Here is a 57,671-nt window from a genome sequence, read left to right on the forward strand (position 1 = left end):
CACCCGCGCTGCGGACGTCAGTCCGTCGCGATCGCCGACAGGACGTTCATGCGCGAAGCGCGGAACGCGGGTGCCAGGGCGGCCAGGAGGCCGACCACCGCGGCGCCGACGAAGACCGTGACGATGGTGGACCACGGGATCGCCAGCGTCCCCAGGCCCCGCAGGGCCAGCAGCTTCTGGGCCGCCGTGCCCCAGCCCATGCCCAGGCCGAGGCCGATCACCGCGCCGAACATGGCGATCACCACGGACTCCAGCCGGATCATCCGCCGCAGCTGGCGCCGCGACAGCCCGATCGCCCGCATCAGGCCGATCTCCCGGGTCCGCTCGACCACCGAGAGGGCCAGGGTGTTGACCACACCCAGCACCGCGACGATGATCGCCAGCCCCACCAGCCCGTAGACCAGGTTGAGCAGTTGGCCCAGCTGGTCCCGCAGCAGCTTCTTGTAGTCGGCCTGGTTGCGTACCTGGACCTGCGGGAAGTCCCGCACCGATGCCTTGAGCGCGTCATACGCGGGCTGCGTGTTCTTGTGGTCGGCCGCCGTGGCGAACAGCATCACGTCCTGTGGCACCAGCTCCCGCGGCACGTACCGGCGTACGGTGTCCAGCCCCACGTACATCGCGCCGTTGTCGAACGAGGTGTTCTTCGACGTCACCGCGTCGATCCGCAGCCGGGCGGCACGCCCACCGGGGAACGTCGCGGTCAGGCTGTCGCCCAGCCGCAGCCCGTGGTCGTGGGCGAAGGTCTCGCCGACCGTCATGCCGCCCTCGGTGTACGCGTCCTTGACCTGGCCGGAGACCACCGGCACCCGCAGGTCGTCGGCGTACGTCGGGTCGGTGGCGTTCAGCGACTTCCTGGCCTTCGTACCGTCCGGCAGCGTCAGCACCACCGGCAGCGCCTTGTACTCGGTGACGTGACCCAGACCCGGCGTGCCCCTGACCGCCTTGACGACGTCGGGCGTGAACGCTCCGGAGTCGGTGGAGACGATGAAGTCGGCGCCGACCGACTTGTCGATCTGGTCGTCCGCCGAGGCCACCATCGAGGAACCCACCACGGAAAGCCCCGAGACCAGCGCGAGCCCGATCATCAGCGCGGCGGCGGTGGCACCGGTACGGCGCGGGTTGCGCAGCGCGTTGCGCTGCGCCATGCGGCCGACCGGGCCGAACGGCCGCAACGTGACCGCGCCCAGCACCCGCACCACCCCGGCCGCGAGCAGCGGGCCGATCACGATGAAGCCGATCAGGGTGAGCAGCACGCCGAAAGCCAGGTACACGCTGCCGGTCCCGGCGACCTTGGCGGCCCCCGCGGCCACCAGCGACGCGGCACCGGCACCGGTGAGCAGCAGGCCGATCACCGACCGCAGCACTGTGGACTTGTTGGCGGCCTGGCTGCCGCCCGCGTCGCGCAGCGCGGCCATCGGCGAGATCCTCGCGGCCCGGCGGGCGGGCAGATAGGCCGAGACGAGCGTGACGAGCACACCGAGTACCGCGCCCACCACGGGAGTCGACCACTTGATGGTCAGCTCGCTGGTGTCCAGGTGCATGCCCATACCGTTCATCAGCCGCATCAGGCCCATCGCCAGGCCGACTCCGCCCGCGATGCCGAGCGCGGAGCCGAGCACCCCGAGCAGCACCGCCTCGATCAGCACCGAGCGGTTGACCTGCCTGCGGCTGGCGCCGATGGCCCGCATCAGGCCGATCTCCCGGGTGCGTTGGGCGACCAGCATGGAGAAGGTGTTGACGATCAGGAAGATGCCGACCAGCACGGCGATCCCGGCGAAGCCGAGCATGCTGTCCTTCATCACGTTGAGGAAGCTGCCGACGCTCGACTTGTTCTCCGCCGCCGCCTCGGCCTTCGTCTGCACCTGGAAGCCGCCGCCCAGCGCGGTCACGGCCGCCGCCTTCAGCTGGTCGTTGGTCCTGCTGCCGTCGCCGTAGGCCTCGACGGAGGTGAACACCCCGCTCCTGCCGAGGAGTTCACGCTGTGCGGTGGGGGTGTCCAGGAACGCCATCGCCGCACCGGGGTTGGTGGTCTGGAAGGTGGCGATGCCGGTGATCTTCTGGGTGAAGGTGCCGTACGCGGACATCACCTTGACCTCGTCGCCGATGCCCAGGTGTGCCTTGGCGGCGGTGTCGGCGTCCAGCAGCACCTGCCCGGCCCCCCGCGGCGCCTGTCCCGAGGTGAGCTTGAGCGCGGCGTTGGGGGTGACCGTCCAGTTGGAGGCGATGGTGGGGGCGCCGGAGGTCGGGCCGATGCTCTTGTTGGTCTTCGGGTCGACCAGGGTGACCTGGGTCGACGAGGCGACGCCCAGGGCGTTCCGGACGCCCGGCTCGGCGGCGATCTTGCCGACGGTGGCGGCGGGCAGCGTGGCCGGTGGCGCGCCGTCGGCGTTGTCGCTGCTGCCCGCGTCCCTGGGCTTGACGGTGACGTCGGCGGATGTGGTGGCGAAGAGTTTGTCGAAGGTGGCGTTGACCGTGTCGGTGAACACCAGCGTGCCGCAGACGAACGCCACGGAGAGCAGGACCGCCACGGCGGACAGCGCCATCCGCCCCTTGTGCGCGAGGAAGTTGCGCAGCGAGGTCTTCAGGACGGTCACGAGGTCCTCCCACGGGCCTCGAAGTACTCAGCGGGGGTGCGGGGGTCGTCCCCCGAGAACTGCAGCATGCGCTCGAAGACCAGTTCGGCGGTGGGGTCGGCCATGTCGTCCACGATCCGGCCGTCCGCCAGGTACAGCACGCGGTCCGCGTAGGAGGCGGCCACCGGGTCATGGGTGACCATCACGATGGTCTGTCCGAGTTCGTCAACGGAACGGCGCAGGAAGCCCAGGACTTCCGCACCGGCGCGCGAGTCGAGGTTTCCGGTCGGCTCGTCACCGAAGATGATCTCGGGCCGGGCGGCGAGCGCCCGGGCCACCGCTACGCGCTGCTGCTGGCCGCCGGACAGCTGGCTCGGCCGGTGCTTGAGCCGACCGCCCAGGCCCACGGTCTGCACGACCGTGTCCAGCCAGCGCTTGTCGGGCTTACGGCCCGCGATGTCCATCGGCAGCGTGATGTTCTCCAGCGCGTTCAGGGTGGGCAGCAGGTTGAACGCCTGGAAGATGAAGCCGACTTGGTCCCGGCGCAGCCGGGTGAGCTGCTTGTCCTTCAGCTTGGTGATCTCCGTCTCGCCTATCCAGATGCGGCCGGAGGTGAGCGAGTCCAGGCCCGCGAGGCAGTGCATCAGCGTCGACTTGCCGGAGCCGGACGGCCCCATGATCGCGGTGAACTGGCCGCGGGCGATGTCGACATCGACGGCGTCGAGCGCGACGACCCTGGTCTCCCCGCCGCCGTACGCCTTGGTCACCTGCCGCGCCCTCGCGGCGACGGCCGTGCGCCCTCCGCTGCCGCCCGCTCGGGGAACTGCTACAGCCGTGGTCACGTTTTCTCCTGAAATGTCGTGGTGGTGTGCGGGTGTGCCCAGCGTCGCCGACGGGGGGTGTCCGATGCGATGGGGCAGGTCGCCGGTTCGGGATGGGGTTTCCCCCACCCCCTGGCCTGCGGTTCGCCATCGGTGCGGCATCAGTGCCATTTCAGGCTAGGGAGCGGTACGGCCCCGCTCCTCCTCCGCCGGGACGAACCGGAGGTATGAGGAACGACAGGGCATCCCCTAGGGGGCGCCGGACACACGACTGCCGCGGTCCCACGTGACGAGCGGGAACCGCGGCAGTGGACTTCGGCGCTACGGGTGGTCGGGGCTCTGGTCGGGCAACGCGCGGCCGGTGAGGGTGGACAGGCTGGTGCGGACATGGGACAGGTGCGAGCGGATCTCCTCGCAGTGGATCTCGTGCTCGCGCAACTCCCGTTCGCTGTCGCGGGCGACGCGCTCGGCCATGGCGTGCGCCTGGGCGACGATCGTCGTGGCCTCGGACTCCGCGTCGGCCTCGCGGCGGGCGGCCGCCTCCTCCGCCGCGGCGTGCGCGTGCTGCGCGTCGGCGAGCAGCCGTTCCGCCCGGTCGGCGAGATCGGTGAGGTGACTGTCCACCGCCGCCTCGCGCTCGGCGAGCCGGCTCTCCAACTCCGCCAGCCGCTGCCGCTGCTCCTTCTCGTGCTCGGCGACGATACGCGCGATCTCCTGCCGCACGTCCTCCAGGGCGCGCTCGGCGTCCTCGCGGGTGCGGGCGGCCTCCTGCTCGGCGGCGCCGCGCACATCGGCGGCGTACTTCTCGGCGGCGGCCCGTACGCCCTCGGCGGCCTCGTCGGCCGCGGTGCGCCGCTGGAGCGCCTCGGCCTGCGCCTGTTCCCGCACTTCCCGGGCGAGCTGCTCGGCCGTCTCCATCGAGCGTCTGGCCTCGGCCTCCGCCCGTTCCCTTACGTCCGCGGCCTCTTCCTCGACCATCTTCAGCAGCCGCTGCGCGCCCGCGCCCAGTGCCTCGTACGTCACCGGGCCGAGCGCCTCAAGGGCCGCGCGCAGACCACTGGCCTCGGCGTCCATCTCGTTGGCCAGGACCGTCAGCCGCGCGGCGCGCTCCCACGCCGCGTCGCGCTCCGCGGACAGGGCGGCGAGGAAGGCGTCAACCTGTTCGACCCGGTAGCCGCGGCCCCGGGCGGCGGTACTGAAGCCCTGGGGGGTCATCGACATCACCATGCTCAGCCCCTTGTCTCCCATAACCCGCCCTATCTTTCATGATTTGGGCGAAATACTCATGCCGCAACACTCCGCTGACCCTCTACCCAGCTTGCGCCACGACGCGCCCGAACCGCCTCATTACGGGGTCGCGGTATCGCGCCCCAGCGCGCCGGCAACCGTTCCGCGCCGCATCGTGACGGACACCACACCCGAAAAACAGCGGCGCGCCCCGCCGCAACCGGCGGGGCGCGCCCGTACCTCCAGGTTTCCCGGACCGCCTACAGCAGCCCGTCCCACATCTGTTCGAGCAGCACCGACCACCAGTTGTCCGGCGAGGCCAGCGCCGCGGGGTCCAGCGCCGCCAGCCGGGACTGGAAGTCGACCGTCCAACGGCCCGCCTGGTCGGGCGTGAGCCCGAGCCGCAGCCGCCACATGCCGCCCAGCAGCGCCAGGCAGCGGACGAAGTCCGGCAGGCTGGTGTTGACGAACTGGGTGTGGCTGGACTGCGCACCGGGCGCCGCCTCCAGCGGCACCGCCATGATGTGCGCCGTCCCGTACTGCACGCACAGCTGCCGACCGAAGTCGTTGCCCATCACCAGGTACGACGCCGCGTCCGGCGCCGCCTGGACGCCGCGCTCCACGGCGATCTCGGCGAGCGTCGGCACCGGGCGGCCGGGCTGCGCCTGCGCCCAGAAGAACGGCCCGAACTCGGTCGGCAGCCCGGCCCACACCAGCGTCTGCGCGACGATGTCCGGCACGCCCTGCCGGGCCACCGCCCGCTGGTCGAACCGGAACACCCCCTGCGGGCCGAACGCCTGCGCCAGTTCCTGCCCGATGGCCTGCAGCGGAACCGGCGGAACGCGCTGCACCTGCTGCGGGTTGGGCAGCGGCACGCGCTGCGGGCGGGGGCGTGCCGGGCCGTCCGCGACCTGCGCCAGCTCTCCCTGGTGGGTGAGCAGGTGCTGTACGCCCTGCTGGCGCGAGGCGTGGTCACGGCCGTACGGCGCGGTGTGGCTGATCCGCACCTGCGGCCAGGTCTCGCGGATCATCCGCGCACAGTAGCCGCCGGGCAGCTCGCACGACTCCAACTCGGTGTGTAGCTCCAGTACTTGCTGCGGCGGCACGTTCAACGACCGCAGCTCGTGCAGTATCTGCCACTCCGGGTGCGGCGTGCCGGGCGCGGAGCGGCGGATGATCTGCTGCTCGGAACCGTCGCCCGCGCGGTAGCGCAGTACGGCCATGTAGCCGGGGCCGACCACCGGCACCCCCTGCGGCGGCTGCGGGAAGCCGTAGCCGCCGGGAGCGCCGGGCGGCGGCGTACCGGGCGCGCCGGGTGGCGGGGGCGGGGGCGGGGGCATGCCGGGGCCGCCCTGGGGCGTGGCGAGCATCGTCGCGGCGGCGTGCGCCGGGGGAGGCGTCCCCGGGACGGGCGGCGGGGGCGGCGGGGCCGCCGCGGCACGGCCGGGGGCGCCGCCGACTCCCGGCGGCGGGGGCGGCGGCGGCGGGGTGCCGCGACCGGCCGGACCGCTTGTCAGGTCCGACGCACTGGCCAGCACCGTGGCGGCGGCATGGCTGCCGCCGCCCGCGCCCGGAGGCGGTGGGGGCGGGGGCGTTCCGGGTGCGCCCGGGGCGGCACTCGGCGGGGGCATGGGCACACCCGGCGGTGTTCCCGGCGCGCCCGGGGCGGGCGGCGGTGTGGGGCTGTCGGCGTCCAGCGACGGCACCAACTGGGTCGGGATGTAGCCGCCCGGCGCCGCGGGCGGCGGCGTGGGCGCACCCGGCACGGCCCGCTGCGGGGTGGGCGGCGACGGGGTGTGGCCGCGCGGCGGCATCCCCTTGGACGTCTCGGCGTCCGCGATGTCGCCCGCGGAGAGCCAGCCGGGCGGCGGCGTGGCGTGCACCGAGGGCCCGGTGGGCGGCGGCAGATGCGCAAGACCCTGGCCGCCCGGGGCGTTCCAGCCCGGCGGCGGAGTGTTCGGCACGGCGGGCGGCGCAGGAGTGGCCGGGCCGCCGCTGGCCGGGGTGTCGATGGCGGGCGCCACCCGGGTGGGCGGCAACGCGCTTCCGCCGGGCAGCAGTTCGGTCCTGGCCTCCGGGCGGGAGCCCGGCGGCGGGGTGTCCGGTGCGTCGGTGCCGCTGACCGGCGGCGCCAGCACGGTCGCGGGCGGTGCGACGGACACGGCGGCGGCGGAGGCGCCCGAGTCGGCGTTGGCGTCCGCCCAGGGGGTGGCGGGCGGCGGGGTGGGCGTGGAGCCGGTGTCCGTCGGTTCCGGGCTGTCCGCCGCCTGCGGGGCCGAACCCGGCGTCTGTGCGGCCGAGTTGCCCTCGGCGGCCTCCTCAGAAGTGCGCCGGTTGTCCGGGATGCCCATCTTGTCGGCCACGTCCTGCAGCCACTCCGGCGGGGTCAGCAGGAACGAAGTCGCCTCCAGGTCAAGCCGCTTGGGCGGCTCGGCCGCCGACTCCGGCTCGGGCGGCCGCGGGGTCCCGTACGCCAACTCGTAACTGCGGATCACCTCGTCCACCGGCAGCGCGGGCCACAGCGTGGTGCGGCCGCCCTCGCGGGCGATGACCAGCCGCGACCGGGCGCCGTCAGACGTCGGCCCGTCCTCGCGGTCCTCGGCCCAGACGACATAGCCCAGGTCGAACTCCCGCACCCGCACCTCCCGGCGCTCGTACACCGGGACGTCACCGTTGACCCAGGCCTCGGCGCGCTCATGCGCCTGCGTGAAAGTAATCACTGGGCCGACTCACTCCTCCACCGCGACGGCCCGCGCGAAGCCGCCGTCCACCATCAGGTTCGCCACCGTCTCCAACTCCGGCGGGTTGCCCGCGAGTCGCAGCAGGAAGGCGTCGAAATCATCGCCGCACGGCAGCAGCAGCGAACCGACCCGTTGCTGCGGCGAGTCCCAGTAGTCGTTCGTGTCCCGCGCGTCGTCGTACGGGCAGAACCACACCGTGCCGATCCGCTCACCCTTGACCTTCACCGCCAACAACCCGCCCTGCACGAAGCCGACGCCCAGGTAGTCCTTGGTGAGGTGGTCACGCAGGCACTTGTTGGCGTACCGCAGGTCGTCGGTGGCCGCCTCGTCGCGCACCGCGAAGAACGGCTGGTCGATCAGCAGGCCGAGTTCCGGGTCGAGCGCCACGCCGACCACCGGGCGGCCGCCCGACGCCTTAAGGAAGCCGCGGTAGGCGCCCGGCAGCCGGTAGCCGAGGTCCTCCTCGACCTCCCGCAGCCGCTGTTCGCTGATCGCGGCGAACACCGACTCGCCGCCGACGGCGTTCTCCTCGGCGTCCTCGGAGACCGCGAAGTGCACCGGCCGGGTCTCCTGCAGCGGGCGGGTGCCGCGCTTTTCGTGGTCGGCGGCGGCCGTGGCCAGCCCGCCGTGGTGCCGCAGCAGCGCCTTGACCTCGACGGGGACCAGCTCCATCCGGCGGCTGCCGACCACGTGGTGCCAGGTCCAGCCGGTCGGGGTGGCCACCGGGGACACGGGGAGGGTGCCGCGGCCCGCGGGGCCCGCGTCGAGGGAGGCGGTGGGCGACGGGCGGACGAAGAGTTCGTGGCCCGCCTGGAAGAGCGCGGCGTTCGCCGAAACGTAGTCGGTGAGCCGCAGTTCGTCGACGCCGAAGCCCTCCGGGGGGTCGGCGATCTCGACGGCGGCCCGGGCGTACGGCGAGAAGTCCGGATAGCCGTGTTCGTCCACCCGGACGCCCTGCGGATAGCGGGCGGCCCGGATCGGGTCCGGGAAGTGCACGACCTGCCCGGCGTAGGCAGCGTTCGGCGGGGCGGCCGTCGCCCCGAGCCGACCAGTCGTCATGGCGGATGCCCCCTGATGGATCTGTCGCTTGGGCACAGCCTATGGGGTGTGGCAACACCCCGGATCCGCCGCCTCCGCAGCCGGTTGTGATTCGCTGGCCAACGGCGGGTGCCCGCATGGGGGTTGAGGGGGCGTTGCGACAGGTTGGGTCCGAAAGCCGTCACATTCCGGCCACCGTCCCCACATTCTCGTCACCGTCGCGTGACGAATCTCCCGTATTTACGCCCGCCTTCCGTACCAACAGGCACATTTGGCAGGCTGGCCCTCTCAACGGGGGATGCACGGGAGGGAAGCACGGTCTTGCAAACAACACAACAGACGCGAACAGGCGCGGCGGCGGAGACAACGGCCATGGATCCGCGGCTCACCTGGAGCAACAGCGGCGACGGTACGGGTGCCCGCCCGCTCGGTCCGCCGCCGGTGCTGCGACATCGGCGCGACGGCATCCTCCCCGCCGTCGCCGCCGCCCTGTCCGTCCGCGGCGAAACCCTCACCTGCACCGGCGCCAAGGGCGACACCGCGCCGGAGCTCCATCCGCTGGTCGCCACGTTCCTGGCCGGACTCCCCATCGCGCAGCGCACCCGGTCCGCCGGGCGATGTCCGGAACCGGTGCTGCTCTCCCGGTTCCTGACCGCGCTGGCCGACAAGCGCACCGGACGCGCCGCCCGCAAGCCGCTCAGCCACGGCGAGGCCCGAAAGGCCCTCAAGCACAGCAAGCTGACCGCCCGCCGGATCCGCGAGGACGGCGACCCCGAGCACGGCGCGTACGCCCCGCCGTGCCGCACCTGCGCACCACTGCTGGTCCACTTCGGGGTACGCGCGGTCGACCCCACCGCGGAAGGGGAGTGAACGGCACCGTGGCATCCGTGAGCAGGACCAGCGCCCGCTTCCCGGACGGCGTGGACACCGCCCTGCGGGCGGCGGGCTGGCAGCCCGGCCGCTGGGACATAAAGCAGGCCGAGATATGGGCCGACGAACTACGGGCGTACGTCTCCCCAGGCGGCCACCGGCACGCCGTCTTCCCGGCCGCCGTCGAGGTGTGGGCGGAGTTCGGCGCCCTGGCGATCCCGCCGCAGAAGGGCAAGGGCCGCCAGATCGCGCCGACCGGGCTTGTCGTCGACCCGATCCGCGGGCTGCACCTCGCGCGTACCTTCGCCGACCTCGGGCGGGCGCTGGACACCGACGTGTGCCCGCTGGGCGCCGAGGCCGACGGCCAGGCGCACCTGGCGATCGACGCACACGGGCGGGTGTACGCCATCGACCACACCGGGGACTGGTACCTCGGCGAGACCTTCGACCAGGCCGTGGTCAGCCTGGTCACCGGGGTCCAGCCCATCCGGCTGTCGGTGAACGGATAGCTTCCGGCGCCTGTCGGTGCCCTGGGCCTCGGTGCCCGCGGCCACAGGCAGCTGCTGGACACCGCGACACCGCGGGTCCGGCGCGTGGGGATCGCCCGCCGTCACGGCGGACCACTCCTGACGCGAACACCGGACCCGCCGAGGGCCGGGAGCCTGCCCCGAATGACTCTTCCGCCGCGGCGCGGCGGTTGCGGACCCACCGCGACACCCCCGCGTCGGACGGACGGCCGACTCGGAGAGGGAACCGGGCAGCCCCCAGCAGAGCGCCGCTCATCCCCGCGCCGGAATCACCGCCGAGACGCGGAACCCGCCGGAGGGCCGGGGCCCCGCCACGAAACCGCCCCCCAGCGCGGACACCCGCTCCTTCATGCCGACCAGCCCGTTGCCGCCACTGGGCAGCCCGGCCGACGGCTGACCGTCCGGCGGCCCGTTCTCCACCAGGACCGCTATCTCCTGCGCCCGGTACGCCACCCGCACCAGCGTGGTGGCGCCCGCCGCGTGCTTGTGCACGTTGGTCAGCGCCTCCTGCACCACCCGGTACGCGGTCTGCTCCACCGGCGGCGACAACGGCCGCCGGTCGCCCTCCTCCGACAGCGACACCGCCATTCCGGCCGCCCGCGAGTGCTCCACCAGCACCCCCAGCTGCGCCAGGCACGGACCGTCCCCGTCCGCCTCCACCGCCGCGACCGGCCGCACCACCGGCTCCACCGGGCGCTGGCCGCCGCCCGCCACGGACTCGGTGCGCAGCACACCCAGCATCTGCCGCAGCTCGTTCAACGCCTGGCGGCCCATGTCACCCAGCAGTTCCGCGCTGCCCACCGCCCGCTCCGGGTCCTCCCGCACCACCGATCGCAGCGCCGAGGCGTGCACCACCATCAGGCTCACCCGGTGCGCCACGACGTCGTGCATCTCGCGGGCGATCCGGGTGCGCTCCTCGATCCGGGCCCGCTCCGCCCGTTCCCCCGCCTTCTCCGCCAGCAGCGACAGCTCCCGCTCCAGACCGTCGGCCCGCTCCCGCAGCGTCTCCACCAGCCGCCGCCGCGCGCCGACGTAGAGCCCGAGCAGCACCGGCGGCGCGGTCAGGCCGACCGCCACCAGCACGGTGATCGCCGCCACGCCCCACTTCGCGGCCGCACTGCTGCCGTGCCGCACCACATCGTGGTGCATCTGCACGAACGCCACGATCAGCGTCCCGGCCGCCGTCATCGTGGCCAGCGCCGAGATGATCCGCCGCGGCACGTCGGAGGCCGCCAGCGTGTACAGGCTGACCACCCCCAGCACCAGGCCCATCTGCGCCGGAGTGACCGCCAGCGCGATCAGCACCACCGCGATCGGCCAGCGCCGCCGCACCAGCAGCGCCGCCCCGACCACGAACCCGAACAGCACCCCCACCGCCAGCGGAATCCCGCTGCCACGGGCGAACGGCACCCCCTCCGCCGCGCACTCCATCGCGGACACCAAGGCCAGCGACGCGTCCAGGGCCAGGCTGCGCCGCCTGGCCCACCACCACGGTCCACCCCTGGGCGCGCCGTCTGCCGGCGCCTCCTGTTCCGTGACCCCCGTCATCGTCATACCTGTCAGCCTAAAGGCCCGCCGCGACAACCAGCCGGGCTCCCGCCCGCCGCCCGCCACCACCCTCAAACCCAGGCCCTGCGGGCCGCTGCGCCCGCCCGCCGCCCGCCACCACCCTCAACGCAGGCCCTGCGGGCCGCTGCGCCCGCCCGTCGTATCCGCACACCACCGGCGCAGCCGGTGCGAACGGCGCAGGTGCCCACCCATCGGACACCACGACCGGCACTCCCGGCGGCGCATATCCTGGTGCCCGTCGGACAGCGCGGTCCGCACCATCAGCCGTTCCCTGCCAAGGAGCCGCACCTGTGAGCAGCGCCGACACCACGCCCGACCCCACCGGTCCCGCCGACGACAACGCCGCCCTGCGCGCCGACATCCGCCGCCTGGGCGAACTGCTCGGCGAGACCCTGGTCCGCCAGGAAGGCCAGGAACTGCTCGACCTGGTCGAACGCGTCCGGGCCCTGACCCGCAGCGACGGCGAGGCCGCCGCCCGGCTGCTCGGTGAGACCGACCTACCCACCGCCACCAAGCTGGTGCGCGCCTTCTCCACCTACTTCCACCTGGCCAACATCACCGAGCAGGTGCACCGCGGCCGGGAACTGCGCGCCCGCCGCGCCGCCGAAGGCGGCCTGCTGGCCCGCACCGCCGACCAGCTCAAGGACGCCGACCGCGACCACCTCAAGGAAACCGTCCGCCACCTCGGCGTACGCCCCGTCTTCACCGCACACCCCACCGAGGCGGCCCGCCGCAGCGTGCTGAACAAGCTGCGGCGCATCGCCGAACTCCTCGACGTCCGCTCCACCGGCGACCACCGCCGCCACGACCTGCGGCTCGCCGAGAACATCGACCTGCTGTGGCAGACCGACGAACTACGGGTCGCCCGCCCCGAACCCGCCGACGAAGCCCGCAACGCCGTCTACTACCTGGACGAACTGTTCCAGGGCGCCGCCAGCGACGTCCTGGAGGACCTCGCCGCCGAACTCGAACGCGTCGGCGCCCCGCTCCCCTCCGACACCCGCCCGCTCACCTTCGGCACCTGGATCGGCGGCGACCGCGACGGCAACCCCAACGTCACCCCCGAGGTCACCTGGGACGTCCTGCTCCTCCAGCACGAACACGGCATCACCGACGCCCTCGCCCTCGTCGACGACCTGCGCGCCGCCCTGTCCAACTCCATCCGCAACTGCGGTGCCAGCGAGGAACTGCTCACCTCACTCGACCAGGACCTGGCCAACCTCCCCGAGATCAGCCCCCGCTACAAGCGGCTCAACGCCGAGGAGCCCTACCGGCTCAAGGCCACCGCCATCCGGCAGAAGCTCATGAACACCCGCGAGCGCCTCGCCGCCGGCACACCGCACACCCCCGGCCGCGACTACCTCGGCACCGGTGAACTCCTCGGCGACCTGGCCCTGCTGCAGGACTCCCTACGCGCCCACCGCGGCGGCCTGATCGCCGACGGCCGCGTCGAACGCGCCGTGCGCACCATCGCCGCCTTCGGCCTCCAGCTCGCCACCATGGACGTCCGCGAGCACGCCGACGCCCACCACCACGCCCTCGGCCAACTCTTCGACCGGCTCGGCGAGGAGTCCTGGCGCTACGCCGACATGCCCCGCGACTACCGGCGCAAGCTGCTCGCCAAGGAACTGCGCTCCCGCCGCCCGCTCGCCCCCACCCCCGCCCCCATGGACGCGGCGGGCGCCAAGACCCTCGGCGTCTTCCACACCATCCGCGAGGCCTTCGAACGCTTCGGCCCCGAAGTAGTCGAGTCCTACATCATCTCCATGTGCCAGGGCGCCGACGACGTGTTCGCCGCCGCCGTCCTCGCCCGCGAAGCGGGCCTGGTCGACCTGCACGCCGGCATCGCCCGAATCGGCATCGTGCCGCTGCTGGAAACCACCGAGGAACTCCAGCAGGCCGACCGCATCCTCGACGAGATGCTCGCCGACCCCTCCTACCGCAAGCTCGTCTCACTACGCGGAGACGTCCAGGAGGTCATGCTCGGCTACTCCGACTCCTCCAAGTTCGGCGGCATCACCACCAGCCAGTGGGAGATCCACCGCGCCCAACGCCGACTGCGCGACGTCGCCCACCGCTACGGCGTACGGCTGCGCCTCTTCCACGGCCGAGGCGGCACCGTCGGCCGCGGCGGCGGTCCCACCCACGAGGCGATCCTCGCCCAACCGTGGGGCACCCTCGAAGGCGAGATCAAGGTCACCGAACAGGGCGAGGTCATCTCCGACAAGTACCTGATCCCCTCCCTCGCCCGGGAGAACCTCGAACTCACCGTCGCCGCCACCCTGCAGGCATCCGCCCTGCACACCGCACCCCGCCAGCCCGAAGAAGCCCTGGCCCGCTGGGACGCCGCGATGGACCACATCTCCAACGCCGCCCACGGCGCCTACCGCAGGCTCGTCGATGACCCCGACCTGCCCGCCTACTTCTTCGCCTCCACCCCCGTCGACCAGCTCGCCGAACTCCACCTCGGCTCCCGCCCCTCCCGCCGCCCCGACTCCGGCGCGGGACTCGACGGACTACGCGCCATCCCCTGGGTGTTCGGCTGGACCCAGTCCCGGCAGATCGTCCCCGGCTGGTTCGGCGTCGGCTCCGGCCTCAAGGCCGCCCGCGAAGCAGGCCTCGACGCCACCCTGGACGAAATGCGGCAACACTGGCACTTCTTCCGCAACTTCCTGTCCAACGTCGAAATGACGCTGGCCAAGACCGACCTGCGGATCGCCCGCCACTACGTCGACACCCTCGTCCCCGACCACCTCAAGCACGTCTTCGCCACCATCGAAGCCGAACACGAACTCACCCAACGCGAAGTACTGCGCCTCACCGGCGAAGCCGAACTCCTCGACTCCAACCCGGTACTGAAGCAAACCTTCCGCGTCCGCGACGCCTACCTGGACCCCATCTCCTACCTCCAGGTGGCACTACTGCACCGGCAACGCCAAGCCGCCGCACAAGGCCAGGAACCCGACCCCGCCCTGGCCCGCGCCCTGCTGCTCACCGTCAACGGCGTCGCCGCCGGACTGCGCAACACCGGCTGACTCCACCGGCCTTCGCCCCCAACCGGGGGCGAAGGCCACCCGCGTCAACCGTTGTACGTGCTCTGCGCCCGCTCCAACCCCTCGGCCATCAGCGCCTCCACCGCATCGGCCGAACGATCCACGAACCAGTCCAACTCCTTGCGCTCCGCCGACGAGAAGTCGCGCAACACGAACGTCGCCACCTCCATCCGACCAGGCGGACGACCGATCCCGCACCGCACCCGCAGATAATCCGGACCCAACGACTTCGTGATCGACTTCAGGCCGTTGTGGCCGTTGTCACCGCCGCCCCGCTTCAACCGCAACGTCGCATAGTCGATGTCCAACTCGTCATGCACCACGATGATCCGGTCCAGCGGAATCTTGTAGAAATCACGCAGCGCCGTCACCGGACCACCCGACAGATTCATGAACGACATCGGCTTGGCCAACACCACCCGCTGACCGCCGACCCGCCCCTCCGCCACCTGCGCCCGGGCCTTGTGCGACTTGAACCGGCCCCCCATCCGCTCGGCCAGCAAATCCGCCACCATGAAACCGATGTTGTGGCGATTACCCGCGTACTCCGGCCCCGGATTACCCAGACCCACCACCAGCCACGGCCCCTCAGGGGCACCCTGCGCTGCGCTCATGCTCACCTCTCCTCGAACGTACCGCAAAGCGAACCGCCGCCCGGCAAAAGCCGGACGGCGGTTCACACAAAAGCCCTGACGAGGCTCAGGCCTCCGCGCCCTCAGCGGCGGCCTCGTCCTCAGCGGCCTCCACCTGGGAAGCCAGCACCTGGAGCACCACGGCGTCCGCGTCAACGGCCAGCACAACGCCCTGCGGCAGCACGACGTCCTTCGCCAGCACCGACGCACCGGCCTCCAGACCCGCCACGGAGACCGACACCGACTCCGGAATGTGCGTGGCCTCGGCCTCGACCGGCAGCGCGTTCAGCACGTGCTCCAGCAGGTTGCCACCCGGCGCCAGCTCACCCTCGATGTGGATCGGCACCTCAACGGAGACCTTCTCGCCCCGCTTGACCTGCAGCAGGTCAACGTGCTCCAGGAAACCCTTGATCGGGTCCTTCTGCACGGCCTTCGGAATCACCAGCTCCGACTTGCCCTCGACATCCAGGCTGATCAGAACGTTCGGGGTCTTCAGCGCCAGCATCAGGTCGTGACCCGGCAGCGTCACGTGCACCGGGGCGGCACCGTGACCGTAGATCACACCCGGCACCCGGCCCTCACGGCGGGCGCGGCGCGCGGAACCCTTACCGAACTCCGCCCGCAGCTGCGCGGGGATCTTCACCTCAGACATATCGGCACTCCTCGTGGACGACGGATACGGAAATCTGCCGCTCGGTCCACGACGGACCAGCCTCGAAAAACTCGAAAGCGCGTCGATAACGGAGACCGACAAAACGGCCTCCCTCGCCGAGCAACCCGAGGAGTCTACCCGGCGGGGAGGCCGCCAACGAAATCCGGCGCCACGCGCCCGACCCGGTTCAGTGCGCGTCGTTGAACAGGCTCGTCACCGAACCGTCCTCGAACACCTCACGAATCGCACTCGCGATCATCGGCGCGATCGACAACACCGTGATCTTGTCCAGCTCCAACTCACCCGGCGTGGGCAGGGTGTCGGTGAAGACGAACTCACTCACCTTCGAGTTCTTCAACCGATCAGCGGCCGGACCCGACAGCACACCATGCGTCGCCGTCACGATCACATCCTCCGCGCCGTTCGCGAACAGCGCGTCCGCCGCGGCACAGATCGTGCCACCGGTGTCGATCATGTCGTCGACCAGAACACAGATCCGGCCCTTCACATCACCGACGACCTCGTGCACCGTCACCTGGTTCGCCACATCCGGGTCACGCCGCTTGTGGACGATGGCCAGCGGCGCGCCCAACCGGTCACACCAGCGGTCCGCCACCCGCACCCGGCCGGCGTCCGGCGACACCACCGTCAGCTTGCTGCGGTCCACCTTCGTACCCACGTAGTCCGCCAACAGCGGCAACGCGAACAAGTGGTCCACCGGACCATCGAAGAAACCCTGGATCTGGTCGGTGTGCAGATCCACCGTCAAGATCCGGTCAGCACCCGCCGTCTTCATCAGATCAGCCATCAACCGCGCCGAGATCGGCTCACGGCCACGGTGCTTCTTGTCCTGACGGGCGTACCCGTAGAACGGCACGACCACCGTGATGCGCTTCGCCGACGCCCGCTTCAACGCATCGATCATGATCAACTGCTCCATGATCCACTTGTTGATCGGAGCAGTGTGGCTCTGGATCACGAACGCATCCGACCCACGCGCCGACTCCTCGAAGCGCACGTAGATCTCACCGTTCGCGAAATCGAAGGCCTTGGTCGGCACCAACTGAGCCCCCAGCTGGTGCGCCACCTCCTCCGCCAGCTCGGGGTGGGCGCGGCCGGAGAAGAGCATCAACTTCTTCTCACCGGTCGTCTTGATCCCGGTCACTGCACCGTCTCCTTGATGACTTCGACTGGTGTTCGACGCAGCTTCGCCCACTCGTCGGGAAGCTGGCGGAATTTATGTGCACTCATACGGTACGCCCCCACCGGCACCCCCGTGCACCGGCGAGACCACCGTCACTCACCCTGATCCGACTCCCCAGCCGCCCGCTCGGCCGCCTGCGCGGCCGCGCTCCCCGGCCGCTTACGGACCACCCAACCCTCGATATTCCGCTGCTGACCACGGGCAACAGCCAACGCACCCGCCGGAACATCCTTCACGATCACCGACCCCGCCGCGGTGTACACACCGTCCCCGACCGTGACCGGCGCCACGAACATATTGTCCGCACCCGTCCGGCAATAACTCCCGACCGTGCTGTGGTGCTTACGCTCGCCGTCATAGTTCACGAACACACTCGCCGCACCGATATTGGTGTACTCACCGATCGTGGCATCCCCCACATACGAAAGATGCGGCACCTTCGTGCCCTCACCCACCACGGCGTTCTTCATCTCCACGTACGTGCCCGCCTTGCTCCGCGGACCCAACTTCGTCCCCGGCCGCAGATACGCGTACGGACCCACACTCGCCCCCGGACCGATCTCGGCACCCTCCGACACCGACTTGATCACCCGGGCGTCCTCACCCACCACCGTGTCCGTCAACGTGCACTCAGGCCCCACCTCGGCACCCGCCGCCAACCGCGTCGCACCGTGCAACTGCGTCCCCGGACGCACCACCGTGTCCGGCTCGAACTCCACCGACACATCCACCCACGTCGACGCCGGATCCACCACCGTCACACCGGCCAACATCGCCGCGGTCAGCACCCGGTCGTTCAACAGCCGACGCGCCTCAGCCAACTGCACCCGGTTGTTGATCCCCAGAATCTCCCGGTGGTCCCCGGCCACCGCCGCACCCACCCGATGACCGGCGGCCCGCAGAATCGCCAACGTGTCCGTGAGGTACTCCTCACCCTGCGCGTTGTCCGTCGTCACCTTCGACAGCGCCTCCACCAGCAGCTTCGCGTCGAACGCGAACACCCCCGAATTGATCTCGGAGATCGCCCGCTGCTCCTCGGTGGCGTCCTTCTGCTCCACGATCGCCGCCACAGCGCCGCCACCGTCCCGCACGATCCGCCCGTACCCGGTGGCGTCCGGCACCTCGGCGGTCAGCACGGTCACCGCGTTGCCGTCGCTCTCGTGCGCCGCGGCCAGCGCGCGCAGCGTGTCGGCGGTCAGCAGCGGAGTGTCACCACAGGTGATGATCACGGTGCCGTCGAGCACCACACCCTGCTCGGCCAGCGACTCCAGCGCGGTACGCACCGCGTTGCCGGTGCCCTTCTGCTCAAGCTGCACGGCGGTGCGGATGGCCGGGTCGATCCCGGCGAGGTGCGCGGTGACCTGCTCACGGGCGTGGCCGACGACCACGACGAGCTGCTCGGGCGCGAGCTCGCGCGCCGCGGCGACGACATGGCCGACCAGGGACCGTCCGCCGATCTCGTGCAGGACCTTTGGCGTGGCCGACTTCATACGGGTGCCCTCACCCGCGGCGAGGACGACGACGGCAGCCGGACGGATGGGGCTCACGGGGTGGCTCCTCGGCGTTTGGGGTGTGGACAACCGCAGGATACCGAGGGGTAAGGGGTGCGACACGCGGACGGGTCCCGACCTGACGGTCGGGACCCGCATTCGAACTTTGAGCTCCGCTGCCAGGACTCGAACCTGGACAAGGGGCACCAAAAACCCCCGTGCTGCCGATTACACCACAGCGGATAGCAAAGGTAGCCAAAACGGACAATCGATCACTCTGTCCGGCTGGCTCCCCCTACTATGCCGTACCACCAGCCTTCGACGCGACGGTATAGGTCCGCACTGCGCAACACTCGGATCACGAAGCAGCCGCGATACCCCTCGCCCACGTTCTTCCGGACCGTCTTCGGGTTGTGCCTCTTCAACGTTGTCTTGTCCAGCGACGCAACGCCCACACCCGCCAGATCGGCCCAGTAGCGCTCCGCCGCCGCCACGTCCGCGGACTCGTGGATCATCACACGGAACCGCAGCCGCTCGGCCTCGACGCCCAACAGCGAGAGCCACGCCAGGTAGACACGGATCACGTCGGGATCACTGTTCACGAACGTGACCCGTTCACGCAGCTGATGAGGCTTGTCCTTCTCCCCCTCGGCCCAGTACAGGCCCACCCCCACCAGGAACAGCTCACGATCCGTCATCGGCCCGACCTCGGCCGTGGCGGCCGCCTTCACCTGTCCCCGCAGCAACTCCTGACGCCTGTGGTACGACTCCCACCCGGCCTTCCGCATCCGGCGCGTCCGCTCCGGCGAAGGCTGCGGCTTCGGCAGGTCCCTGACCCACAACGACACCGAACTCCTCGACACCCCCAACTCCGCGACGATCTCGTCGTACGTCTTCCCCGCGAGCCGCAACTCCCCTGCTCGCGCCCGTAGTTCGTGTTTTGCGGCGGTCATGAACCGATCATGCATTCGAACCCGGCGCTCACCCAAGAAGTTCGAATCTCGATCACCCGATCGAGCGTTTTCACCCATCCGGCCGTGACCTCCACACGTTCGGTTCGCGGGAAGTTTTTTCGATCGGCCCCTTGAAGGACATGCGCGGCGGGCAGATTCCTCCGGTGGCCGGGTGCGCGTTCTGTGCTCCCGCGGCCTGGCCCTGCCATACTTACGATGCCGTAGGTTACGGTCCCGTAGCTCCGTAGCCGTCTCCCACTTCGAGGGACATCCATGACCACACAGCCGGACGTGATCACCGAGTCCCGGGAGCCCGGGCCTGACGAGAAGTTGCCGCTTGCCACGCTCGGCGGCGACAGCAAGGGGTCGATCGAACAGGTCACCTTGGGGCTGTTCATCGGCGTGCCGTTCGTGGCGCTGCTGGTGGCGATCCCGTTCGCCTGGGGCTGGGGGATGAGCTGGCTGGATCTGGGCCTGATGGTGGGGATGTACTTCCTCGGCTGTCATGGGATCACGGTGGGTTTCCACCGGTACTTCACGCATGGTTCGTTCAAGGCGAACCGGCCGTTGCGGATCGCGTTGGCGATCGCGGGGTCGCTGGCGGTGGAGGGGCCGATCGTGCGGTGGGTGGCGGACCACCGTCGGCATCACAAGTTCTCGGACGCCGAGGGTGATCCGCATTCGCCGTGGCGCTACGGCGAGACGGTTCCGGCCCTGTTGAAGGGGCTGTGGTGGGCGCACATGGGGTGGATGTTCGATGAGGAGCAGACCCCGCAGCAAAAGTACGCTCCGGACTTGATCAAGGATCCGGCGATTCGCGCGATCTCCCGGCAGTTCGTTTGGTGGACGACGATTTCGTTGCTGTTGCCGCCGTTGGTCGGCGGTCTGGTGACCATGTCGTGGTGGGGGGCGTTCTCGGCGTTCTTCTGGGGTTCGCTGGTGCGGGTGGCGTTGCTGCACCATGTGACGTGGTCGATCAACTCGATCTGTCATGCGGTGGGGAAGCGGCCGTTCAAGTCGCGGGACCGGTCGGGGAACGTGTGGTGGCTCGCGGTGTTGTCGTGCGGTGAGTCGTGGCACAACCTGCACCACGCGGATCCCACGTGTGCGCGGCATGGTGTGTTGCGGGGGCAGGTCGATTCGAGTGCGCGGATCATCCGGTGGTTCGAGCGGTTGGGTTGGGCTTCTGACGTGCGGTGGCCGGACTCCGCGCGGATCGCTGCCCGGCGTAGGGATGAGGTCGCCAAGGCGGCATGATGAGTGCTGTGGGGAGCGATAGCAGCACTGGTGGCGGGGTCAAGGGCGCGGGTAGGTCGGCGGCCGGGTCGGTTCGGCGTGGCCGCCGGGTGCGGATGACGGGTGCGGAGCGTCGCGAGCAGCTTTTGGACATTGGTCGGGCGTTGTTCGCGGAGCGTGGGTTCGAGGGCACGTCGGTGGAGGAGATCGCGCATCAGGCGGGGGTCTCGAAGCCGGTGGTGTACGAGCATTTCGGTGGCAAGGAAGGCCTGTACGCGGTTGTGGTGGACCGCGAGATGCGGGTTTTGCTCGACATGGTGACGAGTGCCTTGACGGGTGGTCATCCGCGGGAGTTGCTGGAGCAGGCGGCGTTCGCGTTGCTGGATTACATCGAGCAGTCGACTGATGGTTTCCGTATTTTGGTGCGGGATTCTCCGGTGGCGCAGTCGACGGGTACGTTCGCTTCCCTGATCAGTGATATCGCGACGCAGGTCGAGGATATTTTGGGGTTGGAGTTCAAGCAGCGCGGTTTTGATTCGAAGCTGGCGCCGATGTACGCGCAGGCGTTGGTGGGGATGGTGGCGCTGACGGGTCAGTGGTGGCTGGATGTGCGGCGGCCGAAGAAGGCTGATGTGGCGGCGCATCTGGTGAATCTGGCGTGGAACGGGTTGTCCGGCCTGGAGCCCAGGCCGCGGTTGATAGGTCACCGTAAGGCGTAGTCGGCGCCGTTCGGGGTGGGCTCCAGGCGCGGTGTGGGTTCAGCTCTTCTTGGTGGCCAGGGCGAAGATGCGGCGGAAGGGGAAGGCGGTACCGCGGGGTCCCGCGGGGTATGCCTTGCGCAGTAGGTCGCGGTATTGGGCCATGAATTCGTCGCGGGTGGCGGGGTCGTCGGCGAGGGCGGTGAGGATGGGGCGTAGGGCGGTGCCCTTGGTCCATTCGAGTACGGGGTCTTCACCGTGTAGCAGTTGGACGTAGGTGGTTTCCCAGGCGTCGACGACGCAGTCGAGGGTGTCGAGGAGTTCGAGGTATCCGGCGGGTTCCAAGATGTGTACGTAGCCGCGGCCGTGTCCGGCGAGTTTGTCGCGCCATTGGGGGGCGTCGCAGAGTTCTGCGAGGAGGGCGTGGCTGGGCGAGGTGAAGTTGCCGGGTACCTGGAGTGCGAGGGTGCCGCCGGGGGCGAGGGCGTCGATCCAGGTGGGGATCATGTCGGGGTGGTTGGGGACCCACTGGAGTGCGGCGTTGGAGACGATGAGGTCGTAGGTCCTGTCGGGGTTCCAGTTGGCGGCGTCGGCGCGGCGGAAGTGGAGGCTGCCGCCGCCGGGGGTGGGGCCGGCGTATTCCTGGGCGGCTTCGAGCATTTCGGTTGAGCTGTCGAGGCCGGTGATGTGGGCGTTGGGCCAGCGGTCGGCGAGGATGGCGGTCACGTTGCCGGGGCCGCAGCCGAGGTCGGCGATGTGGGCGGGGTTGTGGGGGAGTTCGGGGATGCGGTTCAGGAGGTCGTGGAAGGGCCGGGTGCGGTGTCCGGCGTGGCGCAGGTACTGCTGTGGATCCCAGGTCGCCTGGTGCATTGCGGATCCCCTTTGGAGAGGTGCTTGTCCTGTGCGAGAGACGCAGGGTGTCTCTCGTGGCCGAGATTGCCCAGGCGGTCCGCTTTCTATTCTCTTGACATCAAGAGACTTCATGTCGACACAACCACTACACTGATCGGCATGGAGGACGAGGTCGATCGGCTGGTGGCTGCGTGGCGTCGCGAGCGCCCTGACCTCGACGTGGAACCGCTGGAGGTGCTCAGCCGGGTGAGTCGGCTGGCGCGGCATCTGGACCGGGCGCGGCGGCTGGCGTTCGCCGAGCATGGCCTGGAGCCGTGGGAGTTCGACGTGCTCACCTCGTTGCGCCGGGCCGGGGCGCCGTATCAGCTGTCGCCCGGGCAGTTGCTCACGCAGACCTTGGTGACGTCGGGGACGATGACCAATCGCATCGACCGGCTGGCCAAGAAGGGCCTGGTGGAGCGGTTGCCGGATCCCAGCGACCGGCGCGGGGTGCTGGTACGGCTGACGGTCGAGGGGCAGGACCAGGCGGATGAGGCGCTGGCGGCACTGTTGGCGCAGGAGCGGGCGATCCTGGGCGAGTTGTCGCCGCATCAGCGCTGCGAACTGGCCGGGCTGCTGCGGCAGTTGACGGCCCCGTTCGACAACTTCCCGAACTGACAGGGCTTTTCGGTTAAGCGACCGCTTTCAGGTGGTGCTGGTTCGGTCGGCCGGGGCTAGGCGGTTTTGCCGCTGCCGGCGGGTACGGCGAGGTCGGCCGGGCCGACTCCGGCGCGCCGGGCGAGGGCGACGGCGGCCAGGGTGGAGTGGACGCCGAGCTTCCCGAGCACGTTCTGCATGTGGGTGCGGACGGTGTGCGGGGAGAGGTAGAGGCGTTCCGCGACGGCCTTTCGGCCGAGTCCGGCGACCATGCAGCGCAGTACTTCCTGTTCGCGCGGGGTGAGGGACTCCACGAGCCGTTCGCTTTCGGTGCGGTGGCGGCGGGCGGTGGTCAGCTCGCGTAGGACGCCGGTGAGCAGTGCGGGCGGCAGGTGGGTCTCGTCGCGCAGTACACCGCGGACCACGGCCAGCAGGCGGGACAGGGAGCTGTCCTTGGCCACCCAGCCGCAGGCGCCCGCCTGGAGGGCGCGGGCGGCTCGGCGGGCGTCGTCCTGCCCGGCGAGGACCACGGTACGGGTGCCGGGGTGGTGGGCGCGGACCTTCTCGACCAGGGCTATGCCGTCGTATGCGTCGCCGCAGGTGGGCGGTGTGCCGCGGGGTGGCTCGGGCCGCTGGTCGCGGGGTTCCGGGCCGCGCTGTACCGGGACCTGGGGCGCGGGTGGCCGACCGGGCGGGAGGGCCGGGGTGCGGGGTGGGGCGGCGGGGTGACCCACGGTGGCGCCGACGCCGCCGAGGTCGGCGTCGACCAGCAGCACGTCGTACCGCCTGCCGTCGGCGGCGGCGCGTTCCAGGCAGCGTTGGGCGGCCGGGGCGCTGCCCGCGGCGGAGACGTCCACGTCGGGTTCGGCCGCGAGCGCGGCGGCGAGCGACTCGGCGAAGATGCGGTGGTCGTCGACGACCAGTACGCGAATGCGGGCCACGCGATCACTCTCCCCCTTGGCAGGTGGCGGACGGGCGCGGGTCGGCACCTTCGCCGCGGGCGCCGTTCCACAGCCGCGCTACCGCCGTGGTGCGGTGCTGCCTACCCCGGCCGCGGGTGCCATACCCGCGGGCCTCGCCCCCTGATCGGCGCCGGCCCCCACCGGCACCACGAAAAGCGTAGGGGGAATCACCGACATTCGGGGCTGGAATGCCGAACTCGGGCGGGTGACGGTTGCTTTTGGCGTGAAGGGGCGTGAAGGGCGGAGCGTTTGAGGGCTCGATGGACGGCTCCCGACCGCCCGTACACGTGTGCCCACGGGTGGCATTCGGCCACCCGGCGCCCGGGGGGCGCGCTATCCGGCGACGGCGGAGCGCGTGCGGCGTTCGCCAGGGGCGCGTACGGCGGGTGTGCGCTTGCGCGGTGACGCGGTACGCGGCGTGCGACCGTGGCCGCACGCCGTACCGCACGCCCCGTGACCGCACGCCATCTCCCTGCGGGAGACAGGGGTTCGGGTGTCGCCTCAGGCGAGGCGGCGGGCGCCCGCGCTGGGTACGGCGGTGAACACCCGCGGCGTGGGGTGCCCCGCGGTGGCGAAGGCGGCGGTGACCGCTTCGCCGACCTTGTCGGCGATGGCTTCTTCGACCAGGGCGATGGCCGAGCCGCCGAAGCCGCCGCCGGTCATCCGGGCGCCCAGCGCGCCGCAGGACAGTGCCGCCTCCACGGCCAGGTCCAACTCGGCGCAGGAGATGCGGAAATCGTCGCGCAGCGAGGCGTGCCCCGCGGTGAGCAGCGGGCCGATGGCGCGGGTCTCGCGCGCTTCCAGGCGGGCGACGACCTGCTCCACGCGGTGGTTCTCGGTGACGATGTGCCGTACCAGCCGCCGCTGCTCCTCGTCGGCCAACCGCCCGAGCGCGGCGTCGAGTTCGTCGTGGGCGATGTCGCGCAGCGCCACCACGCCCAGGTTCGCGGCGGCCTGTTCGCAGCCGCGGCGGCGTTCGCCGTAGGCGCCGTCGCTGTGGGCGTGCTTGACGCGGGTGTCGATGACGAGCAGCCGTAGGCCCTCGGCGGCGAGGTCGAAGGGGATCTGCCGCTGCGACAGGTCGCGGGTGTCCAGGTACAGGGCGTGCCCGGCCTGGCAGCAGGCGGCGGCGGTCTGGTCCATGATGCCGGTGGGGGCGCCGACGAACACGTTCTCGGCGCGCTGGCACAGTCGCGCCAACTGCCAGCCGGACAACTGGAGTTGGTACAGGTCGGACAGGGCGAGTGCGGTGACGACCTCCAGCGCGGCGGAGGAGGACAGGCCCGCGCCCACCGGGACGGTGCTGTCGTAGTGGATGTCGGCGCCGGTGACGGCGTGGCCCGCGCCGCGCAGCGCCCACACCACGCCCGCCGGGTAGGCCGTCCAGCCCGCCACGGTCGCGGGTTCCAGGTCGGCGACGCGCAGTTCGGCCACCGGCGCGGACGGTTCGTTGGCGGTGTGCAGGCGCAGCAGGCCGTCGGTGCGGCGGGAGACAGCGGCGGAGGTGGTGTGCGGGAGGGCGAAGGGCATCACCAGGCCGTCGTTGTAGTCGGTGTGTTCGCCGATGAGGTTGACGCGTCCGGGGGCGGTCCAGATGCCTTCGGGGTCGGCCTGGTAGACCCTGCGGAACTCGGTGTGCGTCACGGTGCGTGCTCCTTCGCGAACTCCCACGCGTCGCGGACGATCGAGGCGAGGTCGGTGCGGGACGGTTTCCAGCCCAGCCGGGTGCGGGCGCGTTCGGCCGAGGCGACGAGTACCGCCGGGTCGCCCGCCCGGCGGGGGGCGACGACTTCCGGGATGGGGTGTCCGGTGGTCTTGCGCACGGTGTCGATGACGTCGCGGACGGAGAAGCCGTTGCCGTTGCCGAGGTTACAGATGAGGTGCTCGCCGCGCTGGACGTCGCCGTTCAACGTCGCGCGCAGGGCGAGCAGGTGGGCTTCGGCGAGGTCGGCGACGTGGATGTAGTCGCGCACGCAGGTGCCGTCGGGGGTGGGGTAGTCGTCCCCGTAGACGGCGATGGACTCGCGCCTGCCCGAGGCGACGCGCAGGACCAGCGGGATCAGGTGGGACTCGGGGTCGTGCCGCTCGCCGTACCGTCCGTGGGCGCCCGCGACGTTGAAGTAGCGCAGGGAGACGGCGGTCAGGCCGTGGGCCGCGCACTCGGCGCCGATCATGTGGTCGACGGCGAGTTTGGAGGCTCCGTAGGGGCTGGTGGGGGCGGTCGGGTCGGTCTCGGTGATGGGGGTGCGCACGGGTTCGCCGTAGGTGGCGGCGGTGGAGGAGAAGACGAGGGCGCGCACGTCCGCCCGGCGCATGGCGTCGAGCAGGTCGAGGCTGCCGCCGACGTTGTTGCGCCAGTACTTCTCGGGGTGCGCGACGGACTCGCCGACCTGGGAGAAGGCGGCGAAGTGCAGTACGGCGGCGTAGGAGGGGTCGAGGATGTCGGCGGCGTCCTGGACACGGCCCTCGATGAACTCGGCGGCCTGGGGGACGGCTTGGCGGTGCCCGGTGGACAGGTCGTCGAGGACGGTGACCCGGTGTCCGGCCTCGATCAGGTGGGCGGCGACGACGCTGCCGATGTAGCCCGCTCCGCCGGTGACGAGAACCTTGCTGTCGCTGCTGGTCACTGCTGCTGCCCTGCCTTCTCGCCCTGGCTGTGGTGTCCCCGGGTGGCGATCTCGCGCAGCCGCGCGGCGGCGGCCTCCGGGGGGACGTCGTTGATGAACACGTTCATGCCGGACTCGGAACCGGCGAGGAACTTCAGCTTGCCGGAAGTGCGGCGGACGGTGAAAAGCTCGAGGTGGAGGGCGAAGTCCCGGCGGTCGAGGTGGTCGACGGGCGCCTGGTGCCAGGCGGAGATGTACGGGGTGGGGGGCTCGCCGGTGCCGAAGATCCGGTCGAAGCGGCGCAGCAGTTCCAGGTAGACGTGCGGGAACTCGGCGCGGGCGGCCTCGTCCAGGCCGAGCAGGTCGGGGACGCGGCGGTTGGGGTAGAGGTGGACCTCGTACGGCCAGTGCGCGGCGTGCGGGACGAACGCGGTCCAGTGGTCGCCGGTGAGCACTACCCGTCTGCCGTCGGCGCGTTCGGCGGCCAGCACGTCGTCGAACAGGTTGCCGCCGGTGCGTTCCCGGTGGGCGGCGAGGCTGTGCAGCATGCGGGCGGTGCGGGGGGTGGTGAACGGGTAGGCGTAGATCTGGCCGTGCGGGTGGCTGAGGGTGACGCCGATCTCCCGGCCGCGGTTCTCGAAGCAGAACACCTGCTGGACGCCGGGGAGTTGGGACAGTTCGGCGGTGCGGTCGGTCCAGGCGTCGAGGACGAGACGGGCCTGGTCGGGGGTGAGGTCGGCGAAGGAGGCGTCGTGGTCGGGGGTGAAGCAGACCACCTCGCAGCGTCCGGCGCCGGGGCGGTGGGCGAGCAGGCCGCCGGGGCCGTCGGCGGTGAGCGGGCCTGGTCCGCCGGTCAGCGAGGGGAAGCGGTTCTCGAAGACGACGACGTCGTAGTCGGCGGCCGGGATCTCGCTGTGCCGTCCGTCCCGGGAGGGGCACAGCGGGCAGGCGTCGGCAGGCGGGTGGTAGGTGCGGGTCTGCCGGTGGGAGGCGACGGCGACCCACTCGTCCAGCAGCGGGTCGTGGCGGATCTCGGACGCGGTGGCGGTGGGCTCGAGCGGGCGCTGGTCGACGGCGTCGCGCGACACGTCGTCGCGGGCGTCGTAGTGGACCAGTTCGCGACCGTCGGCGAGCAGGGTCGTCGTCTTCTTCACCCGAAGACTCCTCCATCAACAAAATCAAACATTATGAAGCATGACCCAACAGTACCGACCGCGTCAACGCAAGGATCGAAGCATTTGGGGTGAAACCCCCGAACCCCCTCCGCAGCGAGAAGCGTCCGATCACGATCCAACAAAGAACTCCACCAGGCCTGTTCATTTTCCAAACATCCGGCGTTACGTTCAGGCAACTCCGTCCACCCACCCGCCGCCAGAAGCGAGACCACCTATGCCAGCGAGACCACCTCTGCCATACCTGGCCGATGGGCTTCGGCTCCCCACCAACGGACTGGACTACGCGATCCTGGTGATCTACTTCGCCGTGGTCCTCGGCATCGGTTTCGCCGCCAAACGCAGCGTGAGGACCAGCCTCGACTTCTTCCTGTCCGGACGGTCGCTGCCCGCCTGGATCACCGGCCTGGCGTTCGTCGCCGCCAACCTCGGCGCCACCGAGATCCTGGGCATGGCGGCCAACGGCGCGCAGTACGGCGTGTACACCGTGCACTGGTACTGGATCGGCGCGATCCCCGCCATGGTCTTCCTCGGCCTGGTGATGATGCCGTTCTACTACGGCTCGAAGGTGCGCTCGGTGCCGGAGTTCCTGCTGCACCGCTTCGACCCCAAGGCGCATCTGCTCAGCTCGGTGCTGTTCGCCCTGTCCGCGGTGCTGATCGCGGGCGTCAACCTGTACGCCATGGCGATCGTGGTGCAGGCGCTGCTGGGCTGGCCGACCTGGGTGGCGATCCTGGTCGCCGGGCTGTTCGTGCTGGTCTACATCACCGTCGGCGGACTGTCCTCCGCGATCTACAACGAGGTGCTGCAGTTCTTCGTGATCCTCGCCGCGCTGATCCCGCTGGTCGTCGTCGGCCTCAAGCGGGTCGGCGGCTGGCACGGCCTGACCACCACCTTGGACCGCACCCACGGCCATGACTTCATGACCGCCTGGGGCGGCACCGGCATCGGCCACGGCAATCCGCTGGGCGCCAACTGGCTGACCATCGTGCTCGGACTCGGCTTCGTGCTCAGCTTCGGGTACTGGACCACCAACTTCGCCGAGGTGCAGCGGGCGTTGTCCGCCAAGAACCTCTCCGCCGCCAGGCGCACCCCGCTGATCGCGGCCTTCCCCAAGGTGCTGATCGTGTTCGGCGTGCTGATACCCGGGCTGATCGCGGCGGCCATCGTGCCCAAGATCGGCACACCCGGCTCGTCGCTGACCTACAACGACGCGATCCCGCTGCTGATGCAGGACCTGCTGCCCAACGGTGTGCTGGGCATCGCGGTGACCGGACTGCTGGCCGCGTTCATGGCGGGCATGGCGGCCAACGTCTCCTCGTTCAACACCGTGTTCACCAACGACATCTGGTCGCGGTACGTCAAGCGCGGCGAGTCGGACGCGTACTACCTGCGGTTCGGCCGGGTCATCACCGTCATCGGGGTACTGGCCAGCATCGGCACCGCGTTCCTGGCGTCCAGCTTCAGCAACATCATGGCGTACCTGCAGACGCTGTTCTCGTTCTTCAACGTGCCGCTGTTCGTGGTCTTCATCATCGGCATGTTCTGGAAGCGGACCACCGCGCAGGCCGGGTTCTGGGGGCTGCTGGCGGGCACCGTCGCGGCGATGGTCAACTACTTCTACATCTACAAGCAGCACGTCATCGCCATCCCCAGCGACCAGGGCGCCAACTTCGTCTCGGCGATCGTCGGGTTCGTCGCCGGAGCGGTGGTCATGGTGGCGGTCAGCGTCTTCACCAGGCCGAAGCCCGTCGAGGAGCTCGCCGGGCTGGTGTACGGGACCCGCTCCCCGGGCATGGAGGAGCCGCCCGCGGCCGGTGACGAGGCCTGGTACCGCAGGCCCGCCCTGCTGGGCACCGCCGCGCTGGTCATCGCCGCGGCCCTGTACGTCCCGTTCTCGTTCTAGGTCCAGGAGCGCAGCATCATGAGTGACTACCAGCACGAGGTCGAGGAGCTGGAGCGCCGGTCCGCCACCGCGGCGCGGCTGTTCGACATACGGGGCATCATCGGGGGCCTGTTCGCGGTCTACGGGGTGATCGTGACGATCGCCGGGATCACGGCGTCCGACGCGGACCTGCGCAAGGCGCAGGGGATCAACATCAACCTGTGGACCGGAGTCGGGATGCTGGTGCTCGGCGCGGCCTTCCTGCTCTGGCTGCGGCTCAGCCCCACGCCCGCGCCCGCGCAGGGGGCGGATGACGGTAACTAGCGCGCCGTCCGGCCGAGTTCCGGTTCGGGTGACGGCCGGTTCGGCACCGCCGGGCTCCACTGCGGGTTCGTGGCCGCTCGCCGTCGCGGCGGCGGGTCTCCTTCCGCCGCGACGGCGAGCCGGCGTCTTCGGAGCGACCCCCGCCTAGCCGCCGGAGGCGCGGTCCAGCAAGCCCGTGCGGGCGGCCAGGGCCGCCGCCTCCAGGCGGGAGCCCACGCCCAACTTCATCAGGACGCGTTGCACATGGGTGCGGGCCGTACTGGGGGCGATGCCCATCCCGGCGGCGATCAGGCGGGTGTCCTCACCCTCCGCGACCCGCACCAGGACCTCGACCTCGCGCGGGGTCAGTATCTGCAGCAGCCTGCTGCCCTCGTCGTCGGGTTCCGCCGCGGGGTGCAGCAGCTCGGCGAACGCCGTCTGGAGCAACTGCGGCGCCACCGCCACCTCCCCGGCCCGCGCCTTGGCCATCGCCCGCTCCACGCCCTCGATCCGCTCGTCGTGGCGCACATATCCGGAGGCCCCGGCGGCGAACGCCGCGGCGATGCCGCGCGGATTGGGCACCGGCCCCAGCACGATCACCGCGATCGCCGGACGCTCCCGCTTGATCCGCGTCACCGGGTCGAACACCCCCGGCTCGGCGGGCGTGGACGTGCCCATCAGGCACACCTCGGGCGCCCGCCCGATCGCCAGGTCCGCCGCGCTCGAACTCGGCGCACCGGCCGCCAGCACACGGTGCCCGCGCAACTTCAGCGCGGAGGCCAAGGCTTCCGCGAGCAACCGGTGGTCGTCCACCACCACGATCCGTACGCCCATGTGGGCACTCCCCCATTCCCCACGCGCCCCTCCCGGCGTCCCGCCCACGCCACACCCCCCTGCGGCCCCGGTATAGCCCCGGAAGCTACACGCTTGTTCGAGATACCGCGCCCCATACCCGTCAGAAGCATCCCCCGCATACCGAAAATCCCTCCCTTCCTGGCCGGTTCATGCCCGAAACCGTCCGGATCGGTTCGGAACATGCGACAGAGAGTTTGGTTTTGTCGGATGTCGACAGAGTGGAACCCGTAACCGTCAACTCCAACGCCAACGGCCGCCCGTACGCGCGCACTCGGGGTGCGGGCGGCCGGGCGGCCGTCGGGTGGGCCAGGGTCAGTGCAGGGCACCCACCAGGTACTTCTCCAGACCGCCGCTGTAGATCTGCGACATCCCGATCGCCAGGGTGTTGTTGTGCCAGCCGAAGTCGGAGTCGCCCAGGCCCGCCGAGTCCAGGTCGCGCTCCTGCTGCGCGGTGGAGTCGTCGAAGGTGGTGTAGGTGGACAGCGCGCCGCTGGACGTGTCGGCCTTGAGGACCTTGCCCGCGTTCTCGAAGCCGGACATCTGGTACGCGATCACCGAGTTGCCGTCCACGCTCACCAACTGCATCGGCGCGTCAGCGCTCTTGGACAGCCACTTGCCGCTGCCGTTGGAAAGGTCGAACGCCGCGATCTCGTTGGTGCTGGAGACCGAGCCGCTGCCGGAGTGCTGACTGGTCGCCATGTAGAGCGTGTTGCCGGAGACGGCCACGTTGTTGCAGGGGGTCATCTTGTCGGCAGGGCACCGGATCGCGTACTTGCCCTGGTCGGAACCGCTCTTGCCCAACGAGATCTTGCCGCCGAGACGGCCGCCGTCGACGTCCCAGACGTCGGTCATCGTCATGTCGCCCGCCCCGATACCGACCACCACCGGGTTGACCGAGATCACGCTGACCACCTCCGTACCCGCCGGGGCGTCCCAGGTCCACTTGGGCTTGCCGGACATCGGGTCGATCAGCGAGACGTGGTTGTTGTTCTCCTGGTTGTCGCCGTTGTAGTACACCTCGACCATCTGCGAGCCACCGGCGAAGCCCTTGTCATGGGCGTCGGAGCCGTTGTCCGAGTGCCACAGCGGCTTACCGGTGCTCACCTGGAACGAGACCGTCTGCTCCTCGGCCTCCACCGCGAGCACATCGCCGCTCATCGCCATGTCGGTGTACATCAGGAGGCTGCTGGTGAATCCCAGCGGCTTGTTCCACGCCAGCTTGCCGGTCGAGGCGTCGACGACCATCACGTTCTCGCAGTGCGTTCCGTACTGCACGGCGATCTTGTCGTTGACGATGTCGGTCGCGGCGTCGCAGGTGTCGCCCTCCGGAGACGGCACCGTCCACTGCTGCTGGCCGGAGCCGAGGTCGTACGCGGTGACGCCGGTCGGCGTCTGCTTGACGACGTCACCGCCGCTGAACCACATGCCCGGGGTGGGGGCGATGTTCTGCTGCTTGGTCACGTTAGGCGCGGGCACCGTCCAGGCGACCTTGCCCGCGGAGTTGTGCGGCGCGTTGTCACCGCTGTTCCCCGAACCGCCGCCCTTGGCCGCCGACTTGGGCTTGCTGCCACCCGAGGTCAACAGGTAGGCACCGCCGCCGACCACCAGCACCGCCGCGACGATGCCCGCGATCAGCGCGGCCAGCCTGCCGCCGGACAGCCGACCGCCGGAGCCACCGCCGGGCTGCGCCGGGAAGGGCGGCTGCTGCGGCTGCCCGTACGGGTTGCCGCCCCAGCCCTGCTGCGGCATCGGCTGGGTCGGCGGCTGCTGCGCGTACGGGGACTGCTGGTAGCCGTACGGCGACGGCTGCTGGTACGGGTTCGGGCCGCCCTGGGACGGGGGCTGCTGCGGATAGCCGTAGCCGGGCGCGGGATAGCCGTACTGCGGCTGACCCCCGGCGATCGGCGGAGCCTGCGGGGGCTGCCCCGGGGCCGCGGGCGGGGGCGGCGGGACCTGGCTCTGCACCGGCGGCGGAGGCGGCGGGACCGGCTGGCCCGGGGCCGCGGGCGGGGGCGGCGGGACCTGCGGGGGCTGGCCGGCGGGCGGGGGCGGAACCGCCGCGCCCGCGAGCTGGGTTGGCATCTCGTGCGGTGCGCGCTCCGGCGCGCCGGAGCCTCCGGTACCGTCAGGCGGCTGGGACATGAGCGGTTTCCCCCGTGATCGTTCACTAGGCCCGCGGCACGGGCCTCGTACTAGGTGACGCTTGGGCTCAAGCGGGCACCTTTTGTATCACCCGGCGCCAAGCGGACGCCGGGCCGGTCCGTGCACGTGACGTCGCCGTTATGCCCCCGCCGCCCGCCTCCACGAGCCTTTTACACCTCGTCCGCCAGCTCCAGCCAGCGCATCTCCAACTCCTCACGCTCATCGCGCAGTCCACGCAACTCGGCGTCCAGCTTGGCGACGTTCTCGAAGTCCGTCGGGTTCTCGGCGATCTGGGCGTGCAGCTTGGCCTCCTTCTCGCCGATCCTGTCGAGTTGACGCTCGATCTTCTGGAGCTCCTTCTTCGCGGCGCGCGCGTCGGCCCCCGACGACCGGGGCTTGGCGGGCGCCGCGGACGCGGCGGGGGCCGCGGCGGCCTCGATCGCGGCGCGCCGCCGCTCCAGGTACTCGTCGATGCCGCGCGGCAGCATCCGCAACGTCGCGTCGCCGAGCAGCGCGAAGACCCGGTCGGTGGTGCGCTCTATGAAGTAGCGGTCGTGGCTGATGACGACCATCGAGCCCGGCCAGCCGTCGAGGAGGTCCTCAAGCTGGGTGAGGGTCTCGATGTCCAGGTCGTTGGTCGGCTCGTCCAGGAACAGCACGTTCGGCTCGTCCATCAGCAGCCGCAGCAGCTGGAGTCGGCGCCGCTCACCGCCGGAGAGGTCGCCGACCGGGGTCCACTGCTTCTCCTTCGTGAAGCCGAACCGCTCGCACAGCTGCGAGGCGGTCATCTCACGGCCCTTGCCCAGGTCGACGCGCTGCCGCACCTGCTCCACGGACTCCAACACCCGCCAGGTCGGGTCGAGTTCGGCGACCTCCTGCGAGAGGTAGGCGAGCCGGACCGTCTTGCCGACGACCACCTTGCCGCCCGCGGGCTGCTTGTCGCCCTCCGTGTACGCGGCGTCGGCCAGCGCGCGCAGCAGCGAGGTCTTGCCCGCGCCGTTGACGCCGACCAGGCCGATCCGGTCGCCGGGGCCGAGCTGCCAGGTCAGGTGCTTGAGCAGCACCTTCTCACCGGCAGTGACGGTCACGTCCGCCAGGTCGAAGACCGTCTTGCCGAGCCGGGAGTTGGCGAACTTCATCAGCTCGGCGGAGTCCCGCGGCGGCGGCACGTCGGCGATCAGCTCGTTGGCCGCCTCGATGCGGAACCGCGGCTTGCTGGTACGCGCCGGAGCGCCGCGGCGCAGCCAGGCGAGCTCCTTTCGGGCCAGGTTCTGCCGCTTGGCCTCCTCGGAGGCGGCGCGGCGCTCGCGTTCCGCGCGGGCGAAGACGTAGTCGGAGTAGCCGCCCTCGTACTCGTGGACCTCGGCGCGCTGTACGTCCCACATGCGGGTGCACACCTGGTCGAGGAACCAGCGGTCGTGGGTGACGCACACCAGCGCGGAGCGGCGCGCCTGGAGGTGTTCGGCGAGCCAGGCGATGCCCTCGACGTCGAGGTGGTTGGTGGGCTCGTCCAGCACCAGCAGGTCCTGCTCGGCGATGAGCAGTTGGGCCAGCGCGATGCGGCGGCGCTCGCCGCCGGACAGCGGGCCGATGACGGTGTCCAGGCCCTGGGCGAAACCGGGCAGGTCGAGGCCGCCGAACAGACCGGTCAGCACGTCGCGGATCTTGGCGTTGCCCGCCCACTCGTGGTCGGCGAGGTCGCCGAGCACCTCGTGCCGGATGGTGGCCGCCGGGTCGAGCGAGTCGTGCTGGGTGAGGACGCCGAGCCGAAGGTCGCCGACGTGGGTGACCCGGCCGCGGTCCGGTTCCTCCAGCTTGGTCAGGATGCGGATGAGGGTGGTCTTGCCGTCACCGTTGCGGCCGACCACGCCGATGCGGTCGCCCTCCGAGACGCCGAGGCTCGTGCCGTCGAGCAGGGTGCGGGTTCCGTACACCTTGCCGATGGACTCGACGTTGATGAGGTTGACGGCCATTTCTCTCCAGGTATGGACGACTGGGTCGGCCTTCCAGCGTACTCAGGCGCGCGGTCGTGTTCGTCTCGCGTCCGTCGGGGAGCCCGGGCGGGCCCCAGCCCCTAGCCCAGCACCGTTGCGCCGGGGGCCGGGCCTGACGTCACCCGGGCGGTGCGGCAGGTGCCGGAAGCCATGAGGGCCTCGGCCACCGCCTTGGCGGCGTTCGCGCCCTCGGCCAGGAAGGCGCAGGTGGGGCCGGAGCCCGAGACCAGGGCGGCGAGGGCGCCCGCTTCGGTGCCGGTGCGCAGGGTGTCGGCCAGCGCTGGGCGCAGCGACAGCGCGGCGGGCTGCAGGTCGTTGGACAGCGCGCCGGCGAGCGCGGGGGCGTCGCCGGTGCGCAGCGCCTCCAGCAGGCGCGGGGACGGCTGCGGGTCGGGCAGGTCCGCCGCGGTGTACCCGTGGCCGGAGTCCTCCCGCAGCCGGTCGCACTCGCGGTAGACCGCCGGGGTGGACAGTCCGCCGTCGGCGACCGCGAAAACCCAGTGGAACGTACCGCCGGTCTCCAGGGGTTCGAGCAGTTCGCCCCGGCCCCGGCCCAGCGCGGCGCCACCGACCAGGCTGAACGGCACGTCGCTGCCCAACTCGGCGCAGATGTCGAGGAGTTCGGCTCGGGAGGCGCCGGTGCCCCACAGCGTGTCGCAGGCCAGCAGTGCCGCCGCGGCGTCCGCGCTGCCGCCCGCCATGCCGCCCGCCACCGGGATGTCCTTGGCGATGTGCAGCCGCACGTCCGCCGGGATGCCGTACCGCCGGGCGAGGGCGAGCGCGGCGCGGGCCGCCAGGTTGCTCTCGTCCAGCGGCACCTGGTCGGCGTCCGGGCCTGCGGCGGTGATCCGCAGCCGGTCCGCCGGGGTGGCCGTCACCTCGTCGTACAGGCCGACGGCGAGGAAGACGTTGGCCAGGTCGTGGAAGCCGTCCGGGCGCAGACCGCCCACGGCCAGCTGGACGTTGACCTTGGCGGGCGCGCGGACGACGACGGGTGCGGTCACTGGGCTGCTGCCCCCTTGTGCTCGGCGATGCTCGCGAACTGCTCGACGGTCAGGGACTCGCCGCGGGCCTGCGGCGAGACCCCGGCGGCGGTCAGCGCCGCCTCGGCCGCGGCGGCCGATCCGGCCCATCCGGCGAGCGCCGCGCGCAGCGTCTTGCGGCGCTGGGCGAAGGCCGCGTCGATCACCGCGAAGACCTCCTCGCGGGTCGCCGTGGTCTTCGGCGGCTGGTCCCGCCGTACCAGGGAGACCAGGCCCGAGTCGACGTTCGGTGCGGGCCAGAAGACGTTGCGGCCGATGGCACCGGCCCGCTTGACCTCCGCGTACCAGTTGGCCTTGACCGACGGCACCCCGTACACCTTGGAGCCGGGGGTGGCGGCGAGCCGGTCGGCGACCTCCGACTGCACCATCACCAGGGTGCGTTCGATGGTCGGGAAGGTCTCCAGCATGTGCAGCAGCACCGGAACGGCCACGTTGTACGGGAGGTTGGCGACCAGCGCGGTCGGCGCCGGTCCGGGTAGTTCGGCGACCCGCATCGCGTCCCGGTGCACCAGCGCGAAGCGGTCGGCGCGGTGCGGCAGCCGGGCGGCGATGGTGCTGGGCAGCGCGGCGGCCAGCACGTCGTCGATCTCCACCGCGGTGACCCGGTCGGCGGCCTCCAGCAGCGCCAGGGTCAGCGAGCCGAGCCCCGGCCCGACCTCGACCACCACGTCGTCGGGCCGTACATCGGCGGTGCGCACGATGCGGCGCACCGTGTTGGCGTCGATGACGAAGTTCTGGCCGCGCTGCTTGGTGGGGCGTACGCCCAGCGCGGCGGCCAGTTCGCGGATGTCGGCGGGGCCGAGCAGCGGCCCTGGCTCGTCGGCGGCTGGGGTGGTACGGGGGCTGGAGCTCACCGCAAAAGTTTACGTGCGCCGGGGAGCCGCTAGGACATCAGCTTGTGGCCGCAGACCGGCCAGGGGCTGGCGCCGCGGCGTACGTACAGCTTCTTGGCGCGGTAGGTCTGCTCGGCGGCGGGGGCGTCCTGCGGCCGTCCGGTGCCGCCGAGGGCGTGCCAGGTGTGGGTGTCGAACTGGTAGAGGCCGCCGTAGGTGCCGGACGGGTCGACGGCGTTGGGCCGTCCGCCCGCCTCGCAGCGGGCCAGGCCCGCCCAGTTGAGGCCGTCGGCTCCGGCGACCGAGGTGGGCTGGGGCCTGGTCCCGACGGCGATGACCTCGTCGATGGGTTCCTTCAGCACCCGGGAGCCGGTCTGCCGGGGCTTGTCCTTGACGCCGTTGACGGTGCGCTGTTCGTAGCTGACCTGGCGCACCCCGACCTCGCCGGGGATCACCACCACCTCGGTGCCCTTGAACTGGGCGGGGTCCGGCTGCCGCACGGTGTGGAACGGGATCGGTTCCTCGCGCACCTGGGTGCGGCCGGTGATCCGCATGACGGAGACGGTCTGGCCGTCGCGCGGGAAACTGCGGGGGTCGACGGAGGTGGTGTCCTTCGGCCCGAAGGCGATCCCCGCCTCGGCCGCCGCCTGCCGCACGGTGGCCGCGTTGGTGCGCACGGTGTGCTCCCGGCCGTCGGCCAGGAACGTCACGGTCCGCTCGGTGCGCACGTCGAGCCGCAGGCCCGACCGGCCGATCGGGGCGTCGGGGGCGGTGGACAGGTGCGCTCCCTCGGCGCGCACCCCGAGTTGCCGCAGCGCCTCGTCGACGGTGCGGGCGGTGGTCCACACCTGGTGCCGCTCGCCGTCGAGGGTGAGGCTGAGCGGGCGGCCGTGGCGCACCGCGATGTCCTCGCCGTCGTGCAGTCCGGCGTACGGGCCGGGGGCGACGGTGTCGTGGTCCCCGACCGGGATGTGCTGCTGGCGCAGCAGTTCGGGCACGTCGTCGGCGAAGGTGCGCAGGGTGTGCGGGGTGCCGTCGACGGTCAGCTCGACGTCCTTCTCACCGCTGAGGTAGGCGTAGGTGCCGCCGGTGAGGAAGGCGACCACCAGCATCCGGGGCAGCAGCTGGCGCAGCGGGTCGGGTCGTGCCGCGCGTCTGCGCCGCCCGGTGCCGCGGGTGGCGGCGCGGGCGGCGGCCTTGCGGTTGTGCCGGGCCGCGGCGCGGGTCCCCTCGTACGGGCCGGTCCCGTACGGCTCGTACGGCGTCGGGTAGGGGGTCTGGCGAGGCAGCACGGTGGTGGCGGTGCCGCCCGCCAGGTCGGTGGGCGGCGGGGCGGGCCGGGGTGCGACGCGGGTGCCTCGGCCCCCTCGATGACTGCCCTGCGAACTGCTCACGAAGACTCCACAGGTCCGGCTCCCCTTGCTCGGGAGGAGGACCCTAGCGAACCCCGCGGCCACTCTCCAAAGCCGTCATGTCACCCTGTGTAGTGAAAATCGGTGAGGCCGGGGCGAATTACGGCGCATAGCCGAACGCCCGGGCGGTGTTGGCGGCGACGGCCGCGGCCAGTTCGTCCTCCTCGACGCCCTTGACGGCCGCCATCGCCCGCAGCGTGATCGGGATCAGGTAGGGCGCGTTGGGCCGCCCCCGGTACGGCGCGGGGGTGAGGAACGGCGCGTCGGTCTCCACCAGCAGCAGGTCGAGCGGCGCCACGGTGAGCGCGTCGCGCAGCGGCTGGGCCGACTTGAAGGTGATGTTGCCCGCGAAGGACATGTAGTACCCGGCCTCGGCGCAGATCTTGGCCATCCGCTCGTCGCCGGAGTAGCAGTGGAAGACCACGGTGCGCGGCGCGCCCTCCTCCTCCAGCACCCGCAGCACGTCCGCGTGCGCCTCGCGGTCGTGGATGACCAGCGCCTTGTCGTGGCGCTTGGCGATCTCGATGTGGCGGCGGAAGGAGTAGGTCTGCGCCTCGACGCCCTCCGGGCCGGTACGGAAGTAGTCCAGGCCCGTCTCTCCGACGCCGCGCACCTGCGGTAGCGCGGCGAGGCCGGCGATCTCCTCCAGCGCGGCGTCGAGGGCGGCCAGGCCGCCCGGCTGCCTGGCGCCCTGCCGGGACCAGCCGTCGGGGTCGCCGTGCACGATGCGGGGGGCCTCGTTGGGGTGCAGCGCCACGGTGGCGTGCACGTTCTCATGGGCGGCCGCGGTTTCGGCCGCCCAGCGCGATCCGGCGAGGTCGCAGCCGACCTGTACGACGGTGTCGACGCCGACCGAGGCGGCCTTGGCCAGCGCCTCCTCGACGGTGCCGTCCTGCATGTCCAGGTGGGTGTGCGAGTCGGCGACCGGAACCCGCAACGGCTCCGGAAGCGGCGGAGCCGCCGTCGTGTCTTGCCTGGGGGTTTCCTGTGCCGCCATGCCCCGGAGTCTACGGACGCGGCGTCCGGAGGCGGTACGCGGGAGGGGGCGGCCGGGTCAGGCCGCGCGGTCCCGGCCTCGGCCGTGGCCGCGGTGGAAGAGGTGGAGCAGGTCGGCGAGGCGCCAGTGGTGGCGCGGCCTGGCCGTCGAATCGCCGGGGGCGGTGGATTGCGGCCCGCCGGGTTCGTAGGCGGCGTCGTGCCGTTCGTGCTGCTCGGGGAAGGGCAGGATCATCGGATCCCAGCGGCGGGCGCCGGAAACCCGCCCGGACCGCATGATGCGGACCGTGTGGCCGCCGCAGTTCTGGCAGGCCGGATGGGTCAGCGGCGAGGGCACCCGCCTGCTGCCCGCGTAGTAGGTGACGGTGGTGCGACCGTTCTCGTCGGTGTTGTGCACTATCTCGTACGACTGCTCCCAGCCGTGCCCGCAGCGCAGGCACGCGAACGAATAGGCCTCGTGAACCGTCTCGGCCGACGCCGGTCCGGTGGCGGGTCCTCCGTACGGGGTGCCTATGGCCTCGCTCATGGCAGCTCCTGATGCCCTCCGGACAGGGTGTCCGGAGCGGGACTTTCCCACTACCAGCGAACGCCTCCTGCTGGCGGGGCGCAGTAGTGGTTCCCGTCTCTTGAGCCAGATTTGGGGTGATTGTGGGCTGTGCCGCCGATAGGGCTCAGCCCCTTTACCCGTCCACGTTAGACCTTTACCGCGACTTGTGACGCGCTGACGTGAGTGCTGGTCAGCGGGCGGTTTTCGCGGCCACGACGGCGTCGAACACCTGTCGCTTCGGCACTGAGGCCTCGGTGGCGACGGCGGCGATGGCGGCCTTGCGGGCCTCGCCGGCGGACTCGCGTACGGCGACCCGGCGGGCCAGTTCCGCGGGGTCGAGTTCCTGCGGAGAGGGGGCAGGGGCGCCCGCGACGACGACGGTGATCTCGCCGCGTACGCCGTCGGCGGCCCAGGCGGCGAGGTCCCTCAGCGGGCCGCGCCTGACCTCCTCGTAGGTCTTGGTCAGCTCGCGGCAGACGGCGGCGCGGCGGTCCGCCCCGAACGCCTCGGCCATCGCGGTGAGGGTGTCGGCCAGCCGGTGCGGGGCCTCGAAGTACACCAGCGTGCGGCGCTCGTCCGCGACCTCGCGCAGCCGGGACAGCCGCTCACCGGACTTGCGCGGCGGGAAGCCCTCGAAGCAGAACCGGTCCACCGGCAGACCGGACAGCGCCAGCGCGGTCAGTACGGCCGACGGCCCGGGTACCGCGGTGACCCGGATGTCGCGCTCCACGGCGGCGGCCACCAGGCGGTAGCCGGGGTCGGAGACGGACGGCATTCCGGCGTCGGTGACCAGCAGCACGCGGCTGCCCTCGGCGAGGGCGTCGACGAGCTCCGGGGTGCGGGCGGCCTCGTTGCCCTCGAAGTACGAGACGATCCGCCCGGCCGGGGTGACCCCCAGCGCGGCGGTCAGCCGGCGCAGCCGCCGGGTGTCCTCGGCGGCGATCACATCGGCCGACGCCAGTTCCGCGGCGAGCCGCGGCGGCGCGTCCTCCGGGTCGCCGATGGGGGTTCCGGCCAGTACGAGTGTTCCGCTCACGCGCCCCAGTCTCCCCTACCCGCACGGCCACACGGGTGGGCGGGAGGGCGATTTCCCCAGGGGGCTTCCCTACGATGGCTCGGTGAGCAGTGACACCGCGACAGACGCCGCACCGCCCCCGGGCGCGAGTCCCGCGCCCGAGGCGCCGAGTCCGTGGGCGCGACGCCTGCGGCGGTTCGGGTACGCCGGGAGCGGGCAGCGGTCCGCCCGGGAGCGGCTGATCGACCCGTTCCCCGCCCCCGGGACCAGGCTCTGGCAGGCCATCGGACTCACCCCGGCGCTGGCCGACCGGCTGGCCCGCTGGTCCGGCTGGGCCGGGCCACTGCTCGTCGCACTGCTGGCGGGCGCCCTGCGCTTCTGGCACCTGGGCAGCCCGCGCGCGGTGATATTCGACGAGACGTACTACGCCAAGGACGCGTGGGCGCTGCTGCAGCACGGCTACGAGGGCGCCTGGCCGGACAACGCCAACCAGTTGATCCTCGGCCATCCACAGCGCATCCCGCTGGGCCTGGACCCGTCGTACGTGGTGCATCCGCCGATGGGCAAGTGGGTGATCGCGCTCGGCGAGTGGCTCTTCGGGCTGACACCGTTCGGCTGGCGCTTCTCGGTCGCCGTGCTCGGCACGGTGTCGGTGTTCATGCTGTGCCGGATCGGTCGGCGGCTGCTGCGCTCCACCGCGCTCGGCTGCCTGGCCGGTGGGCTGATGGCGGTGGACGGGCTGCAGTTCGTGATGAGCCGCACCTCGTTGCTCGACCTGATCGCGATGTTCTGGGTGCTGGCCGCGTTCGGCGCGCTGCTGATCGACCGGGACGCCGCCCGGGCGCGGCTGGCGGCCGCGCTGCCGCCGGACGGCCGCCCGAACGGCGAGGTGGCGGCCGATGCCGGGCTGGGCTGGCGGCCGTGGCGGATCGCCGCGGGCGTACTGCTCGGCCTGGCCTGCGCGACGAAGTGGAACGGCGCGCCGTACCTGGTGGCGTTCGGAATCATGACGGTGCTGTGGGACACGGGTGCGCGCCGGGTGGCGGGCGCCCGGCACCCGTACCGGGCGATGCTGCGCCGCGACGCCGTCCCGGCGTTCTGCTCGTTGGTGCCGGTGGCGCTGGCCACCTATCTCGCCTCGTGGACCGGCTGGTTCGCCACCGGCAACGGCTACTTCAGGCACTGGGCGGACGGCCGCGGCGGCACCTGGTCGTGGATCCCGGCGCCGCTGCGCTCGCTGTGGCACTACCAGCACCAGGTGTACGACTTCAACATCCACCTGACGCAGCCGCACACCTACCAGTCCAATCCGTGGAGCTGGCTGGTGCTGGGCCGCCCGGTGTCGTACTTCTACGAGTCGCCCAAGCTCGGCCAGAACGGCTGTACGGCGCCCGGTGGTTGTGCCCGTGAGGTGCTGGCGCTGGGCACCCCGCTGCTGTGGTGGGCGGCTTGTTTCGCGCTGCTCTTCCTGCTGTTCCGCTGGGCGCTGCGGCGCGACTGGCGGGCGGGCGCGGTCCTGTGCGGGGTGGCGGCCGGGTACCTGCCGTGGTTCAACTACCAGGAGCGGACCATCTTCCTGTTCTACGCGGTGGTGTTCGTGCCGTTCCTGTGCCTGGCGGTGGCCATGATGGTGGGCGCGCTGCTGGGTCCGGCAGGGGCGACCGAACGGCGCCGCATGTGGGGCGCGGTGGGCGCGGGCACACTGGTGCTGCTGATCATCTGGAACTTCATCTACTTCTTCCCGCTGTACACCGGTATGACGATCCCGATGGACGCGTGGCGGGCGCGGATGTGGCTGGACACGTGGATCTGAGGGTTTCAAGTGGTCTGCCGGACATGGGCGATTCGAGAGGTTACGGCCCAAGCGTGACTGAGTGATTGCGTCCGGTTGTGGAATCTTGACCCCATGGACACATCTGTGTCATAGAGTGCCCCCGCGTCACGCTCCTCGACGGTTGGTGCGGAGGCGACGAGTTGGGGAGGGTCAGGTGCAGGGAGCGACGAAGGGCGTCGTGATCGGTGGTGCGATCGCGGTGGTGCTCGCGGCGGTCGGGTTCGGCGGGTACGACCTGTTTCACAGCGTGTCCAGCAAGCCGACGGCCGACGCCTCGCCGGTACCGAAGGTGACCGCTCCCCCGTCGGCGGCCGAAGTGCGGAGCACCGCGCACGACTTCCTGGCCGCGTGGGCCTCCGGCGACGTCGCCAAGGCCGCCGCGCTGACCGACGACAGCGCCCAGGCGACCGCCCAGCTGACCTCCTATCGAAGTGATCTGCACGTCAGCAGGTTGACGCTGGCGGACAAGCCGGCCACCGGCACCCGCGTCCCGTTCTCGGTGCGCGCCGGAGTCTCCTACGACGGGCAGGACTCCGCGTGGGACTACGACTCGGCACTGACCGTGGTGCGGGACGCCTCCGGAAAGCCGGTCGTCAAGTGGGCGCCCACGGTGCTCAACCCCAAGCTGGCCTCGGGTCAGAGCCTGGAGGCCGCCCCGTCCAGCACTCCGCCGCCGCTCACCGCCGTCGACCGCAACGGCACGGCGCTGACCGCCGCCAAGTACCCGTCGCTGGCCGGAATCCTCAGCGAGCTGCAGACCCGCTACGGCAGCACGATGCAGGGCACCCCGGGGATGGACATCCGGATCAAGGGCGCCGACGGCAAGCCGGGCGCCTCGCTGCACCCGCTCTCCCAGGGCAAGCCGGGCAAGCCGCTGAGGACCACCATCGACGCCGCCCTCCAGGCGCAGGCGGAGAAGTCGGTCACCACCCAGGGCCCGGACGCCGCGGTGGTGGCGATCCAGCCGAGCACCGGCGACGTACTCGCCGTCGCCAACAACCCGGCGGGCGGCTACGACAAGGCGCTGCTGGGCACCTACGCGCCCGGCTCCACCTTCAAGGTGATCACCGCGTCCACCCTGCTGACCACCGGCAAGGTCACCCCCGGTACGCCGCTGGACTGCCCGAAGACCATCTCGTACGGCGGCCGAAGCTTCCACAACGTGGAGGGCATGCAGATCGACAAGGCCACCTTCGCCCAGGACTTCGCGGCCTCCTGCAACACCGCCTTCATCTCCACGGCGAACGTGCTGCCGGACGGCGCGGTGGAGAACGAGGCGCACGACGTGTTCGGCCTCGGCCTCAACTGGTCGACGGGCGTGCCCTCCTGGGACGGCAAGGTGCCGGTGGGCACCGGCTCGGAGAAGGCGATGACCATGATCGGCCAGGGCCAGGTCCAGGTGAGCCCGCTGGACATGGCGTCGGTCGCGGCCACCGCCAAGTCCGGGGCGTTCCACCAGCCGGTCATCGTTCCCACCTCGGTGGACAACCGGCAGATCGCGCAGGCGCCGCAGCAGTTGCCCGCGTCGGTCGACGCCGCGCTGCGTTCGATGATGGTGCTCACCGCCCGGCAGGGCACCGCCGCGCCGACCGTGGGCCAGCTCGGCGGTGACGTGGGCGCCAAGACCGGCACCGCGGAGGTGGACGGCCAGACCAAGCCCAACAGCTGGTTCCTGGCCTACCGCGACGATGTCGCCGCGGCGGCGGTGGTGCCGAACACCGGCGAGGGCTACAAGTTCGCGGGGAAGATCGTGGCGGCGCTGCTGTCCGCGAGCTGATCTGTCCTCCGGTGTGCCGACCCGGCCCTGCGGACAGTGCTCCGCCGCCCGGCGCAGCGCCTCGGCGGCGCAGGACGTCGAGTGAGCCGAAGCGTGCAACCGCCAACGCCAGGGCGGCCGTTACCGCCTTCTAGTCCGTCACGTCGCAGCCGTACGCCACACCGCCGACGCGGCGGCGGTCCGCTCCGCCCGGTCCGGGTTGCGGCCGGTCACGGGGACCGCGGCGCCCTCGGCCGCGCCATGGCGGGCGACGGCCGCGCCGATGCCCTTGCCGCGCCGGGGACCAGCACCCCGTACCGGGCGCATCGCCGTGGACTCAGCGTAGGCAGGAGCGCAACGCCCGTACCAGGGCCTGCGCCCGCGGGTCCGCGGTCACCGACTTCTGCAGGCCGCCTGTGACGTAGCCGAAGGCGATGCCCGACTCGGGGTCGGCGAAGCCCAGCGAACCGCCCCGCCCGGGGTGGCCGAAGGAGCCGGGGGCCAGCAGCGGGCAGGACGGGCCGTGCAGCATGAAGCCGTGACCGAACCGGGTGTTGACCACCAGCACCCGGTCCGGGCCGTCGGACTCCGGGGACCGGGCGGCGGTCAGCGTAGCCGGGGTGAACAGCGGTCGTCCGCCGTCCACGCCGGTGGCCAGCGCCGCGTAGCAGCGGGAGAGCGAGCGGGCGGTGGCGATCGCGTTGGAGGCCGCCAACTCGCCTGCCTGGTACGCCGGTTCGTTCTCGTCCACAGGGACGGATATCGCCTCGAAGGCGCGCCGGGTCAGCGACTCGGGGTCGGCGTACGCCTCGGCGACGGATCGTTTCGGCCGGGTGCGCAGACCCGCCGCGGCCGGTGCGGACGGGGCCGGTACGGCGGCGATCCGGCCGACCCGTGCCGCCTGCCGCGGCGGCAGGCCGAACCACAGGTCGAGGCCGAGCGGGCGGCCGATCTCCTGGGCGAACCACTGGCCGAGGGTGCGGCCGGTGGCCCGTAGCACCAGTTCGCCCAGCAGCCAGCTGAACGTCTGCGCGTGGTAGCCGTGCTCGCTGCCCGGCTCCCACTGCGGGCGCTGGGCGGCGACCGCGCGCGGCCCGCTGATCCCGTCCAGGGCCTGGGCGACGGTGAGCGGGGTGTCCAGCGCGGGCACCCCGACGCGGTGGGTGAGCAGATGGCGCACCAGGGCGCGCTCCTTGCCCGCCGCCTTGAACTCCGGCCAGTAGCTGCCCACGGGCGCGTCGAGGTCCAGTTGGCCGCGCTGGTGCAGCAGAAGCAGGCAGGCGGCGGCCGGGCCCTTGCCCGCGGACCGGATGATCTGCGCGGTGTCGCGCTCCCATCGCGGCCCCTCGGGCTCGTCGGCCCGCGCGGCACCGGCCCACAGATCGACCACCAGACGGCCGCCCAGGTGGACGGCCACCGCCGCTCCCCGCTCCCCGCGCCGCTCGAACCCCTCTCGGAACGCCTCCCGGACCGGCTCGAAGCCGTCCGCCACCGTCCCGTGGACCTCCACCACTGCCCGCTCCCGCTCCTGCCCCGACCGTGCTCCTTCAGACCGTCTCCCCCATGGTGCACGGCCCATGACCGGCGCCAAAAGTTGCCCTCCGCAATCCCTCCCAGAACCATGGAAAACGTGACAGTCGTGATGGACGACGCATATATCAGGTTCCCCCACCTGCACGGCGACCTGCTGTGCTTCGTCGCCGAGGACGACCTGTGGGTGGCGCCGTTGCCCGCCGCCGGGGACGTCCCGGAACGGGCCTGGCGGATCACCGCGGACCGCACCCGGCTGGGGCACCCCCGGTTCTCCCCGGACGGCTCCACCATCGCGTTCACCACCTGGCGCAGCCTGGACCCCGAGGTGCACCTGGTGCCGGTGGACGGCGGACCGGCGCGCCGGCTGACGTACTGGGGCAGCCCGGACGCCCGGGTGTGCTCCTGGACACCGGACGGGCGGATCCTGGCCGTCTCCTCGCACGGGCAGCCGTTCTCGCACTTCTCCTGGGCCTACGCGATCACCACGGACGGCTCGCCCGGCAGACGGCTCCCATGGGGGCAGGTCTCCGACATCGCGGTCGCCGACCTGGACGGCGAGCACCTCACCCTGATCCTGAACGGCACTCCCCCGCACGAACCGGCGTCCTGGAAGCGGTACCGGGGCGGCGCGACGGGGCGGCTGTGGCTCCAGGGCGCCCGGCTGCTGCCGGAACTGCACGGCCACCTGGACTGCCCGATGTTCGTGGCCGGGCGGATCGCCTTCCTCTCCGACCACGAGGGCGTGGGCAACCTGTACTCGTGCCTGCCGGACGGCTCCGACCTGCGGCGGCACACCGACCACGCGCAGTTCTACGCCCGCAACGCGTCGACCGACGGCCGGCGGGTGGTCTACCAGTGCGCGGGCAGGCTGTGGCTGGCCGAGGACCTCACGGATCCCGCGGGGACGCCTCGCCGGCTGGACGTACGGCTGGGCGGGGCGCGCAACGGCCGCCGCCCGTACCAGGTCCCGGCCGCCGCCCACCTCACCGGGCTGGCGTGCGACACCACCGGGCGGGCCAGCGCGGTGTGCGTACGCGGCAGCCTGTACTGGCTCACCCACCGGGACGGCCCGGCGCGCACCATCGTCGACCGGCCCGGCTCCCGGGTGCGGCTGCCGGTGATGCTGGGCGACACCGGGCGGGTGGCCTTCGTCTCGGACACGGGCGGCGAGGACGCCATCGGGATCGCCGACCTGCCCGGCCGCGCGGTCCGCTTCGCCGCCGTCTCCGGGATCACCGGCGCGGTCCCGACCAGCCCGGAGGCGTTCGACGAGCCCCTCGGCACGGGCAGCCGCGAGCGCGCCGCCCCCTCACGCACCGCGCCCGGCGCGAACGACACCACGAAAGCGGACGACATCGCCCGCCACGCCGCGGAGCGCGCCGCCCCCGCGGACCCCCCGGCCCCGTCCGCCGACGGCACCGCGGCCGACGCCGAGGAACCGGCCCGGCCGCCGGTGGACACCCAGGAACGGCGGCTGGCGCAGGGCGAGTTGGGACGGGTGCACGAGTTGGTGGCCTCGCCGGACGGCGCCGTCCTCGCCGTCGCCTCGCACGACGGACGGCTGCTGCTGGTGGCGTCCGGCGCCGCCGAGCCCCGTGGCACCAGCACGGACGTGGACGACACGCTGCCGCCCGAGGAGCCGCCGCGCACCGTGCCGGCGGGGACCGTGGTGGAGCTGGTGCGCTCCGACAACGGGCCGGTGCGCGACCTGGCGTTCTCGCCCGACTCGGCCTGGCTGGCCTGGTCGCACCCGGGCATCGGCCGCACGCTGCGGCAGATCAGGATCGCCAACCTGACGAGCGGCACCATCATCGACGTCACCAACGGCCGCTTCGAGGACGAGGGTCCGGTCTTCACCCGGGACGGCCGCTATCTGGCGTTCCTGTCCTGGCGCGGCTTCGACCCGGTATACGACGTGCACACCGGCGACCTGTCCTTCCCGCTGGGCTGCCGCCCCTACCTGGTCCCGCTCAACTCCGCGACGCCGTCGCCGTTCGCGCTGCCGGTCGAGGGGCGGCCGATCACCGGCGGCCTGGACGCGGTCGACGGCACCGAGGGGCCGGTCGTGGTGGAGGCGGAGGGGCTGCCGAACCGGGTGACGCCGTTCCCGGTCGCGGCGTCGAAGTACTCCTCGCTCTCCCCGGTGCGCGGCGGACTGGTCTGGCTGCGCTGGCCGATCTCCGGTGCGCTGGGCGAGACCTTCGCCAACCCCGCCGACCCGTCGCCGCGGCCGACGTTGGAGTACTTCGACCTGTTCCGGACCCGGCGCACCGAGTTGCTGCGGCACATGGACTGGTACGCGGTCAGCGGCGACGGCCGCCGTCTCGTGGTGTACGACGACGGGGACCTCGCCGTCGTCCCGGCGTACGAGCGGGGTGACGACGACTCGACGGTCCTGCTCGACATGCGCCGCATCCTGCACGAGGTGAACCCGGCCGCCGAGTGGCGGCAGGCGTACCAGGAGGCCGGGCGGATCATCCGGGACTACTTCTGGGCGCCCGACATGTGCGGCATCGACTGGCCCGCGGTGCTCGACCAGTACCGCCCGCTGGTCGAACGGGTCGCGTCCCCCGAGGAGTTCGCCGATCTGCTGCGGGAGATCCTCGGTGAGCTCGGCACCTCGCACGCGTACTGCACCGCCGCCCGGCGCAACGAGGGACCGCCGCACTACCAGCGGCCGATGGGGCTGCTGGGCGCCAACTTCCAGCACGACAAGGACGGTTCGTGGTCGATCCGGCGGATCCTGCCGGGTGAGTCCTCGGACTCCAAGGCGCGGTCACCGCTGGCCGGTACCGGGGTGCGCGCGGGCGCGGTGCTCACCCATGTCGACGGTCGCCCGGTGGACCCGCTGACCGGCCCCTATCCGCTGCTGGCGGGGGCGGGCGGAACCACCGTGGAGCTGACGTTCGCCCCGCCGCGGGGATCCGACGGGCCGTCCCGCCGGGTCGCGGTGGCGCCGCTGATCGACGAGCGCCCCCTGCGCTACCAGGACTGGGTGGCCAAACGCCGTGCGGTGGTACGGGAGTTGAGCGGCGGCCGGTGCGGCTATCTGCACATCCCGGACATGGGCGGTTCCGGCTGGGCGCAGTTCAACCGCGACCTGCGGATGGAGGTCTCCCGGCCCGCGCTGATCGTGGACGTACGGGGCAACGCGGGCGGCAACATCAGCGAGTTGGTGATCGAGAAGCTGACCCGAAAGATCCTCGGCTGGGACCTGACCCGGGGCGCCCAGCCGGTGAGCTACGCCAGCAACGCCCCGCGCGGACCGATCGTGGCACTCGCCGACGAGGCGACCTCCTCCGACGGCGACATGATCACCGCCGCTTTCAAGCAGCTGGCCCTCGGACCGGTGGTCGGCACCCGCACCTGGGGCGGAGTGGTCGGCATGACCGGCCGCCACCGGCTGATCGACGGCACGGTGATCACCGTGCCGATGAACGCCGCCTGGTTCGAGGGGTACGGCTGGGGGATCGAGAACGGCGGCGTCGCCCCGGACATCGAGGCGCTGCGCACTCCGCTGGACTGGGCCGAGGGCCGCTCCTCGCAGCTGGCGGTGGCCGTGCGCACCGCGCTGGACCTGCTGGAGAAGCATCCGCCGGCCACCCCGCCGGACCTCTCCGGGCGTCCCGACCGCAGCCGTCCGCCGCTGCCCCCGCGGTAGTTCACGCCGCGCCGTCGGAGCCCGCGTCCGGGGAGCGGCACAGCGCCCCCTCGGGAAACAGCACGGCGGCGTCCTGCGGTCCCTGGCCGTCGGTCCAGCGGGCCAGCGCAGTGAGGTTCACGGCCTCCGACTCCAGCCACTCACCCGCCTGTTGGGATCCGCTGAAGGGCGCGGAGGCTCTGCGCGGCACGGTCAGGCAGGCGCGCACCGCGGCGGCGGTGCGTGAGGCGTACCAGCACACCAGCCGGGCGCGGGCGGCCCGCAGCTGCGCCGGGTCGTCCTCGGTGCGGGCCCGCTCGGCCGCGTAGTCGCGCAGCAGTCCGGGCAGCCGCAGTCGGCCGTGTGCGCTCTCGATGACCAGATGGGCGGCGGACAGCCGCTGGGCGTGTCCGGTGATCTCCTCCACCGGCAGGTCGGCGAGCGCGGCCACCGCCTCGATGCCGGTCTCCGGCAGGTCGGCGGCCCCCAGCAGCCGGAACAGCCGCCGGGCGGGGGCGGGCAGGGCCCGGTAGGAGTGCTCGAAGGCGCTGCGCACCGCGCAGCCGCCGCCGCCCAGCGAGAGCAGGGTGAGCCGGTCGCCGGCCCGCAGCCGGTTGGCGTAGCTGCGGAAGGACGAGAAGCGGTGGCTCGCCAGATTGGCCGCGGCGGCGCACAGGGCGAGCGGCAGGTGGCCGCACTCGGCGGCGAGTTCGGCGGCCGCCTCGGGTTCGGTGGCGACCCGGTCGCGGCCGACGATCTGGGCCAGCAGGTCCAGTGCGCCATCCGGTTCCAGGCAGTCCAGCGGCATCCGGTGGGCGCCGTGGAAGGCGGTCAGTTCGGACAGTTCGGTGCGCGCGGTGACCAGCACCGCGCAGCCCGGCTCGCCCGGCAGCAGCGGGGTGACCTGCGCCGGGTCGCCGGCGTCGTCCAGGACCAGCAGCACCCGGCGCCCGGCCAGCCGGGCCCGCAGCAGCGAGGAGCGGGCCGTCGACCCGGGCGGTACACAGCCCTGGCCGTCGCCGGTGGGCAGCCCGGTGGCGTGCAGCGCGTCGGCGAGCAGGTCGTCCGGGTCGCGCGGCGAGCCGTCCGGCGCGGTGAGCGGCAGGAACATCTGCCCGTCCGGGAACCTGGCGGCCAGCCGGTGCGCGACCCGTACGGCCAGGGCGGTCTTGCCGCAGCCGGGCGCTCCGGTGAGCACCACCACCGGTACCGTCCCGGCCGCCGTGGGAGTGCTGAGCAGCCGGACGGCCTGTTCCTCGGTCGCCTCCCGGCCCGCTAACTCGGCGGGTCCGCAGGGCAGTTGCCGCGGCTCGGCCCAGGGGGCCTGGGCGGCCGGGCGGGCCTGGGGCATTCGGTCGCGCGGCGGCGGCCACTCGATGTCCACGTCGTCCAGCAGGCACTGGTGCACTGCGCGTAGATCGGGGCCAGGCTCAACGGCCAGTTCGGCGTAGAGGAGTTGGGCGACGTCGTGGTACGCGGTGAGCGCCTCGGCGCGGCGGCCGCACTGGTACAGCGCTGTGATCAGCTGGCACCACGGGCGTTCGCGCAGCGGGCGTTCGGCGACCACCCCGCGCAGCACCGACAGGGCGTTGGCGGCGGCACCCTGCATCAGGTCCAGGTCGCACAGCCGCTCCACGACGTGCAGCCGCTCGTCCTCCAGCGCGGGCGCCTCGTCCCGTTGCAGCGTCTCGCACGGCACGTCCTGCAGCGCCGCACCCCGCCACAGGCTCAGCGACTCGGTGAAGTTGCGGGCGGCCAGGGCGAGTTCACCGCGGACCAGGGCGCGCTCGGCGGTCGCGGTCAGGGAGCGGAAGCGGGTGAGGTCGACGGTGTCGTCGGGGGCGGTGAGCGCGTATCCGCCCGGTCCGCTGCGGATCAGCTGGTCGGTACCGGTGGCCTCGCGCAGCGTCCGGCGCAGCCGTGCCACGTAGGCCTGCACGGCGTTGCGTGCGCCGCCAGGGGGTTCCCCGTCCCAGAGTCGCTTGATTAAACTCTCAACGGTCACCTCCTGATTGGTCTGCAGCAGCAACAACGCCAGCACGGATCGCTGTCGCCCGGCCCCGAGCGGGATCTGCCGCGCGGCATACCGAATGTCCAGCGGCCCGAGCAGGCCGAAGTACACAGCTTCTGTCGTCATATGCGTCCCCACCGGATGAGGTCAGCCATCCGGCACCATCCTGCCTTGTGGGGATGCGGTGAAAACCTCGCCTTTTCCGCCAAGCATGGTGTCGGTGCGGATCGCGACACACCCTTAACACGGTCCGGCGACTACGCAGCGTGTCAGGGTCGCGTCAGCCAGCAGTCAGCGGGCCGTCATGGCGGTGCGGCAGAGTGCGTGTCGCCGGATTCCCGTGGGGGCCAAGCCTCCCGGCCGCTACGGGATATGACGGTGCGTCAGCCACCGACCCCGCACGCGGTCGCCTACCCGCGTCAGCGATCGCGTGCGGTCGTGGTGGCGACAGCCCGTCTCGTACCAGCGCCGGGCCTGCGGCCGCCGGCCCGACGATCCGGCTGATTCCGGCAGGGCGGAATCAGAAAGGGGGAAGGGCGCGCCCGTGGGGGGACGCGCCCTTCTCCGTATACGACTCAGCAGTCGAACCGGTCCTGGAGGTCGTCCAGCACCTCCTGCTCCGGATACCTCTCACCGGCTCCGCGGACCTCGCGGTCCTCCACCGCCGGATCCGCTCCCCGCGCACACCGCGCCGGCCGCCGACGCACAACTTCGGCGACCTTCTCACGGACCCGCTCGCGCATCCCCACGACTCCAGCGAAGCACGCCCGCCTCTCCCCCGCATCCTGGAACGGTCACCGCGCGTAACATCACGGTTTCATCTGCGCGCCTGGAGATTTTTCCGCTGGTTGGCCTGCGCTTCGCGAAGGATTTACCGACCCTTCACGCACTGCCAAGGAATCCCGCGCTCCGGGGCCCGAGTTGTAGCGCTTTTCGTGCCTCCACCCCAAGCCGCCACGGCGTGGACCCGCGGGGTCGCGGCGGACGCCACCAGAAAGCGGCCGTCCGGCGAAGCGCGGTTCAGTGCCGGGCGCGATGTGTCTCGTCGGCCTGGCCGCCGGGGCCGACCAGGCCGCGGCGGGGCTGCGGTACGGCGCGCAACCGCTCCTCGGCGCGCCGCACTTCGCGTTGGCCCACCGTCGCCACCAGCCCGGGAAGACACCCCCGTACCGCCTGCATTCCGCGTAGCCACCACTGGCCGTACACATGCGGGGCGCGGCGTTCCACGCCGGCGGCGATGCGGTCGACGGCCGGGCCGAGCGGATACGTGCGGTTCAGCGGCCACGGGAGCCTCGCCCGCAACTCCCGTAGTACCGCGTCCTGATCAGCGCCGCGCACCATGTCGGTGTCCGTCCAGCTCAGATAGCCGACTCCCACCCTGACGCCCTGGTGGGCCACTTCGGCCCGCAGGCTGTGGGCGAACGCCTCGGCGCCCGCCTTGCTGGCGCAGTACGCGGCCATCATCGGCGCCGGGGACAGCGCCGCCAGCGACGCTATCTGCAGGTAGTAGCCGCGCGAGGCCACCAGCGCGGGCAGGAAGGCCCGCGCCGTGGCGACACTGCCCAGCAGGTTCACCTCGATGACCCGGTCGAACGAGACCGGATCCGCGTCCAGGAACGGCCCCCCGGTGGCGATCCCCGCGTTGGCCACCACGGTGTCCACCCGGCCGTAGCGGGCGACGATCTCGCCTGCCACCCGGGCCATCGTCTCGCCGTCGGTGACGTCCGCCTCCCACGCGGCGCCTTCCGGCCCCAAGTCACCGGCGACCTCGGCAAGTTCGGCGGGCTCCAGCCCGACCAGCGCCAACCGCGCACCGCGCGCCGCCAGCTTTCGGGCCAGCGACGCGCCGACCCCGCGCGCCGCACCGGTGACCACCACGACCTGACCCCTGATCGGTCCGCTCATCGCACATCCCCCTGCTTCCACGTCGAGTTGGTGACGCCCGTCACACCCCTGCCCCTTCCGCTGGCACCGGCGCTCGCAGCACCTCGTACTCCGCCAGGCGTACCTCCCGGGTGGCGCGCCGGAACTCGGCCGTGGTGCCGGGCCAGACCGTGGTGTTGCGGCCCGCCGCGTCGAGGTACCAGCTGGTGCAGCCGCCGCTGTTCCACACCGTGCGGCCCATCCGCCGCTGCAACGCCTCGTTCCAGGCGCGCACCGCCCGCGGCCGGGCGTCCAGCGCGGCGGCACCGGTGCGGTCCAGGGTGCGCAGGTAGTCCGCGATGTAGTTCAGCGTGGACTCGATCATCAGGATCATCGAGCTGTTGCCCAGACCGGTGTTGGGCCCGATGATCAGCAGCAGGTTGGGGAAGCCGTCGACCGTGCTGCCGCGCAGCGCGGCCATCCCGTCCTTCCAGTGCTCGGCCAGCGTCCGCCCCTCGGCGCCGATCACCCGGTCCGCGATCGGCATGTCCGTGACGTGGAAGCCGGTGCCGAACACGATGGCGTCCACCTCGCGTTCGGTGCCGTCGGCGGTGACGACGCGCGAACCGCGCACCTCGGTGAGCGCCGAGGCGACCACCTCGGTGTTGGGCCGGGCGAGCGCCGGATAGTAGTCGTTGGACAGCAGGATGCGCTTGCAGCCGATGGTGTAGTCGGGGGTGAGCCTGGCCCGTAGCGCCGGATCCTTGATCGCCCGGCGGATGTGGGCTCTGGCGATCTGCTCGGTGGCCCGCATCAGTTCCGGCCGTTTGACGAACGCGCCGACCTGGAACTCCCTGATCAGCCAGAGCAGTCCACGGCGCGCCCGGTGGGTGGCCGGGACGGTGTGGTGCAGCCACTGCTCCACGGCGTTGATGCCCCGGTCCATGCGCGGCATGACCCACGGCGGGGTGCGCTGCACGACGGTCAGCCGGCGCACCCGGGGCTGGATGGACGGCACGATCTGGATGGCGGAGGCGCCGGTGCCGACCACCGCGACCCGCTTGCCGTCGAGGTCGAAGTCATGGTCCCAGCGCGCGGAGTGGAAGACCCGGCCGGGGAAGTCCGGCAGTCCCGGGATGTCCGGGACCTTCGGGTCGGACAGCGGGCCGGTGGCGGATATCAGCACGTCGGCGGTGCGCTCACCACTGGTCGTGCGCAGCTCCCAGTGCGCCGCCTCGGCGTTCCAACGGGCCCGCAGCACCTCGGAGTCGAACCTCAGGTGCGGGCGGAGCCCGAAGGTGTCGGCGACCCGCTCCAGGTAGGCGCGGATGTGCGGCTGCCCGGAGAAGGCGCGCGGCCAGGCCGAGTTGGGCGCGAAGGAGAACGAGTACAGGTGCGACGGTACGTCGCAGGCGCACCCCGGGTAGTCGTTGTCCCGCCAGGTGCCGCCGACCGCGTCGGCCCGCTCCAGGATGACGAAGTCGGTGACGCCCTCGCGGCGCAGCCGCACCCCCGCCCCCAACCCGCCGAAGCCGGATCCGATCACCGCCACCCGGGTGTGCTCGCGCTCGGCCATGCCGCTGCCTCCTGCCCGTACCGCTCACCGCATCGCGCCAGCAATCACTGGCACAGTTCGGAGGGTAGAGCAGTCGCGTTACCGGCGGTAGGGGTTGGCGCGCACCGGATCAGCCGCGACCGTGCCGCTGCCGGGGCAGCGCGTGCCGCGGCGGGTTGGTGAGGGTGATCTGGCGGACGAGCTGGTGGAACGAGACCAGGGCGGTGACCGGCGGCAGCCCGGCAACCGCCATGCCCAGCACGGTCCTTGGCGCGTGCGCCACGCACAGGTACACCGCGATGGCGGAGAACATGACCACCACCGCCCAGGAGTGCCCGGCGCGGCGCCGGTGCACGGCGGCCCGCAGAATCGACAGCGAACCGACCATCCACGGCCCGTAGACCAGCAGGGGCCACAGGGCGACGACGCCCTCCGGCGCGTCGGGGGAAGCGAGACGGCGCAGCGGATCGTAGGAGATGACTCCTCCCAGGACACTCAGCATGGCGACGATCGCGGCGGTGGCCGCGGCGATGACGAGGCTGAGCACCCTCAGCCAGGGGAACGGCTTGGGGCGCTTGTCCCGCAGTTGCTGGACGAGCCGGATCACCCGGCCCGGCCGGCGGCGGGCGCCGCGCTGCCGGGGGATGACCGGGGGCGCCGACTCGACGTAGTCGTCGTCCAGTTCGGCGTCGTCGTCCTCGGGCGCGGCGTCCTGGAGGAGTTGGGCCAGTCCGGCGTCGAAGTCCCATGTGCCGTCGAAGACTTCGGTACCGGACAGGTCCTGCCCGTCCAGCGTTCTGGGGTCGAAGTACGGTGCCTCGAAGGACGGTTCGACGGGCGCGGCGTAGGGCGCCTCGAAGGACGGCTCGTAACCGGTCTGGTAGGACGCCTGGTAGGACGGTTCGTCGTGCGGCATCCGGTACGTCGAGGCGGCACCGTACCCCTGCGGCACACCGTACGAGGCGCCGTACGGGCTGCCGTACGAGGTGTCATGGGCCGTCCCGTACGACACCTCGGCCGTGTCCCATCCCTCACCGGGAGCGGCCCGGTACCCCCTCACGGGCGCCCACCCGGCGCCACGCCGTAGCGGCGGACGAACTCGCCCTGCAGCCCGTCCAGCACCCCGAACAACTCCTCCAGCAGATCGGCGCTGTGCTCGTAGTCCACCGCCCCGGGCAGGCCCCATCCCCCGTAGCGAAGAGACGCCTCTACCCTCTCGTCGCGGCGACCGGCCGCTGTGCCCCGCAGGCATTCTGTCGTCACGCACCCACCAACGAGGCAGCGTATGCGGGGATTTGGACCACCTGGGTGAATTGTCCAACCCGTCGCATCCGCGCACCCCGATAACCAGACCGCACGCGAGGCGGCCGGGGTGCGCGTGCCGCGGCCGTAAGCTGGCCGACGTGGAGGAGTCAACCGGCGGTAAGCGGCGGGCCGGACGCGAGTACCGGATGCCGGAGCTGGCCGAGGAGGCCGGGATCAGCGTGCGGACGCTGCGCTTCTACCGTGAGCGCAAGCTGCTTCCGGCACCGCGCCGCGAGGGGCGGATCGCCTGGTACTCCGAGGCACACCTGACCCGGCTGCGCACCATCGCCGCGCTGCTGGAGCGCGGGCACACGCTGGGCGGCATCGCCGAACTGCTGGCCGCCTGGGAGAACGGCCGGGACGTGGGCGAACTGCTCGGCCTGGAGAACGCCATCGCCGCCCCCTGGTCGCAGGAGACCCCGGTGCGGCTGACGCGCGGCGAACTGGCCGGCTCCTTCGGCGCCGAGGTCACCGCGGACAACCTCGCCAGCGCGGTCGAGTTGGGCTACCTCGGCGTGGACGGCGAGCACATGGTGCACGTCAGCCGCCGCCTGCTGGACGCCTCGGCCGCACTGGTCCGCGAAGGCGTGCCGCTGTCGGCGGTGCTGGCGGCGGGCCGCGAGGTACGGGCGCGGGTCGACGCGCTGGCCGACCTTTTCACCGTGCTGATCCGCAGGCACGTCATCGACCCGGTCGCGGAGGGCTGCGAAGGGCTGCCACCCGGTGGTGCGACCCGGCTGGCCGAGGCGCTGGACCGGCTGCGGCCGCTGGCGAAGACCGTGGTGGACGCCGAGCTGTCGATGGCCATGGACCGCCGGGTGCGCGCCGAACTCGACGACTGGCTGCACCAGCGCAACCCCAACAGCCCCTGAGCGTCAGGCGGTTACCCGCTCCACGCGCCTCGGCTGCGCCGCCTGGATCCGCGGCGGCGCGGTGCCGCGCCACAGCTGCCGGCACGCCCATACGCTCGCCACCAGCAGCAGACCGTTCCTGACCAGCAGCACGGCGATGCCGGGCAGGTTGCTGCGCACCACGGGACCGAAGCCGATCGGGAACTCCAGCACGGTGAAGACGCAGGCCACCAGCACCAGGCCGATGGGCAGCCGCTGCGCCGTGCGCCGGTGGGCCAGGCACACCCCGCCGAGGCCGAGCAGCCAGATCAGGTACTGCGGGCTGATCACGCGGCTGGTGGTGATGAAGACCAGCACCGCGGTGAACGCCGCGTCGTACAGCACCGCCTGGTCGAACGCGCGGGCCTTCAGCCGCCACCACACCAGCCAGCCGAACGCCAGCACGGTCGAGGCCAGCACCAGCTTGCTCATGGTGTGCACATACGGGCCGAGGAACTCGAAGGAGCCGTAGTGCAGCCGGGACGTGCCGGACCACAGCCCCAGGTAGCGGGCGACGTGGAAGGGCAGCGCGCCCAACGACTCGATCTCGATGCCGCGTTGCCGCTGCTCGGTGAGGAACGCGAACGCGCCCCGGGTGAAAACCAGGAACACCAGCCCGAGCGCGGCCACCGTGGCCGCCGCGGCCCCCCACACCCTGCGAGTGGCCCGGCCGCGCGCCACCCCGGCCAGCACCAGCACCGGCCACACCTTGACCATCGCGCCGATCCCGGCCAGCACCCCGGCCAC

The 57,671-nt window shown here is 71.7% G+C and carries 46 protein-coding genes and 1 tRNA gene (1 of these 47 running past the window's edge); 12 read left to right on the top strand and 35 right to left on the bottom strand.

Going from position 1 to position 57,671, the window contains the following annotated elements:
- Positions 1 to 17: 17 nt before the first annotated feature.
- The 5 genes from P3G67_RS32125 to P3G67_RS32145 all read right to left on the bottom strand — a co-directional run bounded on the left by P3G67_RS32125 (position 18) and on the right by P3G67_RS32145 (position 8,421).
- The gene (locus tag P3G67_RS32125) at positions 18 to 2,594 is read right to left on the bottom strand and encodes an ABC transporter permease (protein WP_276096645.1); all 2,577 of its coding nucleotides are present in this window, start codon (positions 2,592 to 2,594) and stop codon (positions 18 to 20) included.
- Positions 2,591 to 3,415 (bottom strand): ABC transporter ATP-binding protein, encoded by an 825-nt coding sequence (locus P3G67_RS32130; protein ID WP_276096646.1) that lies wholly within the window; start codon positions 3,413 to 3,415, stop codon positions 2,591 to 2,593. Before P3G67_RS32130 ends, P3G67_RS32125 begins: the two co-directional genes overlap by 4 nt.
- Positions 3,416 to 3,715: 300 nt before the next feature.
- A complete protein-coding gene (locus P3G67_RS32135; RefSeq protein WP_276096647.1) occupies positions 3,716 to 4,621 on the bottom strand; it encodes a hypothetical protein in 906 nt (301 codons plus the stop codon).
- Between the two features lie 260 nt (positions 4,622 to 4,881).
- The gene (locus P3G67_RS32140) at positions 4,882 to 7,341 is read right to left on the bottom strand and encodes an SUKH-4 family immunity protein (protein ID WP_276096648.1); all 2,460 of its coding nucleotides are present in this window, start codon (positions 7,339 to 7,341) and stop codon (positions 4,882 to 4,884) included.
- Positions 7,342 to 7,350: 9 nt separating this feature from the next.
- Positions 7,351 to 8,421, bottom strand: coding sequence for an SMI1/KNR4 family protein (locus tag P3G67_RS32145; protein ID WP_269855738.1), 1,071 nt, complete (start codon positions 8,419 to 8,421; stop codon positions 7,351 to 7,353).
- Between the two features lie 351 nt (positions 8,422 to 8,772).
- Here P3G67_RS32145 and P3G67_RS32150 point away from each other — a divergent pair, with 351 nt between their 5' ends.
- Both P3G67_RS32150 and P3G67_RS32155 read left to right on the top strand, forming a co-directional pair.
- Entirely contained in the window at positions 8,773 to 9,270 is a 498-nt protein-coding gene (locus P3G67_RS32150) for a YwqJ-related putative deaminase (protein ID WP_276096649.1), read from the top strand.
- An 8-nt stretch (positions 9,271 to 9,278) separates the two neighbouring features.
- Positions 9,279 to 9,779 carry an SUKH-3 domain-containing protein gene (locus P3G67_RS32155; RefSeq protein WP_276096650.1) on the top strand — a complete coding sequence of 167 codons (501 nt, stop codon included), beginning with the start codon at positions 9,279 to 9,281 and terminating at the stop codon, positions 9,777 to 9,779.
- 270 nt (positions 9,780 to 10,049) lie between these two features.
- On the opposite strand, the gene P3G67_RS32160 is transcribed toward P3G67_RS32155, so the two are convergent.
- A complete protein-coding gene (locus tag P3G67_RS32160) occupies positions 10,050 to 11,351 on the bottom strand; it encodes a sensor histidine kinase (RefSeq protein ID WP_276096651.1) in 1,302 nt (433 codons plus the stop codon).
- Between the two features lie 305 nt (positions 11,352 to 11,656).
- Between P3G67_RS32160 and ppc the strand changes: the two genes are divergently transcribed.
- Positions 11,657 to 14,401, top strand: coding sequence for a phosphoenolpyruvate carboxylase (gene ppc / locus P3G67_RS32165; protein WP_276096652.1), 2,745 nt, complete (start codon positions 11,657 to 11,659; stop codon positions 14,399 to 14,401).
- A gap of 44 nt (positions 14,402 to 14,445) precedes the next feature.
- Here the strand turns inward: ppc and pth are convergent, their stop codons facing one another.
- From pth to P3G67_RS32195, 6 genes are all read right to left on the bottom strand, one after another.
- A complete protein-coding gene (gene pth / locus P3G67_RS32170; RefSeq protein WP_269855733.1) occupies positions 14,446 to 15,033 on the bottom strand; it encodes an aminoacyl-tRNA hydrolase in 588 nt (195 codons plus the stop codon).
- Positions 15,034 to 15,118: 85 nt separating this feature from the next.
- On the bottom strand, positions 15,119 to 15,703 hold the full coding sequence (locus P3G67_RS32175) for a 50S ribosomal protein L25/general stress protein Ctc (protein WP_276096653.1): 585 nt from the start codon (positions 15,701 to 15,703) through the stop codon (positions 15,119 to 15,121).
- A 187-nt stretch (positions 15,704 to 15,890) separates the two neighbouring features.
- Positions 15,891 to 16,868, bottom strand: coding sequence for a ribose-phosphate diphosphokinase (locus P3G67_RS32180; protein WP_269855841.1), 978 nt, complete (start codon positions 16,866 to 16,868; stop codon positions 15,891 to 15,893).
- Between the two features lie 131 nt (positions 16,869 to 16,999).
- On the bottom strand, positions 17,000 to 18,454 hold the full coding sequence (glmU, locus tag P3G67_RS32185; protein ID WP_276096654.1) for a bifunctional UDP-N-acetylglucosamine diphosphorylase/glucosamine-1-phosphate N-acetyltransferase GlmU: 1,455 nt from the start codon (positions 18,452 to 18,454) through the stop codon (positions 17,000 to 17,002).
- Between the two features lie 114 nt (positions 18,455 to 18,568).
- Positions 18,569 to 18,640, bottom strand: a tRNA-Gln gene (locus P3G67_RS32190).
- Between the two features lie 29 nt (positions 18,641 to 18,669).
- Positions 18,670 to 19,350: a helix-turn-helix domain-containing protein gene (locus P3G67_RS32195; protein ID WP_276096655.1), complete on the bottom strand. Its 681-nt coding sequence runs from the start codon at positions 19,348 to 19,350 to the stop codon at positions 18,670 to 18,672.
- 273 nt (positions 19,351 to 19,623) lie between these two features.
- On the opposite strand from P3G67_RS32195, the gene P3G67_RS32200 reads away from it, so the two are divergent.
- Positions 19,624 to 20,607 (top strand): acyl-CoA desaturase, encoded by a 984-nt coding sequence (locus P3G67_RS32200; RefSeq protein ID WP_269855729.1) that lies wholly within the window; start codon positions 19,624 to 19,626, stop codon positions 20,605 to 20,607.
- A gap of 95 nt (positions 20,608 to 20,702) precedes the next feature.
- The gene (locus P3G67_RS32205) at positions 20,703 to 21,305 is read left to right on the top strand and encodes a TetR family transcriptional regulator (protein ID WP_391858394.1); all 603 of its coding nucleotides are present in this window, start codon (positions 20,703 to 20,705) and stop codon (positions 21,303 to 21,305) included.
- Between the two features lie 39 nt (positions 21,306 to 21,344).
- On the opposite strand, the gene P3G67_RS32210 is transcribed toward P3G67_RS32205, so the two are convergent.
- Positions 21,345 to 22,154 carry a trans-aconitate 2-methyltransferase gene (locus P3G67_RS32210; RefSeq protein WP_269855728.1) on the bottom strand — a complete coding sequence of 270 codons (810 nt, stop codon included), beginning with the start codon at positions 22,152 to 22,154 and terminating at the stop codon, positions 21,345 to 21,347.
- Positions 22,155 to 22,295: 141 nt separating this feature from the next.
- On the opposite strand from P3G67_RS32210, the gene P3G67_RS32215 reads away from it, so the two are divergent.
- Entirely contained in the window at positions 22,296 to 22,793 is a 498-nt protein-coding gene (locus tag P3G67_RS32215) for a MarR family winged helix-turn-helix transcriptional regulator (RefSeq protein WP_276096656.1), read from the top strand.
- Between the two features lie 56 nt (positions 22,794 to 22,849).
- On the opposite strand, the gene P3G67_RS32220 is transcribed toward P3G67_RS32215, so the two are convergent.
- The 4 genes from P3G67_RS32220 to galT form a co-directional block, all read right to left on the bottom strand.
- A complete protein-coding gene (locus P3G67_RS32220) occupies positions 22,850 to 23,713 on the bottom strand; it encodes a LuxR C-terminal-related transcriptional regulator (protein ID WP_276096657.1) in 864 nt (287 codons plus the stop codon).
- A gap of 522 nt (positions 23,714 to 24,235) precedes the next feature.
- Positions 24,236 to 25,378 carry a galactokinase gene (gene galK / locus P3G67_RS32225; protein ID WP_276096658.1) on the bottom strand — a complete coding sequence of 381 codons (1,143 nt, stop codon included), beginning with the start codon at positions 25,376 to 25,378 and terminating at the stop codon, positions 24,236 to 24,238.
- On the bottom strand, positions 25,375 to 26,361 hold the full coding sequence (gene galE / locus P3G67_RS32230; RefSeq protein ID WP_276096659.1) for a UDP-glucose 4-epimerase GalE: 987 nt from the start codon (positions 26,359 to 26,361) through the stop codon (positions 25,375 to 25,377). The genes galK and galE overlap by 4 nt, the downstream gene beginning before the upstream one ends.
- The gene (gene galT / locus P3G67_RS32235) at positions 26,358 to 27,494 is read right to left on the bottom strand and encodes a galactose-1-phosphate uridylyltransferase (protein WP_276096660.1); all 1,137 of its coding nucleotides are present in this window, start codon (positions 27,492 to 27,494) and stop codon (positions 26,358 to 26,360) included. Before galT ends, galE begins: the two co-directional genes overlap by 4 nt.
- Before the next feature lie 235 nt (positions 27,495 to 27,729).
- Here galT and P3G67_RS32240 point away from each other — a divergent pair, with 235 nt between their 5' ends.
- Both P3G67_RS32240 and P3G67_RS32245 read left to right on the top strand, forming a co-directional pair.
- Positions 27,730 to 29,418: a sodium:solute symporter family protein gene (locus P3G67_RS32240; protein ID WP_269855722.1), complete on the top strand. Its 1,689-nt coding sequence runs from the start codon at positions 27,730 to 27,732 to the stop codon at positions 29,416 to 29,418.
- A gap of 18 nt (positions 29,419 to 29,436) precedes the next feature.
- Positions 29,437 to 29,721, top strand: a complete 285-nt coding sequence (locus P3G67_RS32245; RefSeq protein ID WP_269855721.1) for a hypothetical protein — start codon at positions 29,437 to 29,439, stop codon at positions 29,719 to 29,721.
- A gap of 144 nt (positions 29,722 to 29,865) precedes the next feature.
- Here P3G67_RS32245 and P3G67_RS32250 read toward each other — a convergent pair whose 3' ends face one another.
- The 9 genes from P3G67_RS32250 to rsmI all read right to left on the bottom strand — a co-directional run bounded on the left by P3G67_RS32250 (position 29,866) and on the right by rsmI (position 40,558).
- Positions 29,866 to 30,534, bottom strand: a complete 669-nt coding sequence (locus P3G67_RS32250) for a response regulator transcription factor (protein WP_276096661.1) — start codon at positions 30,532 to 30,534, stop codon at positions 29,866 to 29,868.
- Positions 30,535 to 30,867: 333 nt separating this feature from the next.
- On the bottom strand, positions 30,868 to 32,697 hold the full coding sequence (locus P3G67_RS32255) for an outer membrane protein assembly factor BamB family protein (protein WP_276096662.1): 1,830 nt from the start codon (positions 32,695 to 32,697) through the stop codon (positions 30,868 to 30,870).
- Between the two features lie 170 nt (positions 32,698 to 32,867).
- The gene (locus tag P3G67_RS32260; protein ID WP_269855718.1) at positions 32,868 to 34,670 is read right to left on the bottom strand and encodes an ABC-F family ATP-binding cassette domain-containing protein; all 1,803 of its coding nucleotides are present in this window, start codon (positions 34,668 to 34,670) and stop codon (positions 32,868 to 32,870) included.
- Between the two features lie 101 nt (positions 34,671 to 34,771).
- Positions 34,772 to 35,695 carry a 4-(cytidine 5'-diphospho)-2-C-methyl-D-erythritol kinase gene (locus tag P3G67_RS32265; protein WP_276096663.1) on the bottom strand — a complete coding sequence of 308 codons (924 nt, stop codon included), beginning with the start codon at positions 35,693 to 35,695 and terminating at the stop codon, positions 34,772 to 34,774.
- Positions 35,692 to 36,588, bottom strand: a complete 897-nt coding sequence (gene rsmA / locus P3G67_RS32270) for a 16S rRNA (adenine(1518)-N(6)/adenine(1519)-N(6))-dimethyltransferase RsmA (RefSeq protein WP_276096664.1) — start codon at positions 36,586 to 36,588, stop codon at positions 35,692 to 35,694. Before rsmA ends, P3G67_RS32265 begins: the two co-directional genes overlap by 4 nt.
- 29 nt (positions 36,589 to 36,617) lie before the next feature.
- Complete coding sequence (locus tag P3G67_RS32275; RefSeq protein WP_276096665.1) at positions 36,618 to 37,961, bottom strand: resuscitation-promoting factor; 1,344 nt, start codon at positions 37,959 to 37,961, stop codon at positions 36,618 to 36,620.
- Between the two features lie 118 nt (positions 37,962 to 38,079).
- Positions 38,080 to 38,976: a TatD family hydrolase gene (locus tag P3G67_RS32280; protein ID WP_276096666.1), complete on the bottom strand. Its 897-nt coding sequence runs from the start codon at positions 38,974 to 38,976 to the stop codon at positions 38,080 to 38,082.
- A gap of 57 nt (positions 38,977 to 39,033) precedes the next feature.
- Positions 39,034 to 39,501, bottom strand: coding sequence for a hypothetical protein (locus P3G67_RS32285; protein WP_276096667.1), 468 nt, complete (start codon positions 39,499 to 39,501; stop codon positions 39,034 to 39,036).
- A gap of 211 nt (positions 39,502 to 39,712) precedes the next feature.
- Positions 39,713 to 40,558, bottom strand: a complete 846-nt coding sequence (gene rsmI, locus P3G67_RS32290) for a 16S rRNA (cytidine(1402)-2'-O)-methyltransferase (RefSeq protein WP_276096668.1) — start codon at positions 40,556 to 40,558, stop codon at positions 39,713 to 39,715.
- Positions 40,559 to 40,640: 82 nt separating this feature from the next.
- On the opposite strand from rsmI, the gene P3G67_RS32295 reads away from it, so the two are divergent.
- Together P3G67_RS32295 and P3G67_RS32300 are read left to right on the top strand one after the other, a co-directional pair.
- Positions 40,641 to 42,350 (top strand): dolichyl-phosphate-mannose--protein mannosyltransferase, encoded by a 1,710-nt coding sequence (locus P3G67_RS32295; RefSeq protein WP_276096669.1) that lies wholly within the window; start codon positions 40,641 to 40,643, stop codon positions 42,348 to 42,350.
- A gap of 175 nt (positions 42,351 to 42,525) precedes the next feature.
- A complete protein-coding gene (locus P3G67_RS32300) occupies positions 42,526 to 44,148 on the top strand; it encodes a penicillin-binding transpeptidase domain-containing protein (RefSeq protein ID WP_276096670.1) in 1,623 nt (540 codons plus the stop codon).
- Between the two features lie 138 nt (positions 44,149 to 44,286).
- Here P3G67_RS32300 and P3G67_RS32305 read toward each other — a convergent pair whose 3' ends face one another.
- Both P3G67_RS32305 and P3G67_RS32310 read right to left on the bottom strand, forming a co-directional pair.
- A complete protein-coding gene (locus P3G67_RS32305) occupies positions 44,287 to 44,454 on the bottom strand; it encodes a hypothetical protein (protein ID WP_313881734.1) in 168 nt (55 codons plus the stop codon).
- A gap of 10 nt (positions 44,455 to 44,464) precedes the next feature.
- On the bottom strand, positions 44,465 to 45,640 hold the full coding sequence (locus tag P3G67_RS32310) for a serine hydrolase domain-containing protein (RefSeq protein ID WP_276096671.1): 1,176 nt from the start codon (positions 45,638 to 45,640) through the stop codon (positions 44,465 to 44,467).
- A 129-nt stretch (positions 45,641 to 45,769) separates the two neighbouring features.
- Between P3G67_RS32310 and P3G67_RS32315 the strand changes: the two genes are divergently transcribed.
- Positions 45,770 to 49,321 carry a S41 family peptidase gene (locus P3G67_RS32315; protein WP_391858396.1) on the top strand — a complete coding sequence of 1,184 codons (3,552 nt, stop codon included), beginning with the start codon at positions 45,770 to 45,772 and terminating at the stop codon, positions 49,319 to 49,321.
- Position 49,322: 1 nt separating this feature from the next.
- On the opposite strand, the gene P3G67_RS32320 is transcribed toward P3G67_RS32315, so the two are convergent.
- The 6 genes from P3G67_RS32320 to P3G67_RS32345 form a co-directional block, all read right to left on the bottom strand.
- On the bottom strand, positions 49,323 to 51,437 hold the full coding sequence (locus P3G67_RS32320; RefSeq protein WP_276096672.1) for an AfsR/SARP family transcriptional regulator: 2,115 nt from the start codon (positions 51,435 to 51,437) through the stop codon (positions 49,323 to 49,325).
- A gap of 449 nt (positions 51,438 to 51,886) precedes the next feature.
- Positions 51,887 to 52,054 (bottom strand): hypothetical protein, encoded by a 168-nt coding sequence (locus P3G67_RS32325; RefSeq protein WP_276096673.1) that lies wholly within the window; start codon positions 52,052 to 52,054, stop codon positions 51,887 to 51,889.
- 277 nt (positions 52,055 to 52,331) lie between these two features.
- Positions 52,332 to 53,216, bottom strand: a complete 885-nt coding sequence (locus P3G67_RS32330; protein WP_276096674.1) for an SDR family oxidoreductase — start codon at positions 53,214 to 53,216, stop codon at positions 52,332 to 52,334.
- A 40-nt stretch (positions 53,217 to 53,256) separates the two neighbouring features.
- Positions 53,257 to 54,750: a flavin-containing monooxygenase gene (locus P3G67_RS32335; RefSeq protein WP_276096675.1), complete on the bottom strand. Its 1,494-nt coding sequence runs from the start codon at positions 54,748 to 54,750 to the stop codon at positions 53,257 to 53,259.
- Positions 54,751 to 54,859: 109 nt separating this feature from the next.
- Positions 54,860 to 55,789: a DUF2637 domain-containing protein gene (locus tag P3G67_RS32340; protein WP_276096676.1), complete on the bottom strand. Its 930-nt coding sequence runs from the start codon at positions 55,787 to 55,789 to the stop codon at positions 54,860 to 54,862.
- On the bottom strand, positions 55,786 to 55,992 hold the full coding sequence (locus tag P3G67_RS32345) for a hypothetical protein (protein ID WP_269855703.1): 207 nt from the start codon (positions 55,990 to 55,992) through the stop codon (positions 55,786 to 55,788). Before P3G67_RS32345 ends, P3G67_RS32340 begins: the two co-directional genes overlap by 4 nt.
- 188 nt (positions 55,993 to 56,180) lie before the next feature.
- On the opposite strand from P3G67_RS32345, the gene P3G67_RS32350 reads away from it, so the two are divergent.
- A complete protein-coding gene (locus tag P3G67_RS32350; RefSeq protein ID WP_276096705.1) occupies positions 56,181 to 56,906 on the top strand; it encodes a MerR family transcriptional regulator in 726 nt (241 codons plus the stop codon).
- A 3-nt stretch (positions 56,907 to 56,909) separates the two neighbouring features.
- Here the strand turns inward: P3G67_RS32350 and P3G67_RS32355 are convergent, their stop codons facing one another.
- Positions 56,910 to 57,671, bottom strand: partial view of a glycosyltransferase 87 family protein gene (locus tag P3G67_RS32355; RefSeq protein ID WP_276096677.1) — the 3' portion only. It continues 486 nt past the right edge of the window; the window shows 762 of its 1,248 coding nt (coding positions 487-1,248); the start codon falls outside the window, past its right edge — the gene reads right to left on this strand; the stop codon is at positions 56,910 to 56,912.

Source organism: Streptomyces silvisoli (assembly GCF_029269905.1).
In the GTDB taxonomy this organism is placed as follows: domain Bacteria; phylum Actinomycetota; class Actinomycetes; order Streptomycetales; family Streptomycetaceae; genus Streptantibioticus_A; species Streptantibioticus_A silvisoli_A.

Bases quoted from the DNA above. Each gene is read 5' to 3' on its own strand.
- P3G67_RS32240 (WP_269855722.1), top strand. From the start codon at position 27,730: ATGCCAGCGAGACCACCTCTGCCATACCTGGCCGATGGGCTTCGGCTC.
- P3G67_RS32200 (WP_269855729.1), top strand. From the start codon at position 19,624: ATGACCACACAGCCGGACGTGATCACCGAGTCCCGGGAGCCCGGGCCT.
- P3G67_RS32335 (WP_276096675.1), bottom strand. From the start codon at position 54,750: ATGGCCGAGCGCGAGCACACCCGGGTGGCGGTGATCGGATCCGGCTTC.
- pth (WP_269855733.1), bottom strand. From the start codon at position 15,033: ATGAGCGCAGCGCAGGGTGCCCCTGAGGGGCCGTGGCTGGTGGTGGGT.
- P3G67_RS32205 (WP_391858394.1), top strand. From the start codon at position 20,703: ATGACGGGTGCGGAGCGTCGCGAGCAGCTTTTGGACATTGGTCGGGCG.
- P3G67_RS32160 (WP_276096651.1), bottom strand. From the start codon at position 11,351: ATGACGATGACGGGGGTCACGGAACAGGAGGCGCCGGCAGACGGCGCG.
- P3G67_RS32320 (WP_276096672.1), bottom strand. From the start codon at position 51,437: ATGACGACAGAAGCTGTGTACTTCGGCCTGCTCGGGCCGCTGGACATT.
- P3G67_RS32305 (WP_313881734.1), bottom strand. From the start codon at position 44,454: ATGCGCCCGGTACGGGGTGCTGGTCCCCGGCGCGGCAAGGGCATCGGC.
- P3G67_RS32325 (WP_276096673.1), bottom strand. From the start codon at position 52,054: ATGCGCGAGCGGGTCCGTGAGAAGGTCGCCGAAGTTGTGCGTCGGCGG.
- P3G67_RS32330 (WP_276096674.1), bottom strand. From the start codon at position 53,216: ATGAGCGGACCGATCAGGGGTCAGGTCGTGGTGGTCACCGGTGCGGCG.
- P3G67_RS32195 (WP_276096655.1), bottom strand. From the start codon at position 19,350: ATGACCGCCGCAAAACACGAACTACGGGCGCGAGCAGGGGAGTTGCGG.
- P3G67_RS32280 (WP_276096666.1), bottom strand. From the start codon at position 38,976: ATGGCGGCACAGGAAACCCCCAGGCAAGACACGACGGCGGCTCCGCCG.
- P3G67_RS32315 (WP_391858396.1), top strand. From the start codon at position 45,770: ATGGACGACGCATATATCAGGTTCCCCCACCTGCACGGCGACCTGCTG.
- P3G67_RS32215 (WP_276096656.1), top strand. From the start codon at position 22,296: ATGGAGGACGAGGTCGATCGGCTGGTGGCTGCGTGGCGTCGCGAGCGC.
- P3G67_RS32250 (WP_276096661.1), bottom strand. From the start codon at position 30,534: ATGGGCGTACGGATCGTGGTGGTGGACGACCACCGGTTGCTCGCGGAA.
- P3G67_RS32135 (WP_276096647.1), bottom strand. From the start codon at position 4,621: ATGGTGATGTCGATGACCCCCCAGGGCTTCAGTACCGCCGCCCGGGGC.
- P3G67_RS32245 (WP_269855721.1), top strand. From the start codon at position 29,437: ATGAGTGACTACCAGCACGAGGTCGAGGAGCTGGAGCGCCGGTCCGCC.
- P3G67_RS32210 (WP_269855728.1), bottom strand. From the start codon at position 22,154: ATGCACCAGGCGACCTGGGATCCACAGCAGTACCTGCGCCACGCCGGA.
- P3G67_RS32145 (WP_269855738.1), bottom strand. From the start codon at position 8,421: ATGACGACTGGTCGGCTCGGGGCGACGGCCGCCCCGCCGAACGCTGCC.
- P3G67_RS32260 (WP_269855718.1), bottom strand. From the start codon at position 34,670: ATGGCCGTCAACCTCATCAACGTCGAGTCCATCGGCAAGGTGTACGGA.
- P3G67_RS32350 (WP_276096705.1), top strand. From the start codon at position 56,181: ATGCCGGAGCTGGCCGAGGAGGCCGGGATCAGCGTGCGGACGCTGCGC.
- P3G67_RS32285 (WP_276096667.1), bottom strand. From the start codon at position 39,501: ATGAGCGAGGCCATAGGCACCCCGTACGGAGGACCCGCCACCGGACCG.
- P3G67_RS32175 (WP_276096653.1), bottom strand. From the start codon at position 15,703: ATGTCTGAGGTGAAGATCCCCGCGCAGCTGCGGGCGGAGTTCGGTAAG.
- P3G67_RS32255 (WP_276096662.1), bottom strand. From the start codon at position 32,697: ATGTCCCAGCCGCCTGACGGTACCGGAGGCTCCGGCGCGCCGGAGCGC.
- P3G67_RS32150 (WP_276096649.1), top strand. From the start codon at position 8,773: ATGGATCCGCGGCTCACCTGGAGCAACAGCGGCGACGGTACGGGTGCC.